The organism is Pseudomonas sp. LFS044 (assembly GCF_047978245.1).
In the GTDB taxonomy this organism is placed as follows: domain Bacteria; phylum Pseudomonadota; class Gammaproteobacteria; order Pseudomonadales; family Pseudomonadaceae; genus Aquipseudomonas.
Map to the genome: position 1 here is coordinate 1 of NZ_JBFPFX010000010.1, position 56562 is coordinate 56562.

Consider the following 56562-nt stretch of genomic DNA (forward strand, 5'->3'; position numbering starts at 1 on the left):
GTCTTCAGTCATGCGCCAAGGCGGACAACCATGGCCTGACTGGAACGGCGCGTTGCAACAAATGTAGGAGCGGGCTTGCCCGCGATGCGCCGCGCGGGCGGCGCTCGATCTCATGGGCGCTGAAGATCTCAAGGCAAGCGCCCGGCGCTCGATCTCAAAACCGCCAATTCTCTCTCGACAAGCCACAAACCTAGCGCTTCAGCACCAACGTCAGAATGTCATAGCTCGCCACCAGCTCACCCAGCTGATTGGTCACCTCGACATCCCACGCCACCACACCCTGCGGCTGCCCCAGCGGGCTGGCCTTGCCCTGGTCGATCTTGCGTTTGCAGGTCAGCCGCGCCTGGATGGTGTCGCCGATCCCCACCGGGTTGATGAAACGCAGGGTGTCCAGCCCGTAGTTGGCCAGCACCGGCCCGGCGCCTGGCGAAACGAACAGCCCGGCCGCCGCCGACAGCACGAAATAGCCGTGGGCAATGCGCTTGCCGAACTGCGACGCCTTGGCCGCGATCTCGTCGAAGTGCATGTAGAAGTGGTCGCCCGACAGGCAACCGAAGTTGACCAGGTCGGCCTCGGTCACCGTGCGCCGGTGGGTGAGCAGCGACTCACCAATGCGCAGGTCCTCGAAATGCCGGCGGAACGGATGCACCTCGGTCTCGATCACTTCAGCACCGCGCACATATTCACCGGTCACCGCCGTGAGCATGCTCGGCGACCCCTGCACGGCAGCACGCTGCAGGTAATGCTTGACCGCTCGCAGGCCACCCAGCTCCTCGCCGCCACCGGCACGGCCGGGGCCGCCGTGCTTGAGCTGTGGTAATGGCGAGCCGTGGCCGGTGGACTCCTTGGCGGCCTCGCTGTCCAGCACCAGCAGGCGACCATGCCAGGCGGCGGCTACCGGGATTGCCTTGGCGGCAACGGCGCGGTCAGCGGTAACCAGGGTCGCCACCAGGCTGCCTTTGCCGCGTGCCGCCAGGGCCAGGGCCTCGTCGAGGTCGTCGTAGGCCATCAGCGTGCTGACCGGGCCGAACGCCTCGATATCGTGGGCGCCGCCGTCGGCATGCGGGTCGCGGGCCTGGAGCAGGGTCGGGGCGAAGAAGGCCCCTTCGGCAACACCCTCACCACGCGGGGCAAAACCGTCGCTGGCGCCAAACAGCTGGTCGCAGCTTTGCAGCAGGGCGCGAACGCGCTCGCCGACGTCACGCTGCTGGTCATGCGAGGCCAGCGCGCCCATGCGCACGCCTTCTACCGAAGGGTCGCCGACCACCACCTTGCTCAGGCGCTCACGCAGGCGCGTGGCCACCGCATCCAGGTGCTTGGCCGGGACGATGGCGCGGCGGATGGCGGTGCATTTTTGCCCGGCCTTGGTGGTCATTTCACGCACCACCTCCTTGATGTACAGGTCGAACTCTTCGCTGTCCGGGGCCACATCAGGGCCAAGGATGGCGCAGTTGAGCGAATCGGCTTCGGCGGTGAACGGCACCGAATTGCGGATCAGGTTGGGCGTGACGCGCAGTTTTGCCGCGGTGTCGGCAGAGCCGGTGAAGGTCACCACATCCTGGCCCTGCAGGCGCTCGAGCAAGTCGCCGGTACTGCCGATCACCAGTTGCAGGCTGCCAGCTGGCAGCAGGCCGGACGCGTTCATCAGGCGCACCACGGCTTCGGTAAGGTAGCTGGTGGACGTGGCCGGTTTGACGATGCACGGCATGCCGGCGAGGAACGTCGGGGCGAACTTCTCGAGCATGCCCCAGATGGGGAAGTTGAACGCGTTGATGTGCACGGCGACACCGGCACGCGGCACCAGGATGTGGCTACCGGCAAAATGGCCCTGCTTGCCCAGCGGGATCGCCGGCCCTTCATGCACCAGGTTCCCCGAAGGCAGCTCGCGGCTGCCGATACCGGCGTAGGCGAACAGCGTGGCATTGCCGCCTTCGATGTCGATCCAGCTGTCGGCGCGGGTGGCGCCGCTGTGGTGGGACAGCGCGTACAACTGTTCCTTGCGCTCGGCCAGGTACAAGGCAATGGCTTTCAAGCGGGCAGCGCGTTGCTGAAAGTCCATGGCCATCAGCTCAGCCAGGCCACGGGCGCGGGCAAAATCCACGGCCTCGGCGAAATCCGGGCGTTCTTCATGGCTGTAGGCCAGGACATGGCCGTCAAGGGCGCTGCGCAAGGCCTGGGCGCCGTGCTGGCCGATCCAGCGGCCGGCGATGAAACTCTGCAAGGTTGGGGCGTCAGACATGCTGTTCTCCATGCTGTTCTAATGTCAGGAAGGGCGCTGTTACCACAGCGCCAGGGTGTAGCCGATGATCAGGCGGTTTTCGTCCACGGCGTTGGTCAGGCCATTGCCGGAACGGAAGGTGACGTTGCGCCAGCGCAGGCTGACGTCCTTGAGCGGGCCGCTCTGGATGACGTAGGTGAGGTCAGTGTCACGCTCGCGCTCACGGCCGTTGCTGACCGTGGCGGTCTCGGCGTGACGGCCGTCGGTGTAGCGGGTCATGAAGCTCAGGCCGGGGATGCCCAGGGCGACGAAGTCGTAGTCGTAGCGCACCTGCCACGCGTCCAGCCCGGCACGGGTGAAGGTGTTGTAGGTCACCAGGTTGACGGTGAACGGGTCGCCGCCGTTGACGAACGGGAAGGCGCTGTCGCCGGACATCTGTTGCCAGGTGGCGGTGAACTTGTGGGCCCGGACACCCAGGGTGAACATGGCGTTGAAGTTGCGGTTGTCGATGTTGCCGGCGCGTTGGGCACCGTCGTTGCGGCTGTCGAAGTAGCGCAGGTCGGTGCGCAGGCTAACGCCTTCAGCCAGCGGGCGGGTGTCGATCAGGCCGATGAACTGCTGGCGGTAGATGTCTTCGAGTTTGGCGTAGTAGTAGCTCACGCTGGTCTGCGGGGTGAGCGCGTAACTGCCGCCGGCGAAATCCAGGTGGTCGCTGCTGGCGGCGCCGTAGCCTATATCGTCGCGCCCGGACGAATCGCGCAGGTTGGCCTTGGTCAGGCGCCCGGCATTGACGGTCAGGCGGTCGATGTCCTGGCTGGTCAGCTGGCCGCCCTGGAAGGTCGAGGCCAGCAGGCGGGTGTCGTTGTACACCACCACCGGCAGGATCGGCTGCAGCGTGCCCAGGCGCAGGGTGCTCTTGGCCAGGCGCACCTTGCCGGTCAGGCCCAGCTCGCTGTAGTCATCGACCGGCTCACCGCTGTTCGGGCCGAACGGCAGCAGGCCGGTATTGCGCCGCTCGCGGCTGGAATCGAGCTTGATGCCCAGCTCGCCCATGGCGTCCATGCCAAAGCCCAGCGGGCCGTCGGTAAAGCCGGATTCCAGCCGGGCGGTAAAGCCCTGGCCCCATTCCTCGGCCTTGGCTTGCGGGGCATTGCTTTGGCGCAAATCGCGGTTGATGTAGTGGTTGCGCAGGTCCAGCCGTGCATGGCTGTCGCCGATGAAGTCGGCAAGGGCCGGCACGGGCAGGGCGAGGGTGGCCAGCCAAGCGGCAGAAGTGAGTTGCATGCGGTTCATTGTTTTTATACCCGACATATTCAAGGGTCAGTGCTTGCTTGCGCCAGCGGCGCCGATGCCGGTCATGGACCGGATGAACTGCGCCAGGTAACGGCCACGCTCTTCGCTGGCACGCACGGAGGTGTCCGTCACCGAGAACACCCAGGCGCCAAGGAACGCCAGGCTCATGGAGAACAGCGCCGGGTTGCTGTAGGGGAACAGCGCCCGCTCGTTGTGCAGCACGTTGACCCACACCGCCGGGCCCAGCACCACCAGCACCACGGCCGAAACCAGCCCGGCCATGCTGCCGCACACTGCGCCGCGGGTGGTCAGGCCCTTCCAGAACATGGAGAGCAGCAACACCGGGAAGTTGACCGAAGCGGCCACGGCCAGTACCAGGCCGGACAGGAAGGCAATGTTCTGCGACTCGAACACCAGCCCCAGCACCACCGCCAGCATGCCGATCACCAGCGTGGCGATCCGCGACACGCGCATTTCTTCTTGCTCCGTGGCCTGGCCCTTGCGCACCACGCAGGCATACAGGTCATGGGACACCGCCGAAGCCCCGGAAAGCGCCAGGCCAGCCACCACAGCCAGAATGGTCGCGAACGCCACGGCAGAGATGAAGCCCAGGAACAGGTTGCCACCCACCGCCTGCGCCAGGTGCACGGCGACCATGTTGCCGCCGCCGATGATCGCGCCGCTGGCATCGCGGTAGGCCGGTTCGGTGCCGACCATGACAATGGCGCCAAAACCGATGACGATCAGCAGCAGGTAGAAGTAGCCGATGAAGCCGGTGGCGTAGAACACGCTCTTGCGCGCTTCCTTGGCGTCGCTGACGGTAAAGAAGCGCATCAGGATATGCGGCAGCCCGGCGGTACCGAACATCATGCCCAGGCCCAGCGAAATCGCATCAACCGGGTTCGACAGCAAGCCGCCCGGCGCCATGATCGCCTGGCCCTTGGCGTGCACGGCCACGGCGTTGGCGAACATCGCTTCGGTGCTGAAGCCGAAATGCTTGAGCACCATGAACGCCATGAAGGTGGTGCCCGAGAGCAGCATGACCGCCTTGATGATCTGCACCCAGGTGGTGGCGAGCATGCCGCCGAAGGTGACGTAGGCGACCATCAGCACGCCGACCAGCATGACCGCGTACAGGTAACTGATGCCGAACAGCAATTCGATCAACTTGCCGGCCCCGACCATCTGCGCCACCAGGTACATCAGTGCCACCGCCAGGGTGCCGAACGCCGAGCTGAGGCGCACCGGGGTTTGTGCGAGGCGGTAGGAAACCACGTCAGCGAAGGTGTATTTGCCCAGGTTGCGCAGGCGCTCGGCGATCAGGAACAGGATGATCGGCCAGCCGGCCAGTACGCCCAGGGCATACAGCAGGCCGTCGTAACCGTTCAGGAACATCATCGCCGAAATACCCAGGAAGGACGCTGCGCTGATCATGTCGCCGGCAATCGCCAGGCCGTTCTGCATGCCGGTCAGGCCGCCGCCGGCGGTGTAGAAGTCGCTGGCCGAGCGGGTGCGCAAGGCCGCCCAGCGGGTCACCAGCAGGGTGAAGCAGACGAACACCATGAACATCGAGATGGCGGTCCAGTTCATTGCGCGCACTCCTGCTTGACCTTGTCGTTAAGCGGGTCGAGCACGTTGTTGGCGCGGTGCACATAGATGCCGGTGAGGGCGAAGGACACCAGCACCATGAGCACCCCGACCAGCATGCCGACGGTGGTCACGCCGCCGCTGAGGGACTGGCCCAGGGTGCTGGGGGAGAACGCCACCAGCAGGACGAAGCCGTAGTAGATCACCAGCATGGCCAGTGTCAGGCTGCCGTTGAGGCGGCGCTTGCGCCGTACCAGGTGCTGGAAATCGGGGTGGTTGCTGATGCTCTCGATGTGTTCGGGGGTCATGGCAAGCGATCTCTTGGTGTTGTAATTGTTTTTGTTGAGGTCACGCGGGTGTTGCGGTGTAGCTGAGGGCCCTATCGCGGATGAATCCGCTCCTACGGGTCTGCTCGGCCCATGTAGGAGCGGATTCATCCGCGAGAAGGGTGACTCGGTTTCAGAGCTGGTCGAAGTCGAGGACCACCTTGTCGCTGAGCGGGTAGGTCTGGCACGACAACACGTACCCGGCCGCCACTTCGTAGTCTTCCAGCGCATGGTTGCTGTCCATCTCCACCTCGCCCTCGATCACCCGGCACTTGCAGGTCGAGCACACCCCGGCCTTGCACGAGTAGGGCAGCTCGGCGCCGATGGCGTTGCCGGCGTCCAGCACGTTCTGGGTATTGCGCGGCAGGTCGAAGCTCAAAGCCCGGCCATCGCTGATCACGGTGATCTGGCTGAGCGCCGAATCGGCCTGGCGCGCCGCCTCGCGGGCTTCGCGACGGGTCTCGCTGCCGGCAGCAGCGAACAGCTCGAAATGGATGCGATCCTTGGCCATGCCGTTGGCCTGCAGGCTGTCGCGCACGGTCTCGGTCATAGCCTGCGGGCCGCAGATGAACGCAGCATCCAGGCTGGCCACGTCCATCCAGCGGGAGAACAGCTGGCCGCACTTGTCGGCGTCGATGCGGCCGTTGTACAGGTCGACGTCCTGCTGCTCGCGGCTGAACACGAAAATCAGGTTGAGGCGGTCGAGGTAGCGGTTTTTCAGGTCTTCGAGCGTGTTGCGAAACAGCGCGCCGGCGCTTGCGCGGTTGCCGTACAACAAGGTGAAGCGGCTGTGCGGCTCGCTGGCCAGGGTAGTGGCAATGATCGACAGGATCGGCGTAATGCCGCTGCCAGCGGCCACGCCCAGGTAGTTGCCCTGGCGGGTCGGCTGCAGCGGCACGAAGAAGCTGCCTGCCGGCGGCATCACCTCCAGTTGCTGGCCGGCCTTGAGCGTGTCATTGGCAAAAGCCGAGAAACGCCCGCCGGCTACCCGTTTGACGGCTACGCGCAGCTCGCCATCCTGCACGGCGCTGCAGATGGAATAGGAGCGGCGTACTTCTTCATTGCCCAGCTGGGTACGCATCACCAGGTACTGGCCCTGGGTGAAACGGAAGGCGTCCTGCAGGTGTGGTGGCACGTCGAAAGCAATCGATACCGCGTCGCGGGTTTCGTTGCGCACTTGCTTGATGGTCAGGCTGTGAAACTGGCTCATGGTGGCCTCCACGGCTCAAATGCATTTGAAATAGTCGAACGGCTCCAGGCACTCGCGGCAGCGGTACAGCGCCTTGCAGGCCGTGGAGCCGAACTGGCTGAGCAGTTCGGTGTGGTGGCTGCCGCATTGCGGGCAGCACACCTGGGGCGTCTCGCCGAGCAGGCTGCGCTTGCTGGCGCTGCCGCTGGGTGGGGCGATGCCGTAGGCGCGCAGGCGTTCACGGCCCAACGCACTGATCCAGTCGGTGCTCCAGGCCGGGGTCAGCCGACGCTCAAGGTCGGGTGCCGGAAAACCGGCCTGCTCCAGCGCCTGGCGGATGTCGCTCTCGATCACTTCGGTGGCTGGGCAACCGGAGTAGGTGGGTGTGACCACCAAATGCAGGTGGCCGGCACGCCAGCCCAGGTCACGGACAATGCCCAGGTCCACCACACTGACCACCGGCACTTCCGGGTCCATGACCCCGCCCAGTACCGCCCAGGCGCGCGCGAGGTCGTCGCTTTGCGGCGCCCGGGCACCGCGGTCGCCGGCAATCAGCTCACCAGGTTGCATCGGGGTAGGCCCTTGGCAGGCACTGCATTTCGGCCAGCAACAGGCCCAGGTGTTCGGTGTGCAGGCCTTGGCGGCCACTGAGGTAGAAGTGGCTGGCTGCCTTGGGCAGGGGCAATTCGACCGAGGCGAAGAGGGTGCTGACCTGTTTGAGCCAATCTGCGCCGACCTGCGCAGGGTCGGCCGCGATGCCGGCTTCGGCCAGTTGCACCTCGTTAGCGCTGCCTGCCGCGAGCTCGACAGTGAAGCGCCACAACGCCGGAATAGCCCCGAGCATGCGCCGACGGCTTTCGTCGGTGCCGCCGCCCAGGCGCTGCACCCATTCAGCCGAACGGCGCAGGTGGTACGTGACTTCCTTGAGGGCCTTGGCAGCAATGCCGGCAATTCGTTCGTCGCTGGAGTCGACCAGCCGCTGCAGCACCGCGTAGTGCCAGGCGTCATAGAAGAACTGCTTGGCCATGGTCACGGCGAAGTCGCCATTGGGTTGCTCGACCAGCAACAGGTTGCGGTACGCGCGCTCGTCACGGCGAAACGCCAGGGCGTCGGCGTCGCGGCCGTCGTCCAGCAACTCGGCGGCGTACTCCAGCCAGTTGCGCGCCTGGCCCACCAGGTCGAGGCCGACGTTCATCAAGGCCAGCTCTTCTTCCAGTGCCGGTGCGTGGCCACACCATTCGCACAGGCGCTGGCCCTGGACCAGGGCGCTGTCGCCGAGCAACAGCAGGTAAGGGATGAGATCGTGCTTGTACATGGCCAACCTCACATGTGCCCGACTTCGTCGGGCAGTTGGTAGAAGCTGGCGTGGCGGTAGACCTTGTCGTCCGACGGCGCGAACAGCGGGTCTTTTTCGTCAGGCGAGGTGGCGGTGATCAGTGCCGAAGGCACCACCCACAGGCTGACCCCTTCGCTGCGGCGGGTGTACAGCTCGCGCGCGTTCTCGATGGCCATGGCGGCGTCGGCGGCGTGCACGCTGCCGACATGCTTGTGGTTCAGGCCGTGCTTGCTGCGTACGAACACTTCGTAGAGGGTCCAGACAGACATTTCAGATCTCCGCATCAATCGCCGCTCAGGCGGCGTTCTTGTTCTGTTGCTTGCGTGCGTAGGCCACGGCCGCTTCGCGCACCCAGGCGCCATCCTCGATGGCCTTGCGCCGGGTGGCGACGCGTTCCTGATTGCACGGGCCGTTGCCTTTGATGACTTCGTAGAACTCGTCCCACTGGATTTCGCCGAAGTCGTAGTGGCCGCGGGCTTCGTTCCACTTGAGGTCGGGGTCGGGCGCCGTGCAGCCGAGCAGTTCGAGCTGCGGCACGGTCTGGTCGATGAAGCGCTGGCGCAGTTCATCGTTGGTCTGGCGCTTGATCTTCCAGGCCATCGACTGGGCGCTGTTGGGGGAGTGTTCGTCGCTGGGGCCGAACATCATCAGCGACGGCCACCACAGGCGGTTGATGGCGTCCTGGACCATGTCCTTCTGTGCCTGGGTGCCCTGGCGCATCATGGTCAGCAGCAGCTCGTAGCCTTGGCGCTGGTGGAAGCTTTCTTCCTTGCAGATACGCACCATGGCGCGGGAGTAGGGGCCATAGGAGGTGCGCTGCAGCACCACCTGGTTGACGATGGCAGCGCCATCGACCAGCCAGCCCACCGCGCCCATGTCGGCCCAGCTCAGGGTCGGGTAGTTGAAGATGCTCGAATACTTGGCCTTGCCGCTGTGCAGCTTGGCGATTTCTTCGTCGCGGTCGGCGCCGAGGGTTTCCATGGCGCTGTACAGATACAGGCCGTGGCCGGCTTCGTCCTGGATCTTGGCCATCAGTTGCAGCTTGCGCTTGAGGCTGGGGGCGCGGGTGACCCAGTTGCCTTCGGGCAGCATGCCGACGATTTCCGAATGGGCGTGCTGGGAGATCTGCCGGATCAGGGTCTGGCGATAGGCCTCGGGCATCCAGTTCTTGGCTTCGATCTTGATTTCGGCGTCGATCTTTTCCTGGAAGTGGCGTTCTTCAGGCGACATCTCGTCCAGCGCCTTGACGCGTTTTACTCCGGTTTCCACTAGCTGTGCGTACATGTTCCGACTCCTGCTAAGGCATGAGTCATTTGTAAGCGATACAAAACATAACGTCAAACAGTTTTAGGTGTATCAGATGAGTTTTATGTATCGTTTGGGGAGGCTGCGGGCTGCAAAGCAGCCCCCAGCTTTCTCCCAGGCAAAAAAAAGCCCCGGGCCAGGCCGGGGCGCAAAGGCAGCCGATGACTCAGCCAGCCAACCGTTTATCAAACACGTGGCACGCCTTGCCTTCGGAGCGTTTCAGCGTACCGCAGGGCTGCAGTCGCACCTGGGTACTGATGCCGATGTAGGTCTTGATCTGTTTGCTCAGTTCACCGGTGAGCAGCTTGCGCTGGCCGTCCTCCATGGTCTGGCACTCAGCACGCAGCTCCACGTGCACCTCGACGCTGTCCAGATTGCCAATGCGATACAGATGAATCTCATAAAGTTCTGAAAGCTGTTTGATTTTAAGTACCTGCTCCTCGATCTGCGTCGGGAACACGTTGACCCCACGAATGATCAGCATGTCGTCACTGCGCCCGGTGATCTTGCCAATACGCCGCATCGGCCGCGCCGTACCGGGCAGCAGGCGCGTCAGGTCGCGGGTACGGTAGCGCACCATCGGCAGCGCCTCTTTGCTCAGCGAAGTGAACACCAGCTCGCCGAGCTGGCCGTCAGGCAAGACCGCGCCGGTCACCGGGTCGATGATTTCGGGGTAGAAGTGGTCTTCCCAGATGGTCGGGCCATCCTTGGTCTCGATGCACTCCATGGCCACGCCCGGGCCCATGATCTCGGACAGGCCATAGATATCCAGCGCATCGATGCCCAGCCGGTGCTCGATGGAGCGGCGCAGCTCGTCTGTCCATGGCTCGGCACCGAAGATGCCCAGGCGCAGCTTGAGGTCGTGCGGGTCGATGCCCTGGCGCTCGATCTCGTCGGCCAGGTTGAGCATATAGGAGGGCGTGACCATGATGATGTCGGGCTGGAAGTCCCGAATCAGCTGCACTTGCTTCTCGGTCTGGCCGCCCGACATGGGGATTACCGTACACCCCAGGCGCTCCGCCCCATAGTGCGCACCCAGGCCGCCGGTGAACAGGCCATAGCCGTAGGACACATGCACCTTGTCGCCCTTGCGCCCACCTGCAGCGCGGATCGAGCGGGCGACCACATTGGCCCAGGTGTCGATGTCGTTCTGGGTGTAGCCCACCACGGTCGGCTTGCCGGTGGTGCCGCTGGAGGCGTGCAGGCGCACCACCTCTTGCTGGGGCACGGCGAACATGCCGTAGGGGTAGTTGTCGCGCAGGTCGTTCTTGCCGGTGAAGGGGAATTTCGCCAGGTCGTCGAGGGACTTCAGGTCCTCCGGGTGGGCGCCACACTCGTCGAAGCGTTTACGGTACAGCGGCACGTTGTCGTAGGCGTGGTTCAGGCTCCAGCGCAACCGCTCCAGCTGGTGCTGACGCAGGGCGTCGACACTGGCGGTTTCCATCGGGTCCAGCAGGGCACGATCGGCATCATGGTACATGTTCATGGCATCACTCGAATTGTTCTTGTAGACCGGCGCCTTCCTCTATAAGGAGCGGCGCCGTGAGTGTCATGGACGCAGCATAACCGGCGGCGTCGCGTTCAGTAACAAGCCATTGGTCAGAGGCGTTCGATGACCATGGCAATGCCTTGGCCGACACCGATGCACATGGTGCACAGGGCGTAGCGGCCGGCGCTTTCTTCCAGTTCGTGCAGGGCGGTGGTGACCAGGCGGGCGCCGCTCATGCCCAGCGGGTGGCCAAGTGCAATGGCGCCGCCGTTACGGTTGACCCGCGCGTCGTCATCAGCCAGGCCCAGCTCGCGCAACACGGCCAGGCCTTGGGCGGCGAAGGCTTCGTTGAGCTCGATGACGTCCATGTCGGCCAGTGACAGGCCGGTCAGTTCCAGCACCTTGTGGGTCGCCGGCACAGGGCCGATGCCCATGATGCGTGGCTCAACGCCGGCCACCGCCATGCCGACGATCCGCCCTCGCGCCTTCAGGCCATGGCGGCGGGCGGCTGCGCTGCTGGCCAGCAACAGCGCGCACGCACCATCGTTGACCCCCGACGCATTGCCCGCCGTGACGCTGCCGCCTTGACGGAACGGCGTACCCAGCCTGGCCAGTTGCTCCAGGGTGGTGTCGGCGCGCGGGTGTTCATCCTGCTCGACCCGAATGGCCGGGCCTTTGCGCTGGGCGATTTCCACCGGCACGATTTCACGTGCCAGCCGGCCGCGGGCCTGGGCGGCGGCGGCCTTGTGCTGGCTGCGCAGGGCGAAAGCATCCTGGTCGGCACGGGAGATAGCGAACTGGTCGGCGACGTTTTCGGCCGTTTCGGGCATCGAATCGATGCCGAACTCGGCCTGCATCAGGGTGTTGACGAAGCGCCAACCGATGGTCGTATCGAACAGCTCGGCGCTGCGGCCAAAGGCCTGCTCGGACTTGCCCATGACAAACGGTGCACGCGACATCGACTCGACGCCGCCGGCCAGCATCAGCCCGGCTTCACCGCAGCGCAGGGCGCGGGCGGCGTTGCCGATGGCGTCCATGCCGGAGCCGCACAGGCGGTTGATCGTGGTGCCGGGCACGCTGATCGGCAGGCCGGCCAGCAGCGCGGCCATGCGCGCCACGTTGCGGTTGTCCTCACCGGCCTGGTTGGCGCAACCAAGGATCACGTCGTCGATGGCGGACCAGTCAAGCGCCGGGTAGCGCGCGACCAGCGCCTTGATTGGCACGGCGGCCAGGTCGTCGGCGCGTACGCTGCTGAGGGCGCCGCCGTAACGGCCGATCGGCGTGCGCACGGCATCGATGATCAGTGCATCGAGGGGAGGGTGTTCAGTCATTTGCGGTCTCCTGCGCGAGCACCGTGCCGCGCACTTTGTAGGATTTGCCGTGGAACAGGGCGATCAGCTCGCCGCGCTGGTTTTCGATGCGCACGTCGTACAGCCCGGTGCGGCCCTTGCGGCTCATTTCGGCCGCACTTGCAGTCAGCACGTCACCGCACAGTGCGGGGGCGACGTAGTCGATGCTGCAGCCCAGGGCGACCGTGGCTTCGTCGTAGCTGTTGCAGGCGAAGGCAAAGGCCGAGTCGGCGAGGGCGAAGAGGAAACCACCGTGGCAGGTGCCGTGGCCCTGGAGCATGTCGGCGCGCACCGGCATGCTCAGGCGGGCCTGGCCTGCGCCGGCACTGCGCAGGCGGATGCCCAGGGCCTGGCTGGCCTGGTCGCGGGAGAACAGGGCGGCGGCGCAGGCCTGGGCCAGTTCGTCCGGGGTGCGTTGCAGTTCAGTCATGCAGGCGGGCTCCTTGGGCGTGGCTGCGGCGCAGCAGCAGGGAAGGGCGGTAGCGGCTTTCGCCATAGCTGGCCTGCAGGTGTTCCAGCACGCGCAGCGTGTAACCCAGGCCGATCTGCTCGGCCCAGGCCAATGGGCCGCGTGGGTAATTGACACCGGCGCACATGGCCAGGTCGATGTCGGCGGCGCTGCCGACGCCTTGCAACACGGCATCGGCGGCCTCGTTGGCAAGCATGGCCACGGTGCGCAGCACCACCAGGCCAGGCAGGTCGGCAACCGCGGCCACCTGGATGCCTGCCCGGTGCAGCAGTGCGACAACCTGGTCACGTGCCGTGGCAGTGGTGTCGGCCGACCAGCTGATGGCGATGCGCGAAGCCGTGCGGTAATCCAGGGCCAGATCGATCAGCACCAGGTTGCGCAGGCCCTCATCCCGGGCACGCTGGCTGGCCAGGCGCCCATCGCACAGCGCAAGGGCCGCATCGCCGACGTGGATCACGCCACGGCCTGCGCGTTCGGTAATGGCAAGCCCACTGTCGCGCAAGCGCTCAACCAGCGGCTGCAGCGCCCCGAGATGGCCTTCGACCACGCAGCGGTCAACCGTCAGCGCACTGGCAAGTTCTGCCACGGGCGGGCGCTCGGCGCCTTCGGCGTAGCGATAGAAGCCATGCCCGCTCTTGCGCCCGAGACGGCCCGCATCGACCAGCTCCTTCTGTACCAGCGAGGGCTGGAAGCGGGAATCACCATAAAATGCATCGAACACCGAACAGGTGACGGCGTAGTTGACGTCATGCCCGATCAGGTCGGTGAGTTCGAACGCGCCCATGCGGAAACCACCGGCCTCGCGCAGCAAGGCATCGAGTGTTGCGCAGTCGGCCGCGCCCTCCTGCAGCAGGCGCAAGCTTTCGGCATAGAACGGCCGCGCCACACGATTGACGATGAAACCGGGCGTGGAACGGGTGTGAACCGGCTTTTTACCCCAGGCCTTTGCCGTGTGATAAAGCACGGCGGCGACGTTTGGTTCGGTGGCCAGGCCCGAAACGATTTCAACCAGCGCCATCAACGGCGCAGGGTTGAAGAAGTGCATGCCGACCACGTTCTGCGGCCGGGCAAGGCCCGCCGCCAGGCTGGTGATCGACAGGGACGAGGTATTGCTGGCGAGTATGCAGTCCTCTGCGCACAGTGCTTCCAGCTGGCGTAACAGGTCTTGCTTGACCTGCAGGTTTTCGACGATGGCCTCGATCACTAGCCGGGCGTCGACCAAGGCTTCGATCACCTCCACCGGCTGCAGGCGCGCCACGATCGCTTCGCGGGCATCGGGCTGCAGTTTGCCTTTTTCTACAAGGCGACCGAGCTGGCGATCGATACCGGCCACGGCCTGCGCCGCAACACCGGGGCGGTTATCGTAGAGCTTTACCGGGTGGCCAGCCTGGGCTGCCACCTGGGCGATACCAGCCCCCATGGCGCCCGCACCGATCACTGCGACCACGGCACTGCTTTGAAGTGCTTGCATGTTCAACGCCCCTTGAACGCGGGTGTGCGCTTGTTCATGAAGGCGCTCACGCCCTCACGATAATCTTCACTGCGCCCGGCCAGGCGCTGCAGGTCGCGCTCAAGCTCCAGCTGCTGGTCGAAGCCATTGTCGAAACTGGCATTGAGGCTGCGCTTGATCAGTGCCAGGCCGTAGGTGGGCTGGCTGGCCAGGTGGCGGGCGAGGGCGATGGCCTCGTCGCGCAGCTCGGCATCGTCGACCACGCGGTGGATCAGGCCCCACTGCTGCGCCTGCTCGGCGCTCAGGCGCTCGCCGAGCATCGCCAGCGCTTTGGCCCGGGCCATGCCAACCAGCCGCGGCAGCAACCAGGTGCCGCCGGAATCGGGGACCAGGCCAATCTTGCAGAAGGCCTGGATGAAACTGGCGGAACGGGCCGCCAGCACCAGGTCGCAGGCCAGCGCAATGTTCGCCCCGGCGCCTGCCGCCACGCCATTGACTGCGCAGATGACCGGCAGCGGCAGGTCACGCAGGGTGCGCACCAGCGGGTTGTAGAACGTGTCGATGGACTCGCCCAGGTCAGGCATTGCCGCGCCAGGGGCGACATTGCGGTCGGACAGGTCCTGGCCTGCGCAGAAGCCGCGGCCTTCCCCGGTTACCAGCAGCACCCGTGCTTCGCTGCTCTGGCGCACCTGCTTGAGCGCCTCGCGCACCTCCATGTGCATCTGCGTGTTGAAGCTGTTGAGTTGCTCGGGGCGGTTCAGGATGAGCTGGGCAACACCGCCCTCGATGGAAAACAGAATGTGCTCGAACGTCATGGAAGGCTTGCTCCGTCAGGCGATGGGAAGGGCAAATCAACGGCCTTTGAACTGGGCCGGGCGTTTTTCCTGGAAGGCGCGGATGCCTTCGTCGCGGTCGGCGGTACCGGCCAGCAGGGTGAAGGCGTGGCGCTCGAAGCGCAGGCCGCTGGCAAGGTCGGTGTCGCCGGCCTTGAGCAGCGCCTCCTTGGCCAGGCGCACCGCCAGCGGCGCCTTGGCGGCGATGCTGCGGGCAACTTGGGTAGCGCGCTCCACCGTCAGTTCTGGCTGGGTGATTTCGCTGACCAGGCCGGCTTGCAGGGCATGCCGGGCGTCAATCGCTTCACCGGTGAGGACCATCTGCATCGCCAGGGGCTTGCCGACGGCGCGCAGCAAGCGCTGGGTGCCACCGGCACCGGGGATGATGCCAAGGTTGATTTCAGGCTGGCCGAAGCGGGCATCGCTGCCCGCGATCACGATGTCGGCACACATCGCCAGCTCGCAGCCACCGCCCAGGGCGTAGCCGTTCACGGCAGCGATCAGGGGTTTGCAGAAGGCCGCAATGCGCTGCCAGTGGGCAACCCGCGGGTCATTGAGAATGCCAACCAGGTCGCGCTCGGCCATCTCGCGAATGTCGGCACCGGCGGCGAACGCCTTGCGGCTGCCGGTAATGACCACGGCGCGGGTCTGCTCGTCGCGCTCTGCGGCATCCAGTTCGGCGGCCAGCTCTGCCAGCAGTTCGGTGCACAGGGCATTGAGGGCCTCTGGGCGTTGCAGGGTGATCCGGCGAACGCCGTGTTCCGGCGCCTGCACTAGGAGATAACGCGGCATGTCGGGGTCCTCAAGCTGCTTGGCCCGGCGCATCGAGTGGCCGGCTTTTTTTGGAATTGTCTGCAGGGGCGACGGGTGAGCGTGCCCAGGTGCGGTCAATATAAACACCATGCGATACAGACAATCAATAGCAAAATACGGATTGTGTATCTCGTTATACGACCTTTAGCTCTGTAGATTCTCCCAGGAACAAGCAATTGCGCTGCGTTCAAGAGGATTGACGCCCAGCAGGCATACGATACAAGATCAAGATACGATACGAATCATTTCAGGAGATACGACATGCCCTGCTACCGACTCGACGGCCTGACCCCCGTCATCGATCCGACGGCCTATGTCCACCCAAGCGCCGTATTGATCGGTGACGTCATCGTCGGCGCGCACTGTTATGTAGGGCCACTGGCCTCGCTGCGCGGTGATTTCGGGCGCATCGTCCTGGAGGAGGGCGCCAACCTGCAGGACACCTGCGTGATGCATGGCTTCCCCGGTGGCGACACGGTGATCGAGCGCAACGGCCATGTTGGCCATGGTGCGGTGCTGCATGGCTGCCGCGTGGGCGCTGACGCACTGATCGGCATGAATGCGGTGGTCATGGACGGCGCCCGCATCGCGCCGCGCTGCATCGTCGGCGCCACGGCGTTCGTCAAGGCCGGGTTCGAGTGCGCCGAACAGAGCCTGGTAATCGGCTCACCCGCCCAGGCCAAACGCCCATTGACCGAGCAGGAACTGCGCTGGAAGCAACGCGGCACCGCCGAATACCAACGCCTCAGCCAGCGCTGCATGGCCAGCCTGGTCGAATGCCCACCACTGGCCGCAGCCGAACCCCAGCGCCCGCGCATGGGTGACGGCGGCTTCCGGCCCAAAGGCGAGGAGGGCGCATGAACCTCCCTGCAGCGCGCAATGGCCAGGCGGGCCGCCGCACAGGTATAGTCGGTGGTTTCTCCGCGCACAGTTCCTCCATGAGCAACCTCGCCCCGCTGAACCACCTGATCACCCGCTTTCAGGAGCAGACGCCGATCCGCGCCAGTTCGCTGATCATCACCCTGTACGGCGATGCCATCGAGCCCCATGGCGGCACGGTCTGGCTCGGCAGCCTGATCAACCTGCTGGAACCTGTCGGCATCAACGAACGGCTGATCCGCACCTCGATCTTCCGCCTGACCAAGGAAGGCTGGCTGACCGCTGAAAAGGTCGGCCGGCGCAGTTACTACAGCCTTACCGGTACCGGCCGCAGGCGTTTCGAGAAGGCGTTCAAGCGTGTCTACAGCCCCAGCCAGCCGGCCTGGGACGGCGCCTGGACCCTGGTCTTGCTGTCGCAACTCGACCCCGGCAAACGCAAGGCCGTGCGAGAAGAACTGGAATGGCAGGGTTTCGGCGCCATGGCCCCGAACGTGCTCGGTTGCCCGCGCGCGGACCGCGCCGACCTGGCCGCGACCTTGCGCGAGCTGGAAGCGAGCGACGACAGCATCGTCTTCGAAACCCATACGCAGGAAGTGCTGGCCTCCAAGGCCATGCGCGCGCAAGTGCGCGAAAGCTGGCGTATCGACGAACTGGGGCAACAGTACAGCGAGTTCATCCAGCTGTTTCGGCCACTGTGGCAAGGCTTGAAAGAACAGGACGCGCTCAACCCTGAAGACTGCTTCCTGGCCCGCACCTTGTTGATCCACGAGTACCGCAGGCTGCTGTTGCGCGACCCGCAGCTGCCCGACGAGCTTTTGCCGGGTGACTGGGAAGGCAGGGCGGCAAGGCAGTTGTGCCGCAACCTGTATCGGCTGGTGTTCGCCCAGGCAGAGGCGTGGTTGAATACGGCCCTGGAAACGGCCGATGGCCCTTTGCCGGACGTGAACGAAAGCTTCTACAAACGATTTGGTGGTTTGGCTTGAGGCTGCAAGGCTGACCACCTCGAGGGACCGACATGACAACCACCGCGCTGGCCGACATCGACCTGCTGCACAGCATCAGCGTTACCCTGATCGGCGAGCAGGACCGCCGGGCGCTCTATGACAAGATCGTCGACGCCGCCGCCAGCATCACCGGCTCGCAATTTGCGACAATGCAGGTGCTTTGCCCGCCCGATCATCCGTCTGGGCATGGCGGGCAGCTGCAATTGCTGTGCTCGCGCGGGCTGCCCCCCGAGGCCGTGCAGTTCTGGCAGTGGGTGCGCCACGATGCGCTGAGCAGCTGCGGCCTGGCCCTCAGGCGTGGCGAGCGTGCGATCGTCTCGGACTTTGAACGGTGGGACGAGATCACCGGCACCGAAGAGCTGCTGTGCTTCCGCAATGCCGGCATCCGGGCAGCACAGACCACGCCACTGCAATCGCGCAGCGGCCAGTTGCTGGGCATGATCTCTACGCACTGGAGCCAACCGCATCAGCCCTCGGAACGGGTTTTGCGCCTGCTCGACATTCTGGCGCGAACAGCAGCTGACCTGCTGGAGCGGACAATAGCCGAAGAAGCCTTGCGCGAACTCAACGAGACGCTGGAGCAAAGGGTTAGCCAGCGCACGGCGGAGTTGATGGCTGCCGAAGAACAACTGCGCCAGTCGCAGAAAATGGAAGCGGTTGGCCAATTGACCGGCGGCCTGGCGCACGATTTCAACAACTTGCTTGGCAGCATCAGTGGTTCGCTCGAGCTGCTCAGCCATCGCATCCATCAGGGCCGCATGGGGGAAGTCGACAAGCACATCAGTGCCGCACGAAGCGCCGCCAGCCGCGCTGCCATTTTGACCCACCGCCTGTTGGCGTTTTCGCGGCGTCAGACACTGGAGCCCAAGGCTGTGGAGCTCCCCACGTTGTTGCATGGCATGAGTGAGCTGGTACAGCGCACGGCAGGGCCCGGCATTCGGGTCGATACCCTGTGCGACGTGGCACTTTGGCCCGCGTTCGTCGATGCCAGCCAACTTGAGAACGCGTTGCTGAACCTCTGCAACAATGCTCGCGATGCCATGCCTGGCGGGGGGCAGATCACCTTGGCGGCGCGCAACCTGGCGCTGACGGTGCACGAGGCCCCACAACATGACCTGGCGCCTGGGCAATACCTGCACCTGAGCGTAACCGACACCGGCATCGGCATCGCGCCTGAGGTGCTACCTCATGTCTTCGAACCTTTTTACACCACCAAACCCGTAGGGCAGGGCACGGGGCTGGGGCTTTCGATGATCTATGGCTTCGCGCAGCAATCGGGCGGCCAGGTGAAGATCCACTCGAAGCAGGATGAAGGCACGCGGGTCGATCTTTATTTGCCTCGGCATAGCGGTGATGTGGCCGAACCCGAGCAGGACGCGGCAAAAGCGGCTGAGTTTGAGCTACAGCAGGGAAAGGTCATATTGCTGGTGGAAGATGAGCACACGATGCGCATTATCCTGCAGGAAACCCTGGAGGAACAGGGCTACCAGGTACTCCAGGCGGGCGACGGTGCCGCAGCGCTCGAACTGTTGCGCTCAGGGGCAAACGTCGACCTGCTGGTTAGCGATGTGGGCTTGCCTGGCGCAATGGATGGGTGGCAACTGGCCGAACAGGCGACTGCGATCCAACCCGCTCTGAAGGCAATGTTCATCACGGGATATGTGCAAGCAGCGGGGAGGCAAGTGCTGACCAAGCCGTTTACCTTGCATGCATTTGCAAGTCGGGTGACTGAGCTGTTGGCCGATCCAGCAATCAGCCAGGCTACCAGGGCAGACGCTACGGTCATGGTTAAATCATAACTACACTAAATGACTATTTAGTGTAGTTATCGACAAGATCTAGCCAATTAATGCCTGCGGAGCAGCTGAAAGTACCCGGATTGGGCTTAAATGCGCAATATCAAGCTGCCGCTGCATTCTTCAACGCAGCCGGTGACGGGCTTTGGATACCCTGCAACCAATCGCAGTAGCGGGCCACGCCTTGCTGGGCTGTCAATGTAGGCGCCGTATAACCGGCAGCGCGCAAGCGCCTCAGGTCTGCGCAGGTGTAACACTGGTACTTGCCCCGCAAATGCTCAGGAAATTCGCTGTACTCCAGAATGCCTTCGAGCAAGGCCATCTCGAGTGACAACGGGGGTTGGTCTTGCCGCTCACGCAGCCGATTGATCACGGCCAAGGCCACGTCATTGAATGGCTGGGCGCGGCCACTGCCTACGTTGAAGATGCCGCTGGATTGCGGGCTATCAAGGAAGAACATGTTCACCTTGACCACATCCTCCACAGAGACGAAATCACGTAGATGGCCACCGTTCGGGTACTCGCCATAACTGCCGAACAGGCTGACTTTGCCGTGGGCCTGGTACTGGTTGTAGCAGTGCAGGGCCACTGACGCCATAGTGCCTTTGTGCTGCTCATGGGGCCCGTAGACGTTGAAATAACGTAACCCGACGATCTGGCTGCGTGCGGCCGATAGCTGCCGGCGTACGTGTTGATCGAAGAGAAATTTCGAATAGCCGTAAACATTCAGCGGGCGCTCACATTCACGTTGTTCGCGAAAGTCCTGGCCTGCGCCGTAGACGGCTGCCGATGATGCGTATAAAAACGGGACCTGCTGATGTTGAGCAGCCGCCAGCAACTCACGACTGAACCGGTAGTTGTTATCCATCATGAAGCGACCGTCAGCTTCAACGGTGCTCGAACATGCGCCTTGATGCAGTACGGCGCGCACCTTGCCGAACTGGCCACGGCTGAAGCGCTCGAGGAAGTCGTCCTTGTCCAGGTAATCGGAAATTTCGCTGCAGGCCAGGTTGCGGAATTTGTCACCGTCAGTCAGGTCATCGACAGCGATGATTTCGGTTTCGTTGCGTTGGTTGAGCGCCTGAACGAGGTTGCTACCGATAAAGCCCGCGGCGCCGGTTACGATGATCGTCATGCCAGATTCCCCGTAAGGGTGCGGAGCCCGCATTTTAATCACGGGGAAGTGAGGTGGCGTTAACCTGGGTCAAGGAATGGCCGGTTTCGGGCTTTTGGAGATTGGCCTGGTTTCAAATCTGTCACCTCCGGCCCAGCAGCGAAATACGTAGGTTCGCATAATGCATATTATGTTAAATGCAGTATTATTCGTTACTTCGCAAACGATCAACACCCGCCTGTAATCAGCACATCACCCCAGCGCCGCCGCACCAACGAACTCGAGCTCCACCATCACTGTCGCATTTACGAATGCTCGCTTCGCTGGCGAAGTGACTCTGTAGCACCACATTCCAGGATGAAAGCTTAATGGCCATTGATCGCCGCACATTGCTACAACTCGGCTCGTTAGCAGGCGCCAGTCTGATGCTTCCAGTTCAGGCCAGCGTCCTCCCACAAGAGCGCGCTGGTCGCCTGCTAATTCGCAATGCCACTGTGATAACCATGGATCCCGCGCTTGGCGACATGAACAGTGCCGACGTACTGATCGAGCACGGCATTATCCGCCAGCTCGGCACGGGCCTGGACGCCTCTCAGGCCCAGGTAATCGACGCAACGGACATGATCGTGATACCAGGGCTCATCGATACCCACTGGCATTTGTGGAACAGCCTGCTGCGCAACAGCGCGCCTGTTCCGGGTGGGCCTGCCTTCTTTGTTAGCCAGCAAGCCACCAGCAAGCGCTTTACCCCTGCCCTCACCGAACTCAGCGTCCGCCTCGGGCTGGCTGAGGCCGTTCACGCGGGCATCACCACGGTCAACAGCTGGGCGCACAACATCCGCGACCCCGACTTCGCACAGGCCGAACTGCGCGCGCTGGCTTCCAGCGGATTGCGGGCGCGGCTGTGGTACGGCTACGCGCAGGACTTGCCGGCCACCGGCTTAATGGACTTCAAGGACATCGAGCGTATCCAGTCCCAACTGCAGGCCTCCGCGCATCGGCGTATCGATCTTGGTTTGGCCAGCCGCGGCCCGGAACGCACCGAAGCGCCGATCTGGGAAGAAGAATTTGCATTTGCCAAAGCCCATGGTCTGCCTGTATCCACCCATATTGCCGTCAGCCGCCAGATGCAGGAGAAAAAGGCTATTCAACAACTGGCTAGCCGAGGCCTGTTGAGCCCGTCCGTGCAGCTGGTGCATGCCACCCACGCCGATGAACAAGACATGGCCAGCATCGCGCAGGCGGGCGCGACCGTGTGCATCACACCCTTGACTGAAATGCGTGTTGGCTATGGACTGCCCCCAGTGGCGGCGCTGCATCGCGCGAAACTACCGGTCACGCTCGGCATCGACACGTTGATACTGGGTGGTAATGCCAACCCGTTCATGCTCATGCAGACCTGCCTCAACCTGGCTATCGGCACTTCCGGTGATGAGCAACTGATGACCGCCAGGGATGCGTTGCATTGGGCCACACAGGGGGCGGCGCATGCCATGGGCATCGGCCAGGAAACAGGTTCGATCTCTGTGGGCAAGCGGGCCGACCTGGCACTGATCGACACCCGCAGGCTGGGCATGTTCCCAGTCAACGATCCCGTGGCGTGCATCGTTCAGTCGGCGACTCCAGCAGACGTCGACACCGTGATCGCCGACGGCCGCATCGTCAAACGTGCGGGCCAGCTCATCGGCAACGCCCCGGCCGTGCTCCGCAGCCAGGCACTCACTGCGGCACGGCACTTGTTGCAGCAAGGCTGATCGCATCCACAGCAGGGCAGGCTTGTGCCCTGCCCTGCGCTCGTACCGCCGCTGCTGCACTCAGAAGCTCGCTTGCACCTTCAAACCGCCTACCCAGGCATCGTCAACCTGTTTCACCCCGCCTGGGTGACGCACAAACTGCAGGTTCGGCCGCACCGTCAGCCAATCGGCTAGATGAATGCCATAGTTCAGCTCGGCGTTGTACTCGGTTTCCTGGATCGGCAAATAGTCGGGGTTGCCGTAGTCATCGATCCCGTTGACCTGATTGGTCAGCGCCGCATTCTTTCGGTAGGCCGCGTTCACATGGACTTCCGATAGTGCCAGGCCGACATCGTCCTTTGGCCGTGCATCGAATGGGCCCTTGTAGATAGCGCCCACCGACAAGTAGTGATCGACCTTGCTGGTCTTACGGTCATGAGCCGTGCCCATTGCAAAAACGGTCAGCCCGCGTGAAGCATCACCAGCGTGCTGGGTTATCTGCTGCATGGCACCCAGCCACACGCCGTGCTTGTTCGATGCGCTGCGATAGGCTGCTCCGCTTATTACAGCAGGCTGGCCACGGCTGTCCTTGAGCACGTCCTTGGCGTTGGACGTACTGTAGTAATAACCGGCACGGTACTCACCCGGTAGGCCGTCAATGCGCGGCTGCCATACCAGTTCCACCGGCAGCACCGCTCCCTCGGTGCCGCTGCCACTGAGCTTGAAGCCATTGTCGTTCTGAGTGTTCGACGGGTTCTGCTCGTACGCGCCGATTTGCGCAAACAGCTCGGGACTGAGCTGGTACTTGACCCGCAGCGCCCACTGGGTGATCGGCCAGTTGTACCAGATGCCACCCCAGTTCCCGACCTGCGAGCCGCAAAAAGTCAGGTTCTGAAAGTTGCAGTCAAAGCTGTTGAAGTCCTCACCCTCACCGAAGCGCCCCGCCTTGATATCCAGGTGCCGATCGAAGAACGCTTGCTGGTAGTACAGCTGGGTCATGCGCCAATGCGAGCCACGGCCCCAGACTTCCTGCGACGAGCTGAGCGTACCGGTGCGGGGGTCGCCAACGCGGTCGTTGGAAATGTTGTCGCCGTTGCGGTTGGCCACGGTCAGCTGGAAGCGCGCGTCGTGCCAGCCGAGCAGTTTCTCCAGGTCGAAACGGGCGCCCAAGGAATATTGGTCGCTGTAACGGGCAGTACGGTCGTTGTTGTAGCCGCCGCCAAGATTGGCACCGATTTCGCCGACATAAGCGAATTCGAAGTCCACGCCCTGCTGAGCCAGGTCGCTGCGGGCGCCATTCCAGTCGCCCAGCGCCCAAGGGGAATCGCTGGCAAAAGGCTCTGCAGCATGAACGGTCGGGGCGCAGACCAAAGCGGCAAGCAAGACGCGCTGTTTGAAAATGGACATTGATGGTTCTCTTTGTTATTGGATGCTGCCTGTTGCGGCTCTCGCCGCCAAAGGGCCTGCGGCACAGGTGGTGCACAGGGCCAATGGCCGTGCTCCACCTGTGCCGCAGGTTCAGCCGCGGGTGATTACTGAACGCTGGCGCGCATTTGCTCAGGCAGCTCAAGCTGCTTGCGCATCTTCGTCACTTCCGCAGCTGTGACCGGCTGGGCACTGTTGCCCCAGCTGTTGCGGGCAAATGTGAGGATGTCGGCGATCTCGCTGTCACTGAGCTTCCAGTCGAACGCCGGCATGCCGGCACCGGTGGTGTAGGTGTGGGTATGCACCGCACGCGCCCCCCCCAGGACCACGCTGGTGAGCGTGTCGGTGTTGGTCGCCAGGATCGCCTTGTTGCCGGCGAAACCAGTGATCATATGGCTCACACCCTCGCCCGCAGTGCCGTGACAGGCCGAACAGTGCACCTCGTACCCTTGCCCGCCGCGTTGCATGCGCGCATCGCTTGCGGCCAGTGCTTGAGGTGCGGGTTGCGGCGTGCCAGGCAACGACTTGAGGTAAACCGCAATGGCGCGCAGGTCTTGCTCGGTCAGGTGCTGCGTCGAGTTCTCGATCGCTTCGGCCATCGGCCCACTGGCCACTGCCACACCGTCACTGCCGGTTTTCAGGTAGTCGACGATCTGCTCGACCGAGCTGTCCCCCAAGCCCTGGTGCGGGTCGTTGGTGATGTTAGGCGCGAACCAAGTGCCTACCAGCCCACCCTGCAGGGCCTGGCTGGCAATCGGGCCACCCAAGGCGTTACGCGGGCTGTGGCAGGCTGCACAGTGCCCTGCCCCGTCAACCAGGTACCGGCCACGGTTCCACTCCACGCTTTGCCCAGGATCGGGGGCGTATGGCTGGTTGTCGAAAAACATCCAGTTCCAGCCGGCCATCAGCAAACGCTGGTTGAACGGGAAGTTCATGCCCGCCAGCTCGTCGACTTTGTGCGCCTTCGGCTCGATCGTGCTGAAGAATGCCCACAGCGCGCGCAGGTCATCGTCGCTCATGCGCGTGTAGTCGGTGTAAGGCATTGCCGGGAACAGCAGGCCATGACGGCCCTGGCCCTGGCGCACCGCATTGAAGAAGTCGCGCTGGGTGTAGTTGCCTATACCGGTTTCGCGGTCGGGGGTAATGTTGGACGACTGAATATCACCGAATGGCGTGCCGATCACATAGCCACCGGCAAAATCGCCACTCTTGGCCGTATGGCAGGCCGCACAGTCAGCGCCCCGCATTACATACTCACCCTGCTTGATCAGCGCCGCATCAGTGGACTTGAAATCGCCAAGACGCACCGTATCGTCAGCCACCTGCGAGCGTGCGGTGGAGTTGGCCTGGATGACCAGGCCGAGCATCACGGCACCAGCCAAGGCCAGCACGCCGCCGCCGATCAGGGCGGTTTTCTTGTTGAGCATCGCGGGCCTCACACCAGGGAACCGGGGTTGTGCTGATACTTTTCATGGATCGCGCGTGCCGTACGAATGGCCAAAGCGCCGACGGTGCTGGTGGGGTTGTAACCCGCGTTGGTCGGGAACGCCGATGCGCCGACCACGAACACGTTGTGTGCATCCCAGCTTTGCAGGTAGGTGTTGACCGCGCTGGTAAGCGGGTCTTCGCCCATGATCATGCCGCCTTGGGTGTGGTTGGAGTTCTCGTCGTACGGGCTCCAGGACTTTGCCGCCGAATTGAACGTTTGTACGTGCTTGGCACCCATCTTCTTGCCAATGTCCACTGCGCGCTGCTCGATGAAGCGGGCCATGTTGCGGTCGTTCTGGTTCCAGTCGAAGGTCATGCGCAGCAGCGGTGTGCCCCAGCGGTCCTTGTAGTTCGGGTCCAGTGACAAGTAGGCATCGCGGGTCGGCATCGAGGTGCCCTGGCCGAAGATGATGCCGTAGTTCTGGTAGTTGTCCTGGTAGTTCTGCTTGAAGCCTTTACCCCAGCGCGGGGTACCAGGCGGCAGCAGGCCGGAGCGACCAATCGGCATGCCCTCGCGGGAAACAGTGAGCAAGCCGGCGCCGCCAATGAAGTCGTGCTGGCTGTGATCGAAGTTGTCACCGTTGTAGTCGTCGACCTGGATACCCAGGCCACCAGCGCCAATGAACGGGTTGAGTGTCTGGTCCTCGAACCACACGTGGGCGCCCGAGCAGGTCTGGTAGTTGTAGGCACGGCCAAGAGTGCCGGTCTGGGTCACCGGGTCGTACTGCTGACCGATCTGGCTGATCATCATCAGCCGCGCGTTATCATAGGTGAACGAGCACAGCGCGACGATATCGGCCGGCTGGATCACTTCGCGGCCCTGTTCGTCGAAATAGCTCACGCCGGTGGCGGTCTTGCCGTCTTCAGCCTTATGGATCTTGGTCACGTAACCCTGGGTGATCAGGGTGAAGTTCTTGCGCCGCATCAGCGCCGGGATCACGCAGGCCTGGGGCGAAGACTTGGAGTAGTTACCGCAACCGTGGAACATGCAATAGCCACAGTAGGTGCAAGGCGCCATGCTTACCCCGAGCGGGTTCACATAGGCCGCGCCGACGTGGGCGACGGGGATGTAGAACGGGTGCAGGCCCATTTGCGCAGTGCTGTCGCGGTACATCTGCATCAGCTGCGATTCTTTGAGCGCTGGCGTCGGGAATTCCCGGCTGCGTGGCCCTTCGAAGGGGTTGCCACCAGGTTGCAGCTTGCCGTTGATATTGCCAGCCACACCGGAAATACCGGCGATGCGCTCGAAGCGGTCGTAGAACGGCTCGAGGTCGGCATAGGTGATGCCCCAGTCCTGCACCTGCTCCAGGCCCTTGAGCTTGCTCGCGCCGTAGCGCTCCAGCGTGGCCGAGCGCACGCGGAAGTCCCACTCGGAGAAGCGCCAGGCCATGCCGGCCCAATGGAAGCCTGCGCCACCGACCGACTTGCCCATCTGGAAGGCCTTCAGTTCACGCGTCGGCACCGCGGTCTGGCCTGACTGATTGCGGAACGTCAGGGTGTAATCACCTGGCTGCAGCAGCAGCTCGCGGCGTATGGTCCAGCGCAGTTCGTCCGGGTCGACCGCTGGCGGGGTATCGGTGGAGGTGTCGAGCCAGGGGCCGCGGTCGATGGCCACCACTTCCAGTCCGGCTCGAGTGAGTTCTTCGGCCATCAGCGAGCCGGCCCAGCCCAGGCCGACGATCACGACGTCAGCTTTCTTGCGTTGAATTGCCATGGGTATCTCCTGGGCTCAGCTCACCGGGATCAGGCTGATGGGCTCAAGGCCCAAGTCCTGACCGCGCCGGTCGATGTATTGGCGGTAGTCGTAACGGGCACCGGGGAAGCCAACCAGCTTCCAGCCGACCATCCCGCGGTTGCCGCCGTAAAGCGGGTCGGAGAAGTAGCCCTCACGCACGCTCATCAGCAGGAACTCGAACAGCCGGTTGCTGCTGCCCTTGCCTTCCCAATCGAGCTTGCCGGCCTCCAGATCAGACAGCACAGCGTCCATCTGCTCGCCTTCGAGCTCGGCGAAGGGTTTGGAATGGCGCGCCCGGGCGTGCCGGTCAATGAACGCGAGCCCAGCCAGGGTGTAGTCGCGGCGGGTGCGCAGGCTGATGGTCAGGCCCATCAGTTGCGACTCGTCGGCGCGCAGCGGCTGGTCCAGATAGAGGTCTTTCGACTCACCATAGGGCCCATTCATCTGGGCATCGAGAAAGTCCACGCACCCCGCTTCACTGGCCGATGGCCCAAGCTGGTCTTGGGGGATCAAGCGGTCGAACACCGCCGTCAGGGTGGCGCGAGCCTGGCCTTTGAACACGTTGCCCTGGCCGCCGCTCATGACCGGTGACGGCAGCATTTCGCGGGTCAAGCCGGTTTCTGAGGGCACCGACTTGAGTTCCACCGCACCGACCTTGGCAAGGCCTGCGGCGGCGAACAGCGCACCCATAGAACGCAAGGCGTCCCTACGCTTCATGGAATTCTCCTTATCGACAATCACGGGGGACCGTGGGCAGGTAGCGGTTTTTCGGGCGCACAAAGGCACACGGCGCGCACGGATGAGCACGTCGAAGCGATGGGGATGCAGTGGGCGAACGAAAAGCGCGGGATGCTGGGAGGTGTACCTGGCGACCTGCCAATCACGGCGGGCGCCAGTGTAGGGCGCGACATTACGCCACGCCATTGAGGCTTTGACGTGTTTACGTCAAAACACCATCAGGGTCGGACAGAATCAACGGTCTCGTCGATCACTATACGCAGCTGTGGGTGCACTTGCGGGGGCGCGGCCAGGTCACCGTTGGCGTAGAGCAGTTGCTGGATGGCGGCTTCTGCCTGCCCTTCAGGGTCCTGGTCGAGTACCAACGACAGCACCCCTTCGGCGAGCATCGCGGCATGCTGATGCGTCGCCTCATGGCTGATCCAGACAGGGCTTGCCTTGAAACGCTTCAGCCCGCGATGCACTCCGGTCGATCCACTGCCCGTGGTATACAACCCGGCGATTGGCGCAGCCTGGCTGGCGTATTCGCTGAGTGTCGCCGCGTTCAGGTCGTCATCATCAAAGCATTCCAACGGCCCAAGCACCGCGACGTTCGGCGCCCGTTCGCCCATGACTTCGAGAAACCCTTGAACCCGCTGCTGATGAGCGTGGTACAGCAGCGAATTGGTCACCAGCAATACCGGGCCCTGACCCGGGCGGACCCACTGGCTCATCAGCCGGCCGGCGGCACGGCCGGCCTTGTGGTTATCGATGCCGACATAGGTTGCGCCCGTCAGCCCCGAGAGGCTGCTGGTCAGCAGCACCACCGGAACGCCGGCATCCATTTGCGCCTTCAGCGCAGCGCGTACTTCAGGGGTGTCCTGAGCCACCACGATCATGCCCTGGCGCGGCACCTTGGGCTTATTGATCAACGCCAGCAACTGCTGCGGATCTCGCTCTTGCCAGACTTGGCGCTGCAGGACCAGGCGCGAGCGGTGCATCTGCGCCTGCTGAACGAACGCTGCCGTCAGCCGCTGGAAGTGATCGGTTGCACTGTCGACCATCAGCAGGTCGAAACGCAGCAGACCGTGCACCGGCGATGGCAGTAAGCGCTTGAGCCCTAGAGCCTGCGCCGCTTGCAGCACTTTGCGGCGCTTACTGTCGGAGACACTGCCGCGTTCGTTCAACACGCGGTCCACGGTGCTCAGGCTGACCCCTGCCTGACGGGCAACATCGGCCATGCGCTGGCGACGCTCGATCTTGTCCACCTTGCAACATCCAGTTACTTAAAGCGGGCAGTCTGCCATGCCTGCCCGGTTTTAGCCTACTGCCGTCGAGCTCAGCCCTGCCCTTGCTTGTTGACCGCCAAGGGTACAAACCGCCGCGGGATAAGCCGACGATGCAACAACCAGCCGTCCAGTGAAAACTTCCCGGCGCCCGTCATCATCACCCCGCCGAACACGATCATCAGCAGCATCACGTACTCCCAACCACCACCGCCTGCCGAGGCCCACGCGTAACCGCGGCTCCATTCCCCACCAAAACCGACGGTGGCCACCAGGAAGTAGATGAGGCTGACGAACGCGCCCAGCCTGGCAAACAGGCCAAGACCGACACTGACTGCACTGGCGAACTCGATCAAACCGCCCAGAATCACGAATGCCGCAGCCATTTCCCCCAGGCCGAAACCCTGGAAGCCCGCTTCGAGCTTATGAAACCAGCCCATGCCGGCAAAGATCTTTTCAGCGCTGTGGCAGAGCTCGTTCAAGCCGAAGTACATGCGCACGAGCGTCGCCTGCCACAACAAGGTGCCCAACCACGCACCTGGCTTGGAGCCGTCTCGGCGCAGGTCGCTGAAGGCACAGTCCACGAACTGTAGAAAGATCGGAATGGCGGCGATACTCGCGACCCACACCATTACCTGCGCGTCATTCATGGCCGCGACGCGCCAGGCGAGCAGAAACGGCAGCAGCGACAACAGGTAGCCAGGCGCGAACACCCTGGGTGTGATCATTACGGCGCTGAGCAAGGCCACACCCATCCAGAAGGTGCTGGACCAGGCTGCGAAATCTGGCAACGTATGGTTGCCCCAGCCACAGTAGACAGCGGCCAGCAGCGTAGCCGCCAGCCCCGCCACGCTGAGCGAGTGAGGCATGGTCGAAGGCTTCAGGAGGCCATAATCGCTGGCAGAAGCGCCATCGACAGGGTCAAGACGCAGGGTGGCACTGTTCATGGATGGGTCTCCTTGAGGGGTTGCGGAGCAGGCAGCGTTTTTTCGAAGGCGCGAACGACTTCGGTGGCAAAGCGCTGCTCTTGGGCATCACTGGCACCACCCGCCACTCCCATTCCGCCGACGCGCTGGCCCTGCTGGCGTATCACCAGGCCCGCTACCGCCGGCAGGATGCCCGGGATGCTGCCCAGTTGCAGGTTGTCCTTGCGCGCCATGTCGTAGAACACCACCGTGTCGACATCGTTGATTGCGGCCGAGTTGGCTTTTTTGATGGCTGCCTCGACGCACCCCGGCGCCGCGCCATCCATGCGTTTGAACGCCAGCAGGTAACCGCTGGCATCGGTGATCGCGATGCATGGGTGCAACCCTTCGCCAATCGCCTTGGCAACTGCCCGGTCCAGCAGCGCGGAGGCTCCGGCCAGCGACAGGTTCGCCGTGCCAAGCAATGGCTCAGGTGTATCGGCGGCGCTGGCCAGAGGCAAGGCTCCCGCGACAGCGGCGCTTAACAGTAAACGTGACAAGCTCATGTTCGATTCCTTGCAGACAAAGTGCAGGTCAAATACGGCCCCCAGCAACACCGGAGGCCGCTGCCTCAATGGAACGTGGCCGCCACGTCTTCAGCCAGTTTCTGTTCGGTCAGGTCTGTCGCGCCGCTGATGCCCACACTGCCAATCACGTTGTTGTCATGCTTGACCACTACGCCGCCCACCGCTGGCAGGATGCCCGGAATGGTGCCGATGGCCAGGTTCTCTTTTCGCGCCAGGTCGTAGAAGGTGATGGTATTGATGGCAAAGCGCGCTGCAGACTTGGCCTTGGCGATCGACGCTTCGACGCAACCGGCGTAAGCGCCCTGCATGCGGGTAAAGGCCAGCAGATGCCCGTCGGCGTCGGTCACGGCAATACAGATGTTCATGCTGCGGCTGCGGGCCATCTCGGTTGCGCGTTCGGCCAACTGCTGGGCCGCAGCGGTCGACAGGTTTTCCTGGGTGACCACTGAAGTACTCGGCGCATTAGCCGCCTGCACATGGGTGAAAGCGGAAGCGATGAAGGCGAAGCTCAAAGCGGCCATGCTGTTTTTTGTTTTCATGGTTACAACTCCTGGGTTTACGACCTGTGCGCCATTGCACAGGCAGGCTTGGAAAATGTATGGGGGCCTTTTGCGCAGGCGTAGGCACCCTGCGGCCGCCAATGACGGCCGCTGGATCATGGGTGTGAAAGGTGCAGGGTTGGCAGGCGCCGCAACACCTGCCCGGGGGCTCAACGTGTGGTGGCTAACGGTTTGCCGACCAGTCCAGGGACTTTCTCCCGATCGCCAAGGTTTTTGGGCAGCTGCAGCTTGTAGATCTTGAATGGCAACTGCAGCGCATCCTTTCCGCCCGGCCCACGGTTAGACGCCATGCGGGCACTCTGCGGAACCGGTATATACAGCTCGCGCTGGTCGGAAATGATCATCGCGTCGGGATTGGCCAAGCGCTCGTCCTCCGCGACAACGCGCAGGGTGCCATCCGGCGAGTAGACGGTGACCCGAGGCTTGTCGTACTCGCCCATGTAAATATTGCCGGCACTGTCGATTGCGGTGCCGGTGAGCGGGTTGGTGTTGTAGACGAACTGCACTTGCTTGCCCAACGCCTCATCGCTCAGCCCTGGGTCACGCAGGCCGGCGGTCGGTACCCGCCACAATGGCCCGCTCAGCGGCTGGTAATAGAGCCACTGGCCATCGGGACTGATCTCGATGGGGTCTGAGTGCACCTGGTGATCACTGCCGTCCGGCAGCAACAACACATGGCCGTCTTCACCGATTGGCCGTCGGGTTGGAATCATCTGCGTCGACGGGTGCCCCGCCAGCCGCCTGACAGCGTCACCGGTGCGCAAGTTGACGACGATGACCCCACCCAGGCCGGAGTCGGTCACATAGGCGTGTTCGCTGTCCAGGCGCAAATCATTGAGGTTCGCGCCAGCCGGCAGCACGCTGGCGGGTAGGCTGATGCTGCGCAACAGCTTGCCGCTGCGGGTATCGAACTGGAGGATCTTCTGCCCGGGATTGATGCCTTCAGGGCCTGCATCCTCGCCTTGGTCGATCGCCCACAAGGTGTCATCGTCGAAGATGTGGATGGTGTTGATCTTTACCAGCGCGGCCGCACTTGGCTTGCCCGGCGCCCAGTCGTTCCACTGCCCGCCTGGGAAGGGCTTGAGGCTGCCATCAGGCATGACCTCAGCAATGGAGGGGGTTTTCTCGAACCCCGGCCAGCGCGGCAGGCCGACGAACAGGCGACCGTCAGAGGTCAGCGCCACCGCATTGCACAGCCAATCCAGGCGTGCCACTTCAGTGAGCGCGGGGCCCATGGCCGGCCACTGGCTGGCGTGTGCCTGCGGGGTGCCGGCCAGGCCGGTCAGGCACGTTGCCAGGCTCAAGGCGCGGAACAGCTTTCTGCTCTTGTACATTATTGTTGTCCTTGTCAGTAATGTGGCCACAGCGGGTATCAATTGGCAGCCGCAGCGTTGAGAGACGGGCCGGATCGCGCATCATCCTGGCCGTTGGCGCCCTCGTCTGGGCGGCGCAGCGGGCCGACGATCACCAGGTAGCTGACGAACGCACCGACGGCATTCAGGGCGACGTAGATCAAAGCGCCGTTGAACGAGTTCATCGACTGCACCATGTAGCCAATCACCACCGGTGTGACGATGCCGGCCAGGCTGCCGAAGGTATTGAAGATGGCGCCATTCATGCCAATGCTGTCCTTGGGCGAGACGTCCGCGATGATTGCCCAACCCAGGGCGCCCACCCCCTTTCCGAAGAACGCCAGCGCCATGAACAGCACCACCAGCAGGTTGGTTTCCACGTAGTTGCACAAGATCATGCTCATCGACAGCGCCATGCCGATGAAGATCGGCAGCTTGCGCGCCAGGGTCAACGACATGCCTTTGCGCAACATCCAGTCGGACGCCATGCCCCCGGTGATTCCCCCCACGAAGCCGCAGATCGCCGGCACTGCGGCGAGCAACCCGGCATCGAGCAGCGACAGCCCACGCTGCTGCACCAGGTACACGGGGAACCAGGTGAGGAAGAAAAACGTCAAGGTACTGATGCAGAATTGGGCCAGGTAGATCCCCAGGTACATGCGCTGCCTGAGCAAACCACGGGCACGTTGCCAGGTCTGTTTCCAGCCTTCTGCCTGCGGGCGGCTGGCCGCATGCTCTCGCAGGCTAGCGCCTCCCACGCGCATGGCCTCCAGCTCCGAAGGTGTGATGGAGGGATGCTCGACCGGCGCTTTGATTCGGCGGATGAATACCAACCCCATGAGCACGCCGGCGAGGCCCATCACATAGAACACCCACGGCCAGCCCCAGCGAGTGGATATCCAGGCCAGCAGCGGCGTGAACACCACCGCTGCGAAATACTGTGAGGAATTGAAGATCGCCGTTGCAGTACCGCGCTCGGCAGTGGGAAACCACATCGAAACGATCTTGCTGTTGGCAGGAAAGCACGGGGCCTCGGCCGCACCGACCATGAAGCGCAGGATGAACACGGCGAAAAACGCGAGCCCTACCGGCATCATCGCCACCGTGCCAATCAGGCCGGTGAATACCGACCAGGCGACGATCGCCAGGCCCAGCACACGGATGCTGCCGAACCGGTCAATGGCCAGTCCACCGGGCAGTTGCAGTAGCATGTAGGCCCAGGCAAAGGCGGAGAACAGCCAGCCCATCTGGGCATGCCCCAAACCCATTTCGTCGGCCAGGCTGGCGCCGGCGATGGACAGCGTGGCGCGGTCGCCCTGGTTGATGATCATCATCACGAACAGCAGGATGATGACTTCGTAGCGGCGATGTTCGGCAAAAAAACGGCGCAGAGAATGTGTTTTTTTCATTGTATTCTCGATGGCGGATTGGCGGCGCAGTCAAGTTGCTGCACCGCAACCACTCAGCAGTGGGTTTCTCGGATGATTGCGTCCGCCCGCCGCCGGATTTCCGGCCGCAGCGCCGTCCCCAGTCCCGGCAAAGTCGGCGCGAGCGCGAAGCCCGCTTCGATCTGCGGCACCTGGGTCACCAATTCGCCATACCAGGTCGACAGCGACGCGCGCACGACCTCCTGCAGCACGGCAGTGGGTGCATGCAGCCCCAGGTGCAGGCCGGCGTACAGCGCCACGGGCCCGGTGCAGTCATGCGGTGCCAGCGGCTTGTTGTAGGCCTGGGCCAACGCGGCAATCTTGCGTGCCTCGGTGAAACCACCGCACCACACCAGGTCCAGCATCAGATAATCGAGGCTGCCGGCGTTGAGCAGGTCGCGGTAGGCAGTGCTGCCGCCGAGTGTCTCGCTGGCGCAGATCGGCACCCGGGTACGGTTGCGCAGGTCGGCCAGGGCCTGGGTATCGTCCATTTTGCACAGCGGGTCTTCCACCCAGTACACATCGAAGGCCTCCAGTGCCTGGCAGATACGCAGGGCTGCAGTGCTGTCCCAGAGGCTGTGCATCTCGCACATGATTTCGATGCGATCCCCCACAGCCTGGCGAATCTGGCGGAACGCCTCACAGCCTTTGCGCACCTCTTCAAGGCTGATGCTGTTGGCCCCCTGCTGGCGGGCAAACGGGTCGAACGGCCAGATTTTCATGGCCGTGTAGCCCTCTTCCACCAGGCTGATCGCCAGGGCGCCGGCATCGCGGCTGAAGGCCAGTTGATCGTCGTAGGGGCCCTGCGCACGATCGGCCGCAGTGATCTCGCGGCGTGCGCCTTGCTGAGTGTTGAAGTCATAGCCGGCGCAGGTGTTGTACACACGAATCCGCTCGCGGCAGGCACCGCCCATGGCTTCGTGGATAGGCACACCATGACGCTGGCCCTTGAGGTCCCACAGGGCGATGTCCACCGCGCTGGCGGCGCGGATTTCAGCGCTTGCGCTGTGGTAGCCGATGTACGGGTTGCTGAGTTCCAGGGCGATGGCCTCGATTTGCCGCGAATCCCTGCCGATCAGACCTGGCGCAATGAGTTCGTGTATCGCAGCTTCTACAGTGGCAGCACCGCGAAAGGTTTCGCCCAGGCCGATAAGCCCTTCATCGGTTTCGATCTCCAGCCATATCAGCTTGGGGCGCTCGGGCAGGCGCAGGGTTCTAACGCAGGTTATCTTGGACATTGTTCTTATCCTGAATCCATTCCAGCCAAATGGTATCGTTACCATTTCCGCTAAAAAACCTAGCGCATTGCATCAGGATGGACAAGAGCATTTGAGTTATTAATTAAAAAAATGTCGATCTGATAACGTTACCTTTACACCACGAAGCAGCGCTGGATCCCGCTAGACAGTGCTATCGCGCTTCACCAGCTCAAAGCCGATATCGACCGTTTTCAACGACACGCCATCACCCTGCAAGCGCTCCAAAAGCATCATTGCGGCTGTCTGCCCCATGAGCGTGCCGTCGATCCTGACCGTGGACAAGGCGGGAAAGGTATGAGCCGCGAATGCCATGTCACCGAACCCCATTACCGCCAGCTGATCCGGCACGCGGATGCCACGGGCAGCGGCTTCAGTGAGCACACCCTGAGCAATGGTGTCGGAGGTGCACACCACCACAAAGGGCTCGTTGGCATCGCCAGGCAAAGCCTGTAACAAGGCGCTCAGCCCCTCGCGCCCCTGCGCCAGCGACGGCAAGCCTTGCCAGGTGCGCCGGTGCAGGTCAGTGAACCCCTCCTCGGCCAGCGCCTGGCTGAAGCTGTCAGCGCGCCGCAAACCGCGTGGGTCATCGACAGCGAACAGGGCGAAATGCCGATAGCCTTGGCCAAGCAGATGCCGAGCAACGTCGCGGCCCGCCTGCTCATGGGAAAACCCGACCAGCATATCGATCGGTTCGGCTGACAAATCCCAGGTTTCCACTACCGGCACGCCCGCAGCCCGCAGACGGTTGCGGCTGGTGGTGGTATGCAGGGTGCCGGTGAGGATGATGCCGTCCGGGCGACGGCTGAGGATCACCTCAAGCAACTCCTGCTCCTGCTCACTCTGGTAACCCGAGACGCCCAACAGCACCTGATACCCAGCCTTGGCCAGGCGCTCGTTGATCGCCTGGAACGCGTCGGAAAAAATCGGGTTGGTTACCATCGGCACCACTACCGCCACCAGCCGAGTCCGGCTGGACTTCAGCGAACCGGCCAGGCGGTTGTGCACATAGCCGGTTTGCTCGATGGCGCGGCGTACTTTCAGGCGGGTAGGCTCACGCACGGTTTCCGGCTGGTTGAGATAGCGCGATACCGTCATGGGCGCAACTCCGGCCAAACGAGCCACGTCGCTCAAGGTGACTGCCGCACGCCCCTGCCCTTTGCCCTCTGAAGACATACCTGCCCTACCCCGTGATCCAGCGTTCGATAAGTCGCGCAAGAGTAGCCTGCGAAAATTTTGAAGGAAACCCATCAAAAGCATCGTGGCGCGATGTTCTGTCACAGCCCTAGACTCGCCCCGCTTGGATTCGAAGCAACGTTCAGCCCCGTCGGTGACTTGCCGGGGACCTGCCTGCCCGGCCGAACACACAGTGTGCGGCGCACGTTGCATCAAGCCGATAACAATAACTCAAGCGTCATCGCGCGGTGCCAGGCACCGATTGCGGTCGATGCACGTCCTGAGGATGATGGACATGAACAGACGTGAAGCCTTGATATCGCTTGTTCAAATCAGCGCCCTTGGCGCGATCAGCAGCGCCAGCGCCGGCGTGATACGTTCCGATAGCCACTTCCCTGTTGGCACCCAGGCTGATGCGCTGCCGTCGCCGCCAACCCCGGGTGCACTGGTGTATTTCACCGCTGCCGAAGCACATGAAGTGACAGCCATCTTCGACCGGCTCATTCCCGAAGACGAGCTGGGCATAAGTGCCAGCCAGGCGGGTTGCGTGGTCTTTATTGACCGCCAGCTGGCCGGCCCCTACGGCCAGGCGGCCAGCACCTATCGCCTTGGCCCCTACAAGCAAGGCACGCCCGAACAAGGCCCGCAATTCCAGCTAACCCCCGCCCAGCGTTACCGTGAAGCCCTTGCACGTCTGGGCGACTACTGTCGCACCCAGTACGGCACGCTGTTCAGCGCACTCGACCCCGACCGCCAGGACGACCTGCTTCGCGCCATGGAAGCCGGCCAGGACCGCCTGCCATTACCCCTGGGTGCCGGTTTCTTCGCCCTGCTGCTGCAGAACGTGCGTGAAGGTTACCTGGCTGACCCGATGTACGGCGGCAACCGCAACATGGTGGGCTGGCGCTTGATCGGCTTTCCGGGGGCACGCTACGACTACCGGCCCTACCTTCACAAAAAGGGCCAACCACTCCACCTGGAACCAGTGAGCCTTCTCGACAAGGCAGTCTGACCGGGAACACAGCCTATCGCACACCCTTCGCGCAGGGCGGTCACGGCATCTGCTGGCGCCCGGCTGCGCGCGAACCAAGGAACACGCATGAAAACAACAAGACCTAAAGCGGACGTGGTTGTCATCGGCCTGGGCTGGTCGGGCTCGGTGATTGCAGAGGAACTGGCCAGGGCTGGGCTGCGGGTAGTCGCCATCGAACGCGGCGCCTGGCGTGACACCGCCACCGACTTTCCACCCTCGGTGGACACCGACGAGCTGCGCTGGGCAACGCGCAGGGAAATTCTTCAGGCACCGCGCCAGGAAACCTACACCGTACGCAACAACGCCCGTCAGGAGGCGCTGCCCGTTCGCGAGTGGAGCAACCTCACCCTCGGCAACAATGTGGGTGGCGCAGGCACGCACTGGGCCGCAGCCTCCTGGCGCTTCAACCCGTTCGACTTCGAGCCTTACAGCAAGACCGTGGAGCGTTACGGCAAGGGCCACTTGCTGCCTGGCCTGCAGGTGCAGGACTGGGGTGTCACCTACCAGGAACTGGAGCCTTTCTACGATCGCTTCGAGCGCATTGCCGGCACGAGTGGCAAGGCAGGTGTCATCCAAGGCGTGGTCATGCCCGGCGGCAACCCGTTCGAGGGCTCACGCAGCCGTGAATTCCCTACGCCGCCATTGGTCCCGAGCCACTGGAACGACATCTTCAGCGAGAAGACTACGCAGATGGGCTATCACCCGTTCCCTGTGCCTGCCGGAACGATATCCCAGGCCTACGTCAACCCGCTGGGTGTCCGTATGGGGCCCTGCACCTATTGCGGTTACTGCCAGCTGTTCGGCTGCGGCAACTGGTCCAAGAGCAGCCCCAACGCCTGCGTCGTGCCCGCATTGATGCGCCACTCCACCTTCGAGCTGCTGACCGAGACCGAAGTCCTGCATATCAACAAGTCGCCCGATGGCAAGACCGCAACCGGCGTCAGCTACGTCGACAAGAACGGCGTGCGTGGCGAACAACCTGCCGACATCGTCATCGTCGCTGCCTATCAACTCGACAATGTGCGCCTGATGCTGCTCTCGGGCATCGGCGAGCCTTACGACCCGCGCACACGACGCGGGGTGATCGGGCGCAACTACAGCTTCCAGACCCTTTCGTATGCCTACCTGTGGTTCGAGAACGCACACCTCAATCCGTTCATGAACACCGGCTGCCTGGCGATTCAGATCGACGACTTCAATGCCGACAACTTCGACCACAGCGGGTTGGGGTTCATTGGCGGTGCGGGTATCCAGTCGTTGTCCAACAGCGGCTTGCCGATTGGCATGGCCGGCGTACTGCCCAAAGGCGCCCCGGCCTGGGGCAAGGGGTGGAAGCAGGCGTTCCGCCACAGCTACCAGAACTGGGCGATGATCCAGGGCCAAGGCACCAGCTACGCGCATGAAGACATGTACTTCGACCTGGACCCGACCTACAAGGACAACTACGGTCGACCGCTGATGCGCATGACGTTCGATTACAACCTCAACGACAAACGCTCAGGTGAGTTCATCCGGCAAAAGTGCGAGCAGATCGCCAAGGCTGTCGGAGGCCAGCATATCGAGTCCTACAACTTCGCTGCAGACCACTACACGCCATTTCGCGCCAATGACTCGTCGCACACCAACGGCGGTGTGGTCATGGGCACCGCCCCCACCACCAGCGCACTGAACCGCTATCAGCAATCCTGGGCCGCGCACAACGTGTTCGTGCTTGGCGCTTCATCGTTCCCCAATAACGGCGGCTATAACCCCACCGTGACCATTGGTGCGCTGGCGTTGTGGACCGCCAAGGCGATCCTCGAGCACTACCTGAAAAACCCTGGCCCATTGGTACAAGCATGAGGAGAGCTGGCATGAGCAAGAAAAAACTGCTGGTAGCGACTGTCGCCTCGCTGGCACTGGTGGGGCTGGGCGCCGCCCTGTACAGCAACAACAATACCGCTGCCGATGACGTCGCCGACGACCAGGTCACGGCAGCCCAAGCCAGCCCCGCCGACCCGGCCGCTATCGCCCGCGGTGCCTATGTATCGATTCAGGGTGACTGCGCCGCTTGTCACAGTGTTCCGGGCGGCAAGCCGTTCGCCGGCGGTTATGGTTTGCAGACGCCGTTCGGGGTGATCTATTCAACCAACATAACCCCTGCCCTCAACACCGGCCTGGGCCACTGGACCGAGCGCGACTTCTTCCGGGCCGTGCGCCACGGCAAGCACAAGGATGGGCAGCTGTTGTACCCGGCCATGCCCTACAACGCTTACGTGCGCTTCAAAGACGATGACATGCACGACTTATGGGCCTATATACGCTCACTGCAACCTGTCGAGCAGCCGGCAAAGCAGAACACGCTGGGCTTCCCGTACAACATCCGCCTGGCGATGCACGGGTGGAACCTGCTGTTCTTCGACAACTCACCGTTCCAGGCCGACCCATCGCAGTCTGAACAATGGAACCGCGGCCGTTACCTGGTAGACGGTGCTGGCCATTGTGCCTCGTGTCACACACCGAAGAACCTGCTCGGCGGCGATACTGGCCGCTACCTGCAAGGTGCAGATGTAGCCGGCAGCCATGCACCCGAAATCACCGGGGATCGATACCACGGTCTAGGGGCCTGGAGCGCCGAGCAGATCCAGCAGTACCTCAAGACTGGCAGCAACCACCAGGCAGTGGCATCAGGCACGATGGCCGAAGTCATCGCGTTTTCGAGCCAGTATTTAAATGATCATGACCTGGCAGCGATTGCCGAATACCTGCATTCACTGCCAGGTTCGCAGGCCGCCAAGCCCGAAGCGCTTGCTCAAGCGACGCCAGTCATGCGCCGTGGTGCCGCCGTTTATGAGCACAACTGCATGGCCTGCCACAATGTCGGCGGTGAGGGCATCCCTGGCATGGTTACCGGCTTCGCCGACAATCCGGGGATTCGTGCAGCAAGCCACTCCAACCTGGTGACAACGGTACTGGCCGGCAGCAGAGCCGCGATCACCGAGGCAAATGTCACCGGTGCCGGCATGCCTTCGTTCGACTGGAAGCTCAGCAATGCCGACATTGCTGCGGTGCTGACCTACGTGCGCAACAGTTGGGGAAACGCTGCGCCAGAGATACCGGCAGCGGAGGTTGCGAGGGCCCGGGAGTACCTGGGCAAACAAGCAAACCTGCAAAACGGCTTCTAAGCCGCTGTCACGGTTGCAGTACCCCGCGCGAACGAGGGGCCATTCGGGTCACAGCACTCAGGGCTGTGATTCGAACCGTTCGGCCATCCATTTGGCCATTCGATCGTAAAGCGCCTCGACCTCGTCGTCGCCAAATGCCCTGAGGGATGAGTGGATCATCCCCCGTCCTACCACCAACTGAACGGGCACGGCACACTTGCTTAACGCGCTGGCATAGGCAACACCGTGATCGCGCAGCGGGTCAATTTCGGCGACACCGATAAACGCCGGCGCCAGTCCTTGATGATTGGCTGCCTCAAGGGGCATGGCGCATGCATCGAACCGATTGGCGTCATCAGGTAAATAGCCGGCCAGGGATTTCTGCAAGCCTTCAACAGTCATCATAGGTGCTTGGGCATGCTCTGACATGGAAGGTAAATCAGTGCGGGTTGTGAGCACCGGGTAAACGAGCACCTGCCCCAACGGTTGTGCCTCGCCGTCCCTGCGCAGTGCCATGCATAACCCTGCAGCCAGCGTCCCCCCAGCACTGTCGCCCGCGACGATCAGCCGTTCGGTGCACAGATCGTCGGCCAGGCGCCCTTGGCGTAAGCCTTGCCAGGCTTTCAGGCAATCGTCCAGCGGCGCCGGATACGGATGCTCTGGGGCAAGCCGATACTCCACCGCGACGATTGCCGCTTGCAGGCGGGAAGCGAGGGCAAAGGCAAACCAGTCATGCGTATCCAGGCTACCCAGATCCCAGCCCCCGCCGTGCACGTACAGCAGTGTTGGCCATCCACCGCGTGGCGCAGCCGCCTGCGGCTTGTACACGCGCAGGCGCACGCCTTCATGTTCAAGGTCATCGATGCGCCAGTGCGCGGGTGCCGCACCGGTGCATGCACGGCAGGCGGCGAGAAACGCGCGCCTGCGCGCCTGCAGGTCCTGCCCTGCCGGCGCGAAGGCCTGGGCACGTTCAACGTAGGCTCTCATGTGTGGGCTGAGCTGTTCAGACATCGTTTCGAAGCTCCAAAAAATTGCATCCACCGTCCCCGCGAGAAGTCGGTGGTGCAGTCGGCAGGTCAGAACAGCGGCAAGGTGTAGGCGATGATGACGCGGTTTTCGTCGCGCCGCCCGGTCGCATCGCCTTGCAGCTGTACGTTCCGCCAGCGTAGGGCCACGTTTTTCAGTGGCCCGCTTTGAATCACATAGGACACATCGATATTGCGCTCCCACTCGCTGGCGTCTTCTCCGGCCACCTTGAAGTTGTCGCCGCGTACATACCGTGCGAAGGCACTCAGCCCCGGCACCCCAAGGGGGGCAAAGTCCAGGTCGTACCGGGCTTGCCAGGAGCGCTCTTGAGCACGGTCGAATCTCAGCACCTGCACGGCATTGGCGACTCCCGGCAGATCCGTGTCGTGAATGAACGGCAGCGCGCTGTCGCCCGCGTTGTACTGGTAGCCAATCCGGAACGTCTGGGCCCTGAGGTTCGCGCTGAGCATCGCAGACGTCATACGGCTGTCCAGCTTGCCCGCCCTTTCGCTGCCGGATTCGCTGGAATCCAGGTAGTTGAGCGTACCTGACAGGTTCCAGTCGCCCGCCTTCACTGCATGCGTGCCGGTATAGAGCGTCTGGTCGTAGACATCCTCCAGCCGGCCCGCCCAGACGCCCACGGAGGTCTGTGGGGTCATGCGCCAGGTGCCCCCAAGGTAGTTGAAGCGGTCGCTGGTCACGCTCAGGTAGTTGCCCACCTGTATATCGCGATTGCCGGCAAATTCTCGCTGGTTAACCTGACGCATCTGCCCCAGGCCGATGTCCAGGTTCTCAATTTCGCGAATGTCCAGCATGGCACCTTCGAAAAACTGCGGCAGCAGGCGCGCATCCCCCGAACTGACCAAGGGAATTCTGGGGAACAGGCCACCTACCTTCAGCTCACTTTTGGAGTACTTCAATTTCAACGCCGCGGTGGCTTCGGAAAATTCATCCGCCGAACGTGGGTCAGCATTGCGCGGTGCCCCCGCGCGCTTGTAGGCCCCAGGCAGCAATGCAGTGCCACTGCGCGAGGGAGATGAGTCGAGCTTCAGACCAAGACCCGCATATACATCGACGCCCACACCAATCGTGGTGTCGGTGTACCCGGATTCGCCTTTGAAGATAAAACCCTGAGCCCATTCTTCGAGTTTCGACTGCGCAGGCTTCGTCGAGTCACGTAGATCATGGTTGTAGTAGAAATTGCGGAACGTCAGATTAGCTTTGCCATCCTCCAGTAACGCAGCCTGCGCGCAAAAAGGACTTAAGCCGATCAACAGCGACAACGGTTTTGCAGCGCGAGCGAAGCCCGCTCCATACAAGGAGTGTTTCATTGTTTTTATTCTCAGTGCAGTGGGGGGGGGTTAAATCAGGAGCCAGTACTCAGTGACCGTGCCACTCGAAGTCGAGGGTGGCCGTCAATCGCGCCCCGGGCTCAAGCACGTGCGTTCCAACTTCGCGCCACTCCGAGCGCTCCCGGTTGAACGCATCTGCCAAGTGCGACACCGGTTCAAGGCAAACGAACGGTGCGTTCGCCGGTGCAAAGGCGACAAAATGCGACAACGGGCTGGATACGCTGATCGCCAGACGACCTTCGCGATACTCAAGGTTCAGCTTGCCGTCCCAGCGGGACTGGTAATGGGCCACAGCAGCCGGGTCATCGGCCTGCAGCGTGATGCCGCCGACTGCGTCGACAAACTCACCAGTGGCCAGGTATTGATCGTCGATCAGCCACTCACGCCCGCGGCTGTAGCGAGCGCGCATGCCGGGGTGGCGCTGGAAGTACGGATGCAGCCCAAAACCTGCGGGCATGTCGGTGTCACCCAGGTTTACCAGCGCCAGGGTAATGCGCAGGCAATTGCCTTCAAGCGTGAACCGTTGCTCGGCACGAAACATCCAGGGCCAGTGTGGGCCTTGATAAGTGCAAGCGATAAGCACCTGCTGCTGATCCGCGCTGACCACCTCCCAGGCTTGGGTATGGCTGATACCGTGAAGCGTATGCGGCTGTGCCGCAGGGTGGGCGGGTAGCTGGTAAGTCTGCCCGGCAAAGGACAAGCGCGCGTCTTTCAGGCGGTTGCAGTATGGCATCAGCGGATACGCGCCCGCCCGGGGCCAGTCCAATGGGTTGAACACGGTACTGCTGACCGGCAGCAAGATATCCAGTCCTTCGGCCTTGAGCGCGGCGACGCGCCCTCCCCACCCAGGGAGCAACCGAAGGGACCAGACGGCATTGCTCAGTTCAATGGCTTGCATAAAGCCTCCTCGATCAGAATTCCAGGCACAGCCAGCCCACACCGCTGGGTCGTAGCAGCTGTGCCAACGCATTAAATGAGGCGGTGAGCGATCAGCTCCGGCGGAAGCGCTCGATGACAGCGGTGTCGATGTCCACCCCCAGGCCTGCACCTTGTGGGATGTGCAACTGATTGCCCTGGCGCAGCGCCTCTATCGGGTAGAGCCAGCCGGCCGGCTCAACGAACAGGTACTCGACCTGCGGTACCGTTGGTTGAACCGCCGCAAGGTGCAGCGTAGCGATCAGGCCTGGCCCGAAATACGGGCAATGGGGCAGCACGACGGCCTTGTGCTGGCTAGCGGCCTCGGCGATGCGCAAGCATTCGGAGATACCCCCGACCTTGGTTACACTGGGTTGAATCGAGTCGACAGCACCGCTGACCAACGCCTGTTCGAATTGCAGTGCCGTGCACCAGTTCTCCCCCGCCGACAGCGGCACCCCTTGCCCACGCAGGCTCGCAAGCGTTGCGAAATCTTCCGGCGGGAAGATGGGTTCCTCCAGCCAGGCAAGCTTCATGTCGCGCAGCGCAGGCAGCCATTCGCGGGTGTTCTCCACGCTCCACGAGCAATTCACATCGGTGGCCAGCGGTACCTGGTCGCCGATCGCACGGCGACACGAGGCGATTTCATCCAGGGTGACTTCATGCAGCTTGATATCGCTGAACCCCATTTGCAGCGCCTTTTCACAAATGCCCGGCGCCACCTCGTTGTCCGCGTAGCGCACCATGCTGGCGTAGGCGGGAATCTGCTCTCGCGTGGCGTTGCCAAGCAAGCGGTGCAACGGGATACCCTGGCGACGGGCAGCGAGGTCCCACAAACCGATATCGACCCCGGAAATGGCGAACATCGTTACGCCATAACGACCGAAGAGGTGCAGGCGCAGCTGAATCTCGCGGTTCCATGCCGCGATATCGGTAATTTCGCGATTGAGCAGCAACGGCGCGATCAGACGATCGATCAACGCCTTGGTGGCATCGGCAACGAAATAGCCAAAGGCTTCGCCCCAGCCGACATTGCCATGCTCATCCTCAAGACGGATCAACACGTTTTCCAGGGTGTTCCAGGTGGTGGGCGTTATGCCTTGCCCTTTGCCGCCATCGTTGAACGGGATTTCGACGATGTGGGTATCGATTCTGACGATCTTCATACGGCCTCCAGCACGCTGGCGAGGGGCACACCGGCATACGCTCCGCCCACATGGTCACGGCCCGAGCCAACCGCCGCCATCGATTCGTACGGCAAGTAGTTCTCGGCCAGGTTGTGGTCAGCGGTATCTTGCGGCGCATAACCCAACGCGCGCGCGCGGCGGTTGTGGAACAGCGGGTTGGAGCTTTCCGAAACGCCGTAGACGATCTCTTGGCGCACATCCGGATGCTCAAGCCCGATCAGTGTCAGTTGCGCCAGGTCGCGGGCGCTCGTCCACATGCGCAGGCGGCGGGCATCCGACACCTTGGGGTCGGCATTGCCGATACGAATAATGAACGTGGCCAGCTCGCTACGCTGCGAGAACGTGGCGCACGCTGCCTCGCCAAAGACTTTGCTGAGCGCATAGTAGCTGTCAGGGGCAACCGGCATGTCGTCGAAGCTTTGTGCGACGTCACTGCGGTACTGCCCCAGCACGTGGTGGCTGCTGGCGAACACGAAGCGCTTGACGCCATGGCGCTGCGCCGCTTCGAGCAGGTAGAGGGTAGCGTGGTAATTGGGTTCGACCGTCGCCTGGAACTGAATATCGGTACCGTGCGCGCAGGCCAGGTGCAGGATGCCGTCGACGCCTTCTACCGCGCGTTGCACGCACGCAGGGTCAGTGAGGTCGCCGACCAACGCTGTTTCACCCTCACTCAGATGTTCGACAGGCTTGCGGTCGAACAGGCGCAGATCATAACGCTGACGGAGAAAAGGCCGCAGGGCGGTTCCGACGATACCGGCGGCGCCGGTGACAAGAAGCGTAGGCATGGCAAATTCCCAAATTCGTATCGATTGCCGGCACTTGGCTGGCCGTTCAATTTACAGCCCGGCCTGAGGCCGGGTGTCGAGGTTCAAGCCGCCGCCACTGCTGCGGTCTGGTTCGCAGGCTTCTGGCCAACGAAAAATGCAACGATCACCGCGCCCAGGATGCCCAGGCCACCTGCGAGCGCAAAACCACTGGCGTAGGTACCGGTCGACTGGATGATCATGCCGGTGACCGTGGGGGCGACGATGCCGGAGAGGTTAGCCAGGCCGTGCATGAAGCCGCCTGCAGTACCCACCTGATGATCCGGTACCGCGTCCTGGATCAACGACCAGTAAGCCGGTGCCGTCAGCATCAGGAAGCCGATAGCGACCGTCATTACCACGACCGTGGTGGTCACCGATTGCACCTGGCCAGTCAGGCCAATGCACACTGCGGCAATCAACAGGCACGTCACCAGCACGACCTTTCGCGAAAACAGCTGCTTGCCTGTGCGCTTGAACACCCAGTCGATCAACAAACCGCCGCATACGAAACCCACGGTGCCGACCAACCAAGGCAGTGCCGTGACGATGCTCATTTCCTTCAGGTTGATGCCCTTCGCATCGATCAAGTAAGACGGGAACCAGGTCATGAAGAAATACAAGATGTAGTTGTAACAGAACAGCGAGATGCCAGTGACCAGTACCGAGCGTTGCAGGATGATCTGCAGCACCGGTGTACGCGGTGCATCCTGAGCAGCGGTAACAGGGGTTTCGCGCCCCTCATTGATTTCGGCCAATTCTTCAGCCGAAACGCGTGGATGCTCCTTGGGGGTCGAAGTTGCCAGGCGGAACCACGCGATCGCCCACAGCACACCCACCACAGCGATTACGACAAATGCAACGCGCCAGCCCAGCCAAAGGGCCAGAAAGCCGACAATTGGCCCGGCCAACGCACCGCCGAGCGGGCCACCCGCCTGATTGATGCCAATGGCGCGGGCGCGCTCTTTGATGGGGAACCAGCTATTGACTGTCTTGTTGGCAGTGGTCGACACCGGGCCCTCACCCACGCCGAACAGCGCGCGAACGATCAGCAGCGACCAAAAGTTGAAAGCCAGGGCGGTCGAGCCGCACAAAACGGACCAGAAGCTCATCGACCAGGTCAGCACCCGCTTGGGCCCGAAGCGGTCTGCCAGGTAACCGCCGACGAAGCAGAACAAGGCGTAGCCAAAGAAGAAACTGCTAAAAATCATGCCTTTTTCAGAAGGCGTGAGGTGGTATTCCTGGGTGATGAAGGGCATGGCGATCGACAGGGCAGCGCGATCGACATAGTTGATGATCATGGCGAGGAACAACATCGTCAAGATCGTCCAACGGTAGTTCTTTTTCTTGTTCATGGGCATCTCCGTCCTGTGCCTATTAGCACAGGATCTTGTTGTTATGGCGCGCGAACCGATGAGGGGCGCGCGCCGCATGCACCGCTAGATGCTGTAGTCGACCGCTACCCACTCAAAGTACTGTTTCAACTCACTCACGAGCGACTGGTGTGCAGGGTGTGGCAGGTATCGCTCCACTGCAGCCGCGTCGTCGAAACTGGACTCGAGGATGTAATCCCAGCAGATCGGACGATCCAATTCGTTGGCCGCGACGTGCCAGTCGCGGATGAAGTCGATTTCCTTATCAAGGTTGCGCATCCGCTCAACCAGCCGCGCTTCCACGACCGGCTCCGGGGTAACGTTGGCCAGGCGCCGGAACATCACGATATGTCGCATCATCGCCCTGCCCTCCGCTCAGCCCAGCACCCAGGCAGGTGCATCCTGCAACGCAACCGGGCGCAGGAAGCGCTCGAGCGCGGCATACCCCACCGAGGTCGTCTGCGGCGCGGTGGACGACGGCCATGGGCCACCGTGCTGCTGCGCGCGGCACACGGCCACGCCAGTTGGCACACCCGCGAACAGCACGCGCCCCGATACGCGCTGCGCAGCACGCACCAGCTTGCGGTTATCCTCGCTGGCCTCGTCGGCGCCCCACAGGGTTGTGGTGAGCGTGCCGCCCACCGCATCAAGCAACGCAACCACCTGCTCGATGGAGTCGGCGGTGACCACCAGTGCAGCAGGGCCGAACATTTCTTCACGCAGGTGCGCGTTGGCAATGAATGACGCGGCATCGGTAGCGAACAGCCGTGGCGCCGGGCCTGCGCTGTCAGGCGCGGGCTCGAACAAGGCCTGGGCATGCTCGGCGACAACGTTGGCCGCGGACTCGAACCCTTTCTGCATACCCGCCGTAAGCATACGGTGGGTAGCGATGGGCTTGATCGCCTCGGCGAGCTGCGCGACAAACTGCTGGCTGTGCGGCGAATCCAGCAAGACGATCACGCCCGGGCTGGTGCAGAACTGGCCGCAACCCAAGGTGATCGAGCCGGCCAGAGTCTTGGCCAGGCCTTCGCTGTCTTGCGCCAGTGCTGACGGCAAGGCGATCAGCGGGTTGATCGACCCCAGCTCACCGAAGAAAGGCACCGGACGCGGGCGCTCGTTAGCGGCTTGCCACAGGGCCTTGCCACCTTGGTAGGAACCGGTGAAGGCAACTGCGGCAATGCCGGGATGCTGTACCAGGTAAGTGCCGCCTGCACGGGAGGCACTTTCCACCAGCGTCAGGACGCCCTCTGGCAACCCTTGCTCACGTACAACCCGAGCGGCCAGCTCGAACACGGCAGTGGAGAGCTCCGGGTGACCCGAGTGGGCCTTGACCACCACAGGGCAGCCCGCCGCCAGCGCCGAAGCGGTATCGCCACCCAGCACCGAGAAAGCAAACGGGAAGTTGCTCGCCGAAAACATTGCAACAGGGCCCAGAGCACGCTGCACACGGGCCAGGCGTGGGCGGCCAGCCGGAGGCGCACCGGCCACCGCATCGTCTTTTACCTGCTGGTACGGAACATGTGCTTCAACCTCAGTGGCAAAACCGCGCAGCTGGAACGCAGTACGGGCAACTTCACCGTTCAGGCGGGCTTCGCCCAAACCACTTTCACGGTCGGCGATCGCTACCAGCTCAGGTTGTTGCTGCTCCAGTGCGTCTGCCAGACCGCGCAGCAGGGCTGCCCGTACGCCTGGCGTGGATTCGGCCCAGCAGTCTGCAGCGGCGACGGCCTTGGCTACCACCTTGTCAATGTTGCCGAATGCCTGGTCTTGTTGCTTAGTCATACTGCTCTCCTTCAGCGCGCTTTGGCGGCAAGGTTGTAGCCGCGACCCTGGTAGTCGAAATCGACCAATTCGTTGATCGCCAACTCTTTGTCGGCCGGGGATGCGTAGTACGCACGGATCTCTTTGATCAGCCCACTTTGCTCATCAAAGACGTACCATTCATCGCCGCGCAGCGCGGTTCCCAGCTTGGCCTTCCAGTGCGTCCACTCGATCACGGCTTCATGGCTGTCATGGCTGACGAGGATTTTCTCGATGGTCCACTGCGAGCCCAGGTTCTCCACACACCAGACCCACTTGCGCGCAATGGTGTCGGCGCTGCGCCATGGAATCTCCGGCAAGCCGGCCGGGAAGTAATGAACGGCGTCAGGGGTGAAGCAGGACACCAGCTTTTCGTAATCGGCTTCGTTGCAGGCATCGAAGTAGCGGCGGATGAGCTGGGCGTATTTATGTTCGGCCATGACTCAGTCCTTCTTGTCGATGATGGACGCAATTGCCGGGCGACCTGCAGCAACCCAGGCGTGATAATCGCTGACCGATGCAGGGCTTGGCGGATATACGCCCCACAGGGCTTCGCCAGAAGCGATGCGCATGGCCAGGTAGTTCTCGATGTCGTCCTGTACGCTGCACACTTCAGCCAGCTCCTCGGCCAGGTGTGCGGGCACGATGGTCAAGCCATCAGCGTCACCGACGATGATGTCGCCTGGGTAGACCGCGACACCGGCGCAGCCGATTGGCACCTGCAGGTCAGCTACGTGGTGATAGGAAATTCGGGTGGTCGCGGTGATCTCGCGAGCGTAAGCCGGCAGGCTCATGGCAGCAATTTCACTGCCGTCGCGCAGTGCGCCGTCAGTGACGATTGCCTTGGCGCCACGTGCCAGCAGGCGGGTCACCAGAATATTGCCGGCAGAGGCGGCAGCGGGGTCGTTGCGGCTATCGATAACCAGCACATCACCCGGCTTGATCTGCTCCACACCTACCCATTGCAGGTTGTCATCGTTGGGCTTGGTGGTCATGGTGGAATAAGTATCGATATCTTCACGCGCCGGGATGAACCGCATGGTGAAGGCACGCCCGGCGAACGGTTTCACGTCACGTGTGATGGCACGCAGACCAACCAGGGCAGGCTGACGAAAGCCGCGTTTGAAAAGCTGAGTGGTCAGCGAGCCGCTGCTGCAGGTGGCGAGCTTGGCCAACACCTCATCACTGACCTCGACCTGCTTGCCGGAGACGCTTTCATGGGCGTCGGAATAGTTGTGGATGACGGTCATTGTTATGGATTCTCCAGGCGTTTTGATTCAACTCGTGCCCCCGGCAGTTCCCATATACTGGGAATGCATGCCATGGCGGCCCTTCTGTGATCGATTCTATGGCGGAAAAAACCGAGAGAAAGGGGCAGAATTCGCTCAGGCAATGCTGCGTTCCAACAGATGGGAATTTCAGATGAAAACAGGTGAAGGTACTGCCGCACTGGAAAAGGCGCTGGATGTGCTGCAGGCAGTCGGCGCGATGGCTACGGGAATCAGCCAGACGCAGCTGGCTGAGCAAGTGCAATTACCGCGCACGACGCTGTATCGAATTCTCGCGACCCTCGTCGAGCGAGGCATGATTCGCCGCGACCCGACCCGCAAGGTCTATCGCCTCGGTTTCAAATACCTGGAGATGGTGCGCAACGCCTATATGGAGCCAGACCTGGTCGCTACCGCCAGCAGCGAGTTGCGCTCGCTGCGCGACCTGACGGGTGAAACCGCGTACCTGGCCGTACTGGACGGTGACCAAGTGTTGTCACTCGAGCGTTGCGATGGCGCACATACCACGCGCTCCTCTGCCAGCCTGGGTCAGGGCAAACCTGTTTACTGTACAGGTCAGGGGAAGGCCATTCTCTCTGCGCTGCCGCCAGCCGCCAGGGACGAAATCCTCAAGGGGGTCGTGCTGACGCCTTTGACCCCGCTGACCATCACCGATCGACGTCGGTTGTTGGCCGAGCTGCAGATCACCAAAGCCCGCGGCTATGCGTTGGACGATGAGGAAATCCGATTGGGCGTGCGCTGCGTCGCAGCGCCCATCATCGACAAGCAGGGCGTTGTGCGCGGCGCCTTGAGCGTTGCAGGGCCAGCCTACCGCCTGACATTGGAGCGGCTTGGTCTGCTCGGCCCGGAGCTTGCCGAAGCCGCAAGGCGCGTGGGCGAGCAGCTACGCGCCACGCCCCCGGCACGCCCCGACAGTGCAACGGTGGTGCTCCCGGGCCCCTGGGCATTCCATGGTGCCTTTGCGCGCTGGTGCCCCGTCCGAAACAGGCTGTACTGGGCAGATACCTTGGCGCCGGCGATCCATTACTGGGATGGCAAACGCAGCCAGTTGCTGATGCGTCTTGATCTGCCTATCACGGCAATGGAGCTCTGCGCCGATGGGCTTCTGGTGGCGCAGACCGGCGGCTGGTCGCTGTTCGATTGGGAGGGTGTGGAGCACCCTGTCCAGGATGTGCTTGGTAGCCGTCTGCTGGCGCTGGCTACCCACCCTTCGGGGGCATTGTGGGCCTGTGCGAAAACACCGGGGGGTTGCGTGATCGGTGAGCTGAGCGCCGAAGGCGAACTGCGCAACGGCTGGAGCGTCAACGAGCTGATCACCAGCTTTCGATGGGATGCCAAGGGGTCTGCGGTTTACGCCATCGCGTCGAGCGTCGGCAATATCCTGTTCATGCAGCCAGGCAGTAACCTCATTCGCAGGCTCGCGTCCCTGCCACCTGGGGGAGGCAGCTTCAGTGGGCTCGCTCTCGATGCCGAAGGCGGTGTCTGGACCACTCAGCGCGACGGATGGAGCCTCGCCCGTTTCGATGCCGACGGTAATCTGGACCGCATGATCGGCTTGCCAGTGCCCTCACCCACCGACCTGTGCTTCGGTGGCGAAGACGGTCGCAGCTTGTATATCACCAGTGCACGACAATCGCTGAACCTCGAAATGCTCGGCAGCGCGCCTGACTCGGGCTGCTTGTTGAGGGTGGATGCAGGCATTGCTGGCGAGATGGCCGCAGTGGGTGACTGGAAGGTCAACCCGCCACGATAGATACAACCACCCTACCGCCGCAAAATTGTGAATGGGGATGATAATAAAAACGGACGTCGTGATATTTTTTTCAGCGAGAATCGCCTTCAAAATCCTGAAAACCATCACGCTAAGCGCGCGCTCGAAAGTATTGACTAAGGAACTCCACCGTCACTTTCACCTTCGCCGAATTGAGCAACGGCGATGTGTGCACGGCCCAGACTGCAAGTCATCTTTGATGTCCCACATAGAACGCAGCAATATCCCCCGACCATCCAGGCACCATTGCCGGGCGATCTCGCCGTTGTTGGTGGAACTGCTCGTGCGCTATCGCGGCACCATGGACGACTGGGATCCGCTGTTCTTGGATAAACTGGCTGACCGCGGTTTTCAGGTGACGATCTTTGACTACAGCGGTCTGGGCCAATCAAGTGGTACACCTAGCTACAATCCGGGAGCACTGGCCAAGGACGCTGTAGAGCTAATCCAGGCGCTGGAGCTCGGTAAAGTTGTGATTGGTGGGTGGTCACTCGGGGGAATCGCCGCTCAGGTGGTACTGGCGCAGGCGCCACAATTGGTAAGCCATGCCGTACTGATTGGTACGACGCCACCCGGTCAGCTGGTCAAGCCTGGTGAAACCTTGTTCTACGAGATGGCTCGTCGAGACAATGACTTCGAGGATTTCGTAAACCTGTTTTTCGAGCCAGCGTCGAAGAACAGTCGTGCAACAGCCGAGAGGGCCTGGGCACGACTCGCTTTACGTGAGGGAAATCGCGGCCCCCAAGTCCCTGTCGAGTGGGCAGCTCAGCAGCTCGGGGACGGGCCCAAGAACCCCGTCTTCCCGGTCGAGGCGGTGTTGCAGGCTCTGAAGAGTACCACCATCCCTGTGCTCCACCTGGGTGCCGACCACGACATCGTGTTCCCGGTCGAAAACTGGTATGCCCTGAGCAGTCAGCTTCCGACGCTGACGCTCGTGAGCTTTCCTCGCGCCGGCCACGGGCCTCACATGCAGTACCCTGAGGCGGCTGCCAATCACATCGCTGCTTTCATTTCGGCTTAGTGTGACCTGAGGGGCCACCCCGGTGGCCCCTCCTCCCTCATCCGGTTACCACTCGCCTGGCATCCCTACGTACTACCTGAGGCGGAACGCCAAGCCCACGAATGAACACTTCTCGCATGTGCCGGCGGTCCCTGAAACCCGTTTCTCTGGCCACTACATCCAAGCTGTGCCGACTCTGCTCGATCATCAACCGGGCAGCTTCCAGACGCAGGCTTTCCACGGCCTTCGCCGGTGATTGTCCGGTTTCTGCGGTAAAAACTCGGGTGAACTGCCTGGGGCTCAAATGCGCTACTTCAGCAAGCTCCTCAACGCTGAGTGGCCGGCCAAGATGCTTGCGTGCGTAATCCAAGGCGCTCTGGATGCGGTCAGACTTCGGGGAAAGCGTCAGCAGTTCGGAATGCTGGGACTGCCCACCGGAGCGGCGCTGATGCATGACCAGTTTTCGCGCCACCGACCGAGCCAGCTCAGTGCCGTGATCCTTTTCTACCATCCCCAATGCCATATCCAGAGCGGCAGTCATACCCGCAGATGTCCATATCGGCCCATCCACGATGTAGATCCGGTCTTCTTCGACTTCGATTTTCGGATGCAGCTCACGAAGCTTGTTGGCATAGGCCCAATGTGTCGTTGCCCGCCGATTGTCCAGGACGCCTGCCTGCGCCAACACGAAGCAGCCTGTGCACAGGCCTGCAGTGCGCCGCGCACCGTCCACAAAACCTCGCACACTGGCAAGTACCTCTTCACTCGGCGGCGTCAGCGGCGTCAACGTCCCAGTAACCATCCAGGTGTCCGCCAAACCCGGAGCGCCCAAGGGCAGCGTGTCCATGTACATCCCAAGTGAGGAGCGCACAGTCCCACCCTCGATGGAAAAATTCTGGATCTTATAGGCCATTTCACCGGCAACGATGTTGGCAAATTCGAAGACCGCTTGCGTGGCCAAAGACATGACCTGGAAACCTTCGGTTATCAGATAGCCGACCCGGTGCATCGAATGACTCCTTGAGCGATGTCCTAAAAACGTATCTTATGCGTCATTTAAGACGAAAGCGACCTTCTGCATCATGGCTTCACACCAAACAACGGAGCATGACCATGACGCAGCAATCCAAAGGCACCGCGCTCATCACCGGCGCTTCCACCGGGATCGGCTCGATATACGCAGAGCGTTTGGCCCGCCGTGGCTACGACCTCGTATTGGTGGCTCGCAACCGGGAGCGTCTCAACGCCCTGGCCAGCCGTATTACCACCGAGACCCAGCGAAACGTGGAAGTTTTTCCGGCAGACCTTTCCAACGCAGCTGACCTGGTTAACGTAGAACGCAAACTTCGTGAGGACGCCAGCATAAGCCTGCTGGTGAACAATGCGGGTATCGGCACTCACACAAGCCTGATGGAAAGTGACGTCGAACGCATGGCCGAAATGATCAGCCTCAACATCACCGCCTTGACCCGCCTGACCTACGCTGCCGTTCCAGGCTTCATCGCCCGTCAGCAAGGCGCCATCATCAACATCTCGTCCATTGCAGGCCTTGCGCCAGAGCTGCTCAATGGTGTCTACGGTGGCAGCAAGGCCTACGTGACCGCCTTCAGCCAATCCCTGCACAAGGAGCTTGCAGACAAAGGCATCAAGATCCAGGCGGTGCTGCCAGGAGCCACTGCGACCGACTTCTGGCAGATCGGCGGCCTGCCTGTCGAGAACCTCGATCCCGGCATCGTCATGTCCGCTCATGATCTGGTCGACGGTGCTCTGCAGGATTTCGACAACGATGTGCTGCTTTCCATCCCGTCGCTGCATGACCTGCATGCTTTCCATCACTACGAAGCCAGCCGGCAAGCATTGTTCAGCCAGTTGTCCAGTAACCAGCTTGCCCCGCGTTACAACGCCAAGTGATCACCAGTACAGGAAACGGAATCATGACTCGCATAAATGCACTCACCCTCGATCAGGCGCCTGCAGCAGCGCGTAGCGCCCTGCAGGGTGTCGAGAAAAGTCTGGGCTTTATCCCGAACGCGTTCGCCACCCTCGCCCATTCGCCGGCAGCCCTCGGTGGCTACCTTGCGCTGTCGCAAGTTCTGAACAGGAACAGCCTCAGCCCCGCCGAGCGTGAAGTGGCGGCGCTGGCTGCATCAGCGGTGAATGGCTGTGACTACTGCATCGCCGCCCACAGTTTCTTCGGCGAAAAAGCAGGTTTGGATGCTGATGCGCTGCTGGCTGCTCGTGCCGGCACTCTCGATGGCGTTGCTGCGTTCGCCAGAGCGGTGACGCTAAGCCGAGGCCAGGTCAGCGAGGTGCAGCTGGCGGCGGCGCGGGAAGCAGGGCTGGATGACGTGAAAATCGTCGATGTCATCGCCCAAGTCTCCCTGCTGACGCTGACCAACTACCTCAACAATGTGGCCATGACGGACATCGACTTCCCACCTAACGACAACTAATGAGCAGCGCGAGGCGTCCAGGCACCTGTCGCCAGCGCCTCCCGCCACTGTCACTACGCGCGAGAACGCCTTACTGCAGGCTGCACTCTGAAGCGCGCCTGCACCTTCAAACCGCCCACCCAGGCATAGTCAACCTGCCGCACCGCGCCCGGGTGGGGAACAAACGGCAGGTTATGCCGAGAGCCAGCTCTCAACTTCATCGGAGCCGTACTCGGCTTTCCATTCCTTCAGCAGTTTATGATTACCGCCCTTGGTCTCGATAATCTCGCCGTTGTGCGGATTCTTGTACTGCTTCACCTGGCGAGCGCGACGCGGAGCTTTTTCTGCGACTCCAGGAGCGGCGGCGCGTCGGCTTGCCTGCGGGTCAAGGATGTTGATGATATCTCGGAGGCTGAAGCCGTACTTGGTCAGCAGGTCTCGCAATTTAGTCTCGAACTCAATTTCTTTTTGCAGTTCAGAACTACCTTTCATGGCCTCAAGCTCCGCGAGCTGCGCAGCCAAGGTTTGCTCCAGTTTTCGGAATTCTGCCAAACGAGACATAGGTGACCCTCAGTTGTTTGAAAAGTGGCGCTAGCCTACCGCATAGGTGCTATCAAACCTAATGAATGTGATCGCTCACGCATGACCTAGTTCATTTGCATAGTCGCTGTTGGCATAATGCGGCAATCATCATACAGCCCATGCCTATAGCCCCATCCCACCTGCCTGGCGCCACAAGCGTACTCCCCTCCTCCCCGTCCCCCTGTATGCTGGAACGGCGTCAAGTACGTGGGCTCATCACCAGCGTGATTGACGACCGAGAAGTGCTTTGAATGAGATATTGCCCGACTACAAGGAAGTGATTCCCATGAATACCCGCAATCCCATAATCAGCCTACTGATCTTCCCTTTCGCGCAAATTGCCGTGATCTATGCCACCCAACTAATGTGCCGCGAAATCTGGTCTGCGAATTACTACGTACCTGGGGAGGATGGCGGAGAAGCAGAGCCGGCAATGGCTCTGATTGCCGTTCCGTTGATCCTGATTGCTATCTCATTGCTGCTGGGTAGCCTCACCCTGCTGAACAAGTGGGATGTTACGCGCTGGTTGTCCGCAGTGTTGCGTGTACCACTTGCGGGCATGGCGCTGCTGCTTTCCTTTACTTCGACTGTGTTTTTCATGGGCGAAGCGCTGGCCGTGTTCAGCCATTGGCAGGTCACCCTCGCATGGATGGCTTGGCTGGCAAGTGCCGGGCTATTTGTGATGCACCAGTGGGATCGTTTGAAGCGCTAATGTTGTTTCAAGCAACAAGTAAAAAACTCGGGGCTGCGCAGAAATCC

The 56562-nt window shown here is 62.4% G+C and carries 51 protein-coding genes and 2 pseudogenes; 12 read left to right on the top strand and 41 right to left on the bottom strand.

The genetic code is table 11. The features are described 5' to 3' along the window. Nucleotides 1–190 precede the first annotated feature (190 nt). From paaZ to paaF, 15 genes and pseudogenes are all read right to left on the bottom strand, one after another. Nucleotides 191–2239, bottom strand: a complete 2049-nt coding sequence (gene paaZ / locus ACNQPL_RS10650) for a phenylacetic acid degradation bifunctional protein PaaZ (RefSeq protein ID WP_416466665.1) — start codon at nt 2237–2239, stop codon at nt 191–193. 39 nt (nt 2240–2278) lie between these two features. Further along, nucleotides 2279–3511 carry an OprD family porin gene (locus ACNQPL_RS10655; RefSeq protein WP_416466666.1) on the bottom strand — a complete coding sequence of 411 codons (1233 nt, stop codon included), beginning with the start codon at nt 3509–3511 and terminating at the stop codon, nt 2279–2281. A gap of 27 nt (nt 3512–3538) precedes the next feature. Next, nucleotides 3539–5107 (bottom strand): annotated as a pseudogene (locus tag ACNQPL_RS10660) (cation acetate symporter); the annotation flags it as partial. Beyond that, the gene (locus tag ACNQPL_RS10665) at nt 5098–5406 is read right to left on the bottom strand and encodes a DUF485 domain-containing protein (protein ID WP_346613330.1); all 309 of its coding nucleotides are present in this window, start codon (nt 5404–5406) and stop codon (nt 5098–5100) included. The pseudogene ACNQPL_RS10660 and the gene ACNQPL_RS10665, both read right to left, overlap by 10 nt. Before the next feature lie 151 nt (nt 5407–5557). Then, complete coding sequence (paaE, locus tag ACNQPL_RS10670) at nt 5558–6634, bottom strand: 1,2-phenylacetyl-CoA epoxidase subunit PaaE (protein WP_416466667.1); 1077 nt, start codon at nt 6632–6634, stop codon at nt 5558–5560. Nucleotides 6635–6649: 15 nt separating this feature from the next. Then, nucleotides 6650–7183 (bottom strand): 1,2-phenylacetyl-CoA epoxidase subunit PaaD, encoded by a 534-nt coding sequence (gene paaD, locus ACNQPL_RS10675; protein ID WP_416466668.1) that lies wholly within the window; start codon nt 7181–7183, stop codon nt 6650–6652. Further along, a complete protein-coding gene (gene paaC / locus ACNQPL_RS10680; RefSeq protein WP_416466669.1) occupies nt 7170–7928 on the bottom strand; it encodes a 1,2-phenylacetyl-CoA epoxidase subunit PaaC in 759 nt (252 codons plus the stop codon). The genes paaD and paaC overlap by 14 nt, the downstream gene beginning before the upstream one ends. Nucleotides 7929–7936: 8 nt before the next feature. Beyond that, nucleotides 7937–8218 carry a 1,2-phenylacetyl-CoA epoxidase subunit PaaB gene (gene paaB, locus ACNQPL_RS10685; protein WP_346613334.1) on the bottom strand — a complete coding sequence of 94 codons (282 nt, stop codon included), beginning with the start codon at nt 8216–8218 and terminating at the stop codon, nt 7937–7939. A 25-nt stretch (nt 8219–8243) separates the two neighbouring features. Then, entirely contained in the window at nt 8244–9233 is a 990-nt protein-coding gene (gene paaA / locus ACNQPL_RS10690) for a 1,2-phenylacetyl-CoA epoxidase subunit PaaA (protein WP_346613335.1), read from the bottom strand. A 187-nt stretch (nt 9234–9420) separates the two neighbouring features. Beyond that, complete coding sequence (gene paaK / locus ACNQPL_RS10695) at nt 9421–10740, bottom strand: phenylacetate--CoA ligase PaaK (protein ID WP_416466670.1); 1320 nt, start codon at nt 10738–10740, stop codon at nt 9421–9423. A gap of 113 nt (nt 10741–10853) precedes the next feature. Then, nucleotides 10854–12074: a 3-oxoadipyl-CoA thiolase gene (gene pcaF / locus ACNQPL_RS10700; protein WP_416466671.1), complete on the bottom strand. Its 1221-nt coding sequence runs from the start codon at nt 12072–12074 to the stop codon at nt 10854–10856. After that, a complete protein-coding gene (gene paaI / locus ACNQPL_RS10705) occupies nt 12067–12522 on the bottom strand; it encodes a hydroxyphenylacetyl-CoA thioesterase PaaI (RefSeq protein ID WP_416466672.1) in 456 nt (151 codons plus the stop codon). Before paaI ends, pcaF begins: the two co-directional genes overlap by 8 nt. Further along, nucleotides 12515–14032, bottom strand: a complete 1518-nt coding sequence (paaH, locus tag ACNQPL_RS10710; RefSeq protein WP_416466674.1) for a 3-hydroxyacyl-CoA dehydrogenase PaaH — start codon at nt 14030–14032, stop codon at nt 12515–12517. The genes paaI and paaH overlap by 8 nt, the downstream gene beginning before the upstream one ends. A 2-nt stretch (nt 14033–14034) precedes the next feature. After that, a complete protein-coding gene (gene paaG, locus ACNQPL_RS10715; protein WP_346613340.1) occupies nt 14035–14826 on the bottom strand; it encodes a 2-(1,2-epoxy-1,2-dihydrophenyl)acetyl-CoA isomerase PaaG in 792 nt (263 codons plus the stop codon). 36 nt (nt 14827–14862) lie between these two features. Further along, the gene (gene paaF / locus ACNQPL_RS10720; protein WP_416466675.1) at nt 14863–15636 is read right to left on the bottom strand and encodes a 2,3-dehydroadipyl-CoA hydratase PaaF; all 774 of its coding nucleotides are present in this window, start codon (nt 15634–15636) and stop codon (nt 14863–14865) included. A 282-nt stretch (nt 15637–15918) separates the two neighbouring features. Between paaF and paaY the strand changes: the two genes are divergently transcribed. From paaY to ACNQPL_RS10735, 3 genes are all read left to right on the top strand, one after another. Next, on the top strand, nt 15919–16518 hold the full coding sequence (gene paaY, locus ACNQPL_RS10725) for a phenylacetic acid degradation protein PaaY (RefSeq protein WP_346613342.1): 600 nt from the start codon (nt 15919–15921) through the stop codon (nt 16516–16518). A gap of 77 nt (nt 16519–16595) precedes the next feature. Further along, nucleotides 16596–17519 (top strand): phenylacetic acid degradation operon negative regulatory protein PaaX, encoded by a 924-nt coding sequence (gene paaX, locus ACNQPL_RS10730; RefSeq protein ID WP_346613481.1) that lies wholly within the window; start codon nt 16596–16598, stop codon nt 17517–17519. A 32-nt stretch (nt 17520–17551) separates the two neighbouring features. Then, nucleotides 17552–19339, top strand: a complete 1788-nt coding sequence (locus ACNQPL_RS10735; protein WP_416466676.1) for an ATP-binding protein — start codon at nt 17552–17554, stop codon at nt 19337–19339. 100 nt (nt 19340–19439) lie between these two features. Here the strand turns inward: ACNQPL_RS10735 and rfaD are convergent, their stop codons facing one another. Further along, nucleotides 19440–20471, bottom strand: coding sequence for an ADP-glyceromanno-heptose 6-epimerase (gene rfaD / locus ACNQPL_RS10740; protein WP_416466677.1), 1032 nt, complete (start codon nt 20469–20471; stop codon nt 19440–19442). Nucleotides 20472–20818: 347 nt separating this feature from the next. Here rfaD and ACNQPL_RS10745 point away from each other — a divergent pair, with 347 nt between their 5' ends. Continuing rightward, the gene (locus ACNQPL_RS10745; RefSeq protein WP_416466678.1) at nt 20819–22204 is read left to right on the top strand and encodes an amidohydrolase family protein; all 1386 of its coding nucleotides are present in this window, start codon (nt 20819–20821) and stop codon (nt 22202–22204) included. A 60-nt stretch (nt 22205–22264) separates the two neighbouring features. On the opposite strand, the gene ACNQPL_RS10750 is transcribed toward ACNQPL_RS10745, so the two are convergent. The 12 genes from ACNQPL_RS10750 to ACNQPL_RS10805 form a co-directional block, all read right to left on the bottom strand. Continuing rightward, entirely contained in the window at nt 22265–23590 is a 1326-nt protein-coding gene (locus ACNQPL_RS10750; protein WP_416466679.1) for a carbohydrate porin, read from the bottom strand. Between the two features lie 125 nt (nt 23591–23715). Beyond that, complete coding sequence (locus ACNQPL_RS10755; protein WP_346613347.1) at nt 23716–25035, bottom strand: cytochrome c; 1320 nt, start codon at nt 25033–25035, stop codon at nt 23716–23718. Nucleotides 25036–25043: 8 nt separating this feature from the next. Next, nucleotides 25044–26810 (bottom strand): GMC family oxidoreductase, encoded by a 1767-nt coding sequence (locus tag ACNQPL_RS10760; RefSeq protein ID WP_346613348.1) that lies wholly within the window; start codon nt 26808–26810, stop codon nt 25044–25046. A 15-nt stretch (nt 26811–26825) separates the two neighbouring features. Further along, nucleotides 26826–27548, bottom strand: a complete 723-nt coding sequence (locus ACNQPL_RS10765; RefSeq protein WP_346613349.1) for a gluconate 2-dehydrogenase subunit 3 family protein — start codon at nt 27546–27548, stop codon at nt 26826–26828. A gap of 239 nt (nt 27549–27787) precedes the next feature. Further along, nucleotides 27788–28816: a LacI family DNA-binding transcriptional regulator gene (locus ACNQPL_RS10770; RefSeq protein WP_138736632.1), complete on the bottom strand. Its 1029-nt coding sequence runs from the start codon at nt 28814–28816 to the stop codon at nt 27788–27790. Nucleotides 28817–28887: 71 nt separating this feature from the next. Continuing rightward, nucleotides 28888–29781, bottom strand: coding sequence for a DoxX family protein (locus ACNQPL_RS10775; protein ID WP_416466680.1), 894 nt, complete (start codon nt 29779–29781; stop codon nt 28888–28890). Next, a complete protein-coding gene (locus ACNQPL_RS10780) occupies nt 29778–30305 on the bottom strand; it encodes a heme-binding protein (protein WP_346613351.1) in 528 nt (175 codons plus the stop codon). Before ACNQPL_RS10780 ends, ACNQPL_RS10775 begins: the two co-directional genes overlap by 4 nt. Nucleotides 30306–30370: 65 nt before the next feature. Then, complete coding sequence (locus tag ACNQPL_RS10785) at nt 30371–30865, bottom strand: heme-binding protein (protein WP_346613352.1); 495 nt, start codon at nt 30863–30865, stop codon at nt 30371–30373. A gap of 170 nt (nt 30866–31035) precedes the next feature. Next, complete coding sequence (locus ACNQPL_RS10790) at nt 31036–32220, bottom strand: L-dopachrome tautomerase-related protein (RefSeq protein ID WP_346613353.1); 1185 nt, start codon at nt 32218–32220, stop codon at nt 31036–31038. 38 nt (nt 32221–32258) lie between these two features. Further along, nucleotides 32259–33647, bottom strand: coding sequence for an MFS transporter (locus tag ACNQPL_RS10795; RefSeq protein WP_416466681.1), 1389 nt, complete (start codon nt 33645–33647; stop codon nt 32259–32261). A gap of 53 nt (nt 33648–33700) precedes the next feature. After that, on the bottom strand, nt 33701–34903 hold the full coding sequence (locus ACNQPL_RS10800) for a mandelate racemase/muconate lactonizing enzyme family protein (RefSeq protein ID WP_346613355.1): 1203 nt from the start codon (nt 34901–34903) through the stop codon (nt 33701–33703). A gap of 162 nt (nt 34904–35065) precedes the next feature. Next, nucleotides 35066–36097: a LacI family DNA-binding transcriptional regulator gene (locus tag ACNQPL_RS10805; protein ID WP_259135943.1), complete on the bottom strand. Its 1032-nt coding sequence runs from the start codon at nt 36095–36097 to the stop codon at nt 35066–35068. Nucleotides 36098–36392: 295 nt separating this feature from the next. Between ACNQPL_RS10805 and ACNQPL_RS10810 the strand changes: the two genes are divergently transcribed. From ACNQPL_RS10810 to ACNQPL_RS10820, 3 genes are all read left to right on the top strand, one after another. Next, entirely contained in the window at nt 36393–37109 is a 717-nt protein-coding gene (locus ACNQPL_RS10810; protein ID WP_346613356.1) for a gluconate 2-dehydrogenase subunit 3 family protein, read from the top strand. 87 nt (nt 37110–37196) lie between these two features. Next, a complete protein-coding gene (locus ACNQPL_RS10815; protein WP_346613357.1) occupies nt 37197–38972 on the top strand; it encodes a GMC family oxidoreductase in 1776 nt (591 codons plus the stop codon). A gap of 11 nt (nt 38973–38983) precedes the next feature. Continuing rightward, nucleotides 38984–40294, top strand: coding sequence for a c-type cytochrome (locus ACNQPL_RS10820; protein WP_346613358.1), 1311 nt, complete (start codon nt 38984–38986; stop codon nt 40292–40294). Nucleotides 40295–40351: 57 nt separating this feature from the next. Here ACNQPL_RS10820 and ACNQPL_RS10825 read toward each other — a convergent pair whose 3' ends face one another. The 10 genes from ACNQPL_RS10825 to ACNQPL_RS10870 form a co-directional block, all read right to left on the bottom strand. Beyond that, entirely contained in the window at nt 40352–41284 is a 933-nt protein-coding gene (locus tag ACNQPL_RS10825) for an alpha/beta hydrolase (RefSeq protein WP_416466682.1), read from the bottom strand. A gap of 65 nt (nt 41285–41349) precedes the next feature. Then, nucleotides 41350–42630 (bottom strand): OprD family porin, encoded by a 1281-nt coding sequence (locus ACNQPL_RS10830; protein WP_416466684.1) that lies wholly within the window; start codon nt 42628–42630, stop codon nt 41350–41352. 49 nt (nt 42631–42679) lie between these two features. Beyond that, entirely contained in the window at nt 42680–43549 is an 870-nt protein-coding gene (locus ACNQPL_RS10835) for an aldose 1-epimerase (protein ID WP_346613361.1), read from the bottom strand. A gap of 91 nt (nt 43550–43640) precedes the next feature. After that, nucleotides 43641–44732: a mandelate racemase/muconate lactonizing enzyme family protein gene (locus tag ACNQPL_RS10840; RefSeq protein WP_416466685.1), complete on the bottom strand. Its 1092-nt coding sequence runs from the start codon at nt 44730–44732 to the stop codon at nt 43641–43643. Continuing rightward, nucleotides 44729–45538, bottom strand: coding sequence for an NAD-dependent epimerase/dehydratase family protein (locus ACNQPL_RS10845; protein ID WP_416466686.1), 810 nt, complete (start codon nt 45536–45538; stop codon nt 44729–44731). The genes ACNQPL_RS10840 and ACNQPL_RS10845 overlap by 4 nt, the downstream gene beginning before the upstream one ends. 83 nt (nt 45539–45621) lie before the next feature. Beyond that, nucleotides 45622–46911 (bottom strand): MFS transporter, encoded by a 1290-nt coding sequence (locus ACNQPL_RS10850; protein ID WP_138736618.1) that lies wholly within the window; start codon nt 46909–46911, stop codon nt 45622–45624. Between the two features lie 84 nt (nt 46912–46995). Then, entirely contained in the window at nt 46996–47289 is a 294-nt protein-coding gene (locus tag ACNQPL_RS10855) for a Dabb family protein (RefSeq protein WP_063426077.1), read from the bottom strand. A 15-nt stretch (nt 47290–47304) separates the two neighbouring features. Continuing rightward, on the bottom strand, nt 47305–48711 hold the full coding sequence (locus ACNQPL_RS10860) for an aldehyde dehydrogenase (NADP(+)) (protein WP_416466687.1): 1407 nt from the start codon (nt 48709–48711) through the stop codon (nt 47305–47307). Between the two features lie 11 nt (nt 48712–48722). Next, nucleotides 48723–49169, bottom strand: coding sequence for a nuclear transport factor 2 family protein (locus ACNQPL_RS10865; protein ID WP_416466689.1), 447 nt, complete (start codon nt 49167–49169; stop codon nt 48723–48725). 3 nt (nt 49170–49172) lie between these two features. Continuing rightward, nucleotides 49173–49979, bottom strand: coding sequence for a ribonuclease activity regulator RraA (locus ACNQPL_RS10870; protein ID WP_416466690.1), 807 nt, complete (start codon nt 49977–49979; stop codon nt 49173–49175). Between the two features lie 172 nt (nt 49980–50151). On the opposite strand from ACNQPL_RS10870, the gene ACNQPL_RS10875 reads away from it, so the two are divergent. Continuing rightward, the gene (locus tag ACNQPL_RS10875; protein ID WP_416466691.1) at nt 50152–51771 is read left to right on the top strand and encodes an IclR family transcriptional regulator domain-containing protein; all 1620 of its coding nucleotides are present in this window, start codon (nt 50152–50154) and stop codon (nt 51769–51771) included. Between the two features lie 109 nt (nt 51772–51880). Here the strand turns inward: ACNQPL_RS10875 and ACNQPL_RS10880 are convergent. After that, a pseudogene (locus ACNQPL_RS10880) lies at nt 51881–52071 on the bottom strand (LysR family transcriptional regulator); the annotation flags it as partial. Between ACNQPL_RS10880 and ACNQPL_RS10885 the strand changes: the two are divergent. After that, the gene (locus tag ACNQPL_RS10885; protein WP_416466693.1) at nt 51989–52810 is read left to right on the top strand and encodes an alpha/beta fold hydrolase; all 822 of its coding nucleotides are present in this window, start codon (nt 51989–51991) and stop codon (nt 52808–52810) included. The pseudogene ACNQPL_RS10880 and the gene ACNQPL_RS10885 overlap by 83 nt on opposite strands. Before the next feature lie 37 nt (nt 52811–52847). On the opposite strand, the gene ACNQPL_RS10890 is transcribed toward ACNQPL_RS10885, so the two are convergent. Further along, nucleotides 52848–53798 (bottom strand): GlxA family transcriptional regulator, encoded by a 951-nt coding sequence (locus tag ACNQPL_RS10890; RefSeq protein ID WP_346613367.1) that lies wholly within the window; start codon nt 53796–53798, stop codon nt 52848–52850. A 104-nt stretch (nt 53799–53902) separates the two neighbouring features. On the opposite strand from ACNQPL_RS10890, the gene ACNQPL_RS10895 reads away from it, so the two are divergent. Both ACNQPL_RS10895 and ACNQPL_RS10900 read left to right on the top strand, forming a co-directional pair. Next, the gene (locus tag ACNQPL_RS10895) at nt 53903–54700 is read left to right on the top strand and encodes an SDR family oxidoreductase (RefSeq protein WP_346613368.1); all 798 of its coding nucleotides are present in this window, start codon (nt 53903–53905) and stop codon (nt 54698–54700) included. Between the two features lie 23 nt (nt 54701–54723). Continuing rightward, nucleotides 54724–55242 carry a carboxymuconolactone decarboxylase family protein gene (locus ACNQPL_RS10900; protein ID WP_416466694.1) on the top strand — a complete coding sequence of 173 codons (519 nt, stop codon included), beginning with the start codon at nt 54724–54726 and terminating at the stop codon, nt 55240–55242. Nucleotides 55243–55413: 171 nt separating this feature from the next. On the opposite strand, the gene ACNQPL_RS10905 is transcribed toward ACNQPL_RS10900, so the two are convergent. Further along, on the bottom strand, nt 55414–55782 hold the full coding sequence (locus ACNQPL_RS10905) for a histone-like nucleoid-structuring protein, MvaT/MvaU family (RefSeq protein ID WP_346613370.1): 369 nt from the start codon (nt 55780–55782) through the stop codon (nt 55414–55416). A 307-nt stretch (nt 55783–56089) separates the two neighbouring features. Here ACNQPL_RS10905 and ACNQPL_RS10910 point away from each other — a divergent pair, with 307 nt between their 5' ends. Then, complete coding sequence (locus tag ACNQPL_RS10910; RefSeq protein WP_416466695.1) at nt 56090–56515, top strand: hypothetical protein; 426 nt, start codon at nt 56090–56092, stop codon at nt 56513–56515. Nucleotides 56516–56562 lie beyond the last annotated feature (47 nt).

Bases quoted from the DNA above. Each gene is read 5' to 3' on its own strand.
- ACNQPL_RS10795 (WP_416466681.1), bottom strand. From the start codon at position 33,647: ATGAAAAAAACACATTCTCTGCGCCGTTTTTTTGCCGAACATCGCCGC.
- ACNQPL_RS10910 (WP_416466695.1), top strand. From the start codon at position 56,090: ATGAATACCCGCAATCCCATAATCAGCCTACTGATCTTCCCTTTCGCG.
- ACNQPL_RS10885 (WP_416466693.1), top strand. From the start codon at position 51,989: ATGTCCCACATAGAACGCAGCAATATCCCCCGACCATCCAGGCACCAT.
- paaI (WP_416466672.1), bottom strand. From the start codon at position 12,522: ATGACTGAACTGCAACGCACCCCGGACGAACTGGCCCAGGCCTGCGCC.
- paaB (WP_346613334.1), bottom strand. From the start codon at position 8,218: ATGTCTGTCTGGACCCTCTACGAAGTGTTCGTACGCAGCAAGCACGGC.
- ACNQPL_RS10840 (WP_416466685.1), bottom strand. From the start codon at position 44,732: ATGAAGATCGTCAGAATCGATACCCACATCGTCGAAATCCCGTTCAAC.
- ACNQPL_RS10860 (WP_416466687.1), bottom strand. From the start codon at position 48,711: ATGACTAAGCAACAAGACCAGGCATTCGGCAACATTGACAAGGTGGTA.
- ACNQPL_RS10760 (WP_346613348.1), bottom strand. From the start codon at position 26,810: ATGGCAATTCAACGCAAGAAAGCTGACGTCGTGATCGTCGGCCTGGGC.
- paaC (WP_416466669.1), bottom strand. From the start codon at position 7,928: ATGTACAAGCACGATCTCATCCCTTACCTGCTGTTGCTCGGCGACAGC.
- paaE (WP_416466667.1), bottom strand. From the start codon at position 6,634: ATGAGCCAGTTTCACAGCCTGACCATCAAGCAAGTGCGCAACGAAACC.
- ACNQPL_RS10750 (WP_416466679.1), bottom strand. From the start codon at position 23,590: ATGTCCATTTTCAAACAGCGCGTCTTGCTTGCCGCTTTGGTCTGCGCC.
- ACNQPL_RS10820 (WP_346613358.1), top strand. From the start codon at position 38,984: ATGAGCAAGAAAAAACTGCTGGTAGCGACTGTCGCCTCGCTGGCACTG.
- ACNQPL_RS10665 (WP_346613330.1), bottom strand. From the start codon at position 5,406: ATGACCCCCGAACACATCGAGAGCATCAGCAACCACCCCGATTTCCAG.
- ACNQPL_RS10655 (WP_416466666.1), bottom strand. From the start codon at position 3,511: ATGAACCGCATGCAACTCACTTCTGCCGCTTGGCTGGCCACCCTCGCC.
- paaF (WP_416466675.1), bottom strand. From the start codon at position 15,636: ATGCCGCGTTATCTCCTAGTGCAGGCGCCGGAACACGGCGTTCGCCGG.
- ACNQPL_RS10765 (WP_346613349.1), bottom strand. From the start codon at position 27,548: ATGAAGCGTAGGGACGCCTTGCGTTCTATGGGTGCGCTGTTCGCCGCC.
- paaD (WP_416466668.1), bottom strand. From the start codon at position 7,183: ATGCAACCTGGTGAGCTGATTGCCGGCGACCGCGGTGCCCGGGCGCCG.
- paaZ (WP_416466665.1), bottom strand. From the start codon at position 2,239: ATGTCTGACGCCCCAACCTTGCAGAGTTTCATCGCCGGCCGCTGGATC.
- ACNQPL_RS10815 (WP_346613357.1), top strand. From the start codon at position 37,197: ATGAAAACAACAAGACCTAAAGCGGACGTGGTTGTCATCGGCCTGGGC.
- ACNQPL_RS10865 (WP_416466689.1), bottom strand. From the start codon at position 49,169: ATGGCCGAACATAAATACGCCCAGCTCATCCGCCGCTACTTCGATGCC.
- ACNQPL_RS10745 (WP_416466678.1), top strand. From the start codon at position 20,819: ATGGCCATTGATCGCCGCACATTGCTACAACTCGGCTCGTTAGCAGGC.
- ACNQPL_RS10845 (WP_416466686.1), bottom strand. From the start codon at position 45,538: ATGCCTACGCTTCTTGTCACCGGCGCCGCCGGTATCGTCGGAACCGCC.
- ACNQPL_RS10900 (WP_416466694.1), top strand. From the start codon at position 54,724: ATGACTCGCATAAATGCACTCACCCTCGATCAGGCGCCTGCAGCAGCG.
- paaK (WP_416466670.1), bottom strand. From the start codon at position 10,740: ATGAACATGTACCATGATGCCGATCGTGCCCTGCTGGACCCGATGGAA.
- ACNQPL_RS10735 (WP_416466676.1), top strand. From the start codon at position 17,552: ATGACAACCACCGCGCTGGCCGACATCGACCTGCTGCACAGCATCAGC.
- ACNQPL_RS10835 (WP_346613361.1), bottom strand. From the start codon at position 43,549: ATGCAAGCCATTGAACTGAGCAATGCCGTCTGGTCCCTTCGGTTGCTC.
- ACNQPL_RS10895 (WP_346613368.1), top strand. From the start codon at position 53,903: ATGACGCAGCAATCCAAAGGCACCGCGCTCATCACCGGCGCTTCCACC.
- ACNQPL_RS10810 (WP_346613356.1), top strand. From the start codon at position 36,393: ATGAACAGACGTGAAGCCTTGATATCGCTTGTTCAAATCAGCGCCCTT.
- ACNQPL_RS10830 (WP_416466684.1), bottom strand. From the start codon at position 42,630: ATGAAACACTCCTTGTATGGAGCGGGCTTCGCTCGCGCTGCAAAACCG.
- ACNQPL_RS10805 (WP_259135943.1), bottom strand. From the start codon at position 36,097: ATGTCTTCAGAGGGCAAAGGGCAGGGGCGTGCGGCAGTCACCTTGAGC.
- rfaD (WP_416466677.1), bottom strand. From the start codon at position 20,471: ATGACGATCATCGTAACCGGCGCCGCGGGCTTTATCGGTAGCAACCTC.
- ACNQPL_RS10790 (WP_346613353.1), bottom strand. From the start codon at position 32,220: ATGTACAAGAGCAGAAAGCTGTTCCGCGCCTTGAGCCTGGCAACGTGC.
- ACNQPL_RS10890 (WP_346613367.1), bottom strand. From the start codon at position 53,798: ATGCACCGGGTCGGCTATCTGATAACCGAAGGTTTCCAGGTCATGTCT.
- paaH (WP_416466674.1), bottom strand. From the start codon at position 14,032: ATGCAAGCACTTCAAAGCAGTGCCGTGGTCGCAGTGATCGGTGCGGGC.
- ACNQPL_RS10780 (WP_346613351.1), bottom strand. From the start codon at position 30,305: ATGAGCTTGTCACGTTTACTGTTAAGCGCCGCTGTCGCGGGAGCCTTG.
- ACNQPL_RS10785 (WP_346613352.1), bottom strand. From the start codon at position 30,865: ATGAAAACAAAAAACAGCATGGCCGCTTTGAGCTTCGCCTTCATCGCT.
- ACNQPL_RS10870 (WP_416466690.1), bottom strand. From the start codon at position 49,979: ATGACCGTCATCCACAACTATTCCGACGCCCATGAAAGCGTCTCCGGC.
- paaX (WP_346613481.1), top strand. From the start codon at position 16,596: ATGAGCAACCTCGCCCCGCTGAACCACCTGATCACCCGCTTTCAGGAG.
- ACNQPL_RS10875 (WP_416466691.1), top strand. From the start codon at position 50,152: ATGAAAACAGGTGAAGGTACTGCCGCACTGGAAAAGGCGCTGGATGTG.
- paaA (WP_346613335.1), bottom strand. From the start codon at position 9,233: ATGTACGCACAGCTAGTGGAAACCGGAGTAAAACGCGTCAAGGCGCTG.
- ACNQPL_RS10825 (WP_416466682.1), bottom strand. From the start codon at position 41,284: ATGTCTGAACAGCTCAGCCCACACATGAGAGCCTACGTTGAACGTGCC.
- ACNQPL_RS10905 (WP_346613370.1), bottom strand. From the start codon at position 55,782: ATGTCTCGTTTGGCAGAATTCCGAAAACTGGAGCAAACCTTGGCTGCG.
- ACNQPL_RS10755 (WP_346613347.1), bottom strand. From the start codon at position 25,035: ATGCTCAACAAGAAAACCGCCCTGATCGGCGGCGGCGTGCTGGCCTTG.
- paaY (WP_346613342.1), top strand. From the start codon at position 15,919: ATGCCCTGCTACCGACTCGACGGCCTGACCCCCGTCATCGATCCGACG.
- ACNQPL_RS10850 (WP_138736618.1), bottom strand. From the start codon at position 46,911: ATGAACAAGAAAAAGAACTACCGTTGGACGATCTTGACGATGTTGTTC.
- paaG (WP_346613340.1), bottom strand. From the start codon at position 14,826: ATGACGTTCGAGCACATTCTGTTTTCCATCGAGGGCGGTGTTGCCCAG.
- ACNQPL_RS10855 (WP_063426077.1), bottom strand. From the start codon at position 47,289: ATGATGCGACATATCGTGATGTTCCGGCGCCTGGCCAACGTTACCCCG.
- ACNQPL_RS10775 (WP_416466680.1), bottom strand. From the start codon at position 29,781: ATGAACAGTGCCACCCTGCGTCTTGACCCTGTCGATGGCGCTTCTGCC.
- ACNQPL_RS10800 (WP_346613355.1), bottom strand. From the start codon at position 34,903: ATGTCCAAGATAACCTGCGTTAGAACCCTGCGCCTGCCCGAGCGCCCC.
- pcaF (WP_416466671.1), bottom strand. From the start codon at position 12,074: ATGACTGAACACCCTCCCCTCGATGCACTGATCATCGATGCCGTGCGC.